General features: G+C 61.7%; 43 protein-coding genes (1 of these 43 running past the window's edge). 32 read left to right on the top strand and 11 right to left on the bottom strand.

Going from position 1 to position 57,671, the window contains the following annotated elements; all coding sequences use genetic code 11:
- The 5 genes from OXI69_05235 to OXI69_05215 form a co-directional block, all read left to right on the top strand.
- Positions 1–100, top strand: partial view of a hypothetical protein gene (locus OXI69_05235; protein ID MDE2665533.1) — the 3' portion only. It extends 761 nt beyond the left edge of the window; the window shows 100 of its 861 coding nt (coding positions 762–861); the start codon falls outside the window, past its left edge; its stop codon occupies positions 98–100.
- A 268-nt stretch (positions 101–368) separates the two neighbouring features.
- Positions 369–1,904, top strand: coding sequence for a M48 family metallopeptidase (locus tag OXI69_05230; protein MDE2665532.1), 1,536 nt, complete (start codon positions 369–371; stop codon positions 1,902–1,904).
- A gap of 660 nt (positions 1,905–2,564) precedes the next feature.
- A complete protein-coding gene (locus OXI69_05225; protein ID MDE2665531.1) occupies positions 2,565–5,033 on the top strand; it encodes a hypothetical protein in 2,469 nt (822 codons plus the stop codon).
- Between the two features lie 85 nt (positions 5,034–5,118).
- A complete protein-coding gene (locus OXI69_05220; GenBank protein MDE2665530.1) occupies positions 5,119–6,633 on the top strand; it encodes a PQQ-like beta-propeller repeat protein in 1,515 nt (504 codons plus the stop codon).
- A complete protein-coding gene (locus OXI69_05215; protein MDE2665529.1) occupies positions 6,605–7,867 on the top strand; it encodes a DUF418 domain-containing protein in 1,263 nt (420 codons plus the stop codon). Before OXI69_05220 ends, OXI69_05215 begins: the two co-directional genes overlap by 29 nt.
- 47 nt (positions 7,868–7,914) lie before the next feature.
- On the opposite strand, the gene OXI69_05210 is transcribed toward OXI69_05215, so the two are convergent.
- Positions 7,915–9,102, bottom strand: coding sequence for a PQQ-binding-like beta-propeller repeat protein (locus tag OXI69_05210; protein MDE2665528.1), 1,188 nt, complete (start codon positions 9,100–9,102; stop codon positions 7,915–7,917).
- Between the two features lie 174 nt (positions 9,103–9,276).
- Entirely contained in the window at positions 9,277–9,975 is a 699-nt protein-coding gene (locus tag OXI69_05205) for a redoxin family protein (protein ID MDE2665527.1), read from the bottom strand.
- Positions 9,976–10,449: 474 nt separating this feature from the next.
- Between OXI69_05205 and OXI69_05200 the strand changes: the two genes are divergently transcribed.
- From OXI69_05200 to OXI69_05180, 5 genes are all read left to right on the top strand, one after another.
- Positions 10,450–11,436 (top strand): CehA/McbA family metallohydrolase, encoded by a 987-nt coding sequence (locus OXI69_05200; protein ID MDE2665526.1) that lies wholly within the window; start codon positions 10,450–10,452, stop codon positions 11,434–11,436.
- Between the two features lie 80 nt (positions 11,437–11,516).
- Complete coding sequence (locus OXI69_05195) at positions 11,517–12,701, top strand: galactose mutarotase (protein MDE2665525.1); 1,185 nt, start codon at positions 11,517–11,519, stop codon at positions 12,699–12,701.
- Between the two features lie 98 nt (positions 12,702–12,799).
- Positions 12,800–13,498, top strand: coding sequence for a type 1 glutamine amidotransferase (locus tag OXI69_05190; GenBank protein MDE2665524.1), 699 nt, complete (start codon positions 12,800–12,802; stop codon positions 13,496–13,498).
- A 21-nt stretch (positions 13,499–13,519) separates the two neighbouring features.
- Positions 13,520–14,548, top strand: a complete 1,029-nt coding sequence (locus OXI69_05185) for a carbon-nitrogen hydrolase family protein (GenBank protein ID MDE2665523.1) — start codon at positions 13,520–13,522, stop codon at positions 14,546–14,548.
- A gap of 667 nt (positions 14,549–15,215) precedes the next feature.
- Complete coding sequence (locus tag OXI69_05180; GenBank protein ID MDE2665522.1) at positions 15,216–16,094, top strand: hypothetical protein; 879 nt, start codon at positions 15,216–15,218, stop codon at positions 16,092–16,094.
- Here OXI69_05180 and OXI69_05175 read toward each other — a convergent pair.
- Positions 16,066–18,849 carry a TonB-dependent receptor gene (locus OXI69_05175; GenBank protein ID MDE2665521.1) on the bottom strand — a complete coding sequence of 928 codons (2,784 nt, stop codon included), beginning with the start codon at positions 18,847–18,849 and terminating at the stop codon, positions 16,066–16,068. The genes OXI69_05180 and OXI69_05175 overlap by 29 nt on opposite strands.
- Before the next feature lie 116 nt (positions 18,850–18,965).
- On the opposite strand from OXI69_05175, the gene OXI69_05170 reads away from it, so the two are divergent.
- Positions 18,966–19,730 (top strand): HAD hydrolase-like protein, encoded by a 765-nt coding sequence (locus OXI69_05170; GenBank protein MDE2665520.1) that lies wholly within the window; start codon positions 18,966–18,968, stop codon positions 19,728–19,730.
- Positions 19,731–19,959: 229 nt separating this feature from the next.
- Here the strand turns inward: OXI69_05170 and OXI69_05165 are convergent, their stop codons facing one another.
- The 3 genes from OXI69_05165 to OXI69_05155 all read right to left on the bottom strand — a co-directional run bounded on the left by OXI69_05165 (position 19,960) and on the right by OXI69_05155 (position 24,903).
- Positions 19,960–20,988, bottom strand: coding sequence for a 2Fe-2S iron-sulfur cluster-binding protein (locus OXI69_05165; GenBank protein MDE2665519.1), 1,029 nt, complete (start codon positions 20,986–20,988; stop codon positions 19,960–19,962).
- Between the two features lie 68 nt (positions 20,989–21,056).
- The gene (locus tag OXI69_05160) at positions 21,057–22,928 is read right to left on the bottom strand and encodes an NAD(P)H-dependent oxidoreductase subunit E (GenBank protein MDE2665518.1); all 1,872 of its coding nucleotides are present in this window, start codon (positions 22,926–22,928) and stop codon (positions 21,057–21,059) included.
- A 64-nt stretch (positions 22,929–22,992) separates the two neighbouring features.
- On the bottom strand, positions 22,993–24,903 hold the full coding sequence (locus OXI69_05155) for a molybdopterin-dependent oxidoreductase (GenBank protein MDE2665517.1): 1,911 nt from the start codon (positions 24,901–24,903) through the stop codon (positions 22,993–22,995).
- A gap of 178 nt (positions 24,904–25,081) precedes the next feature.
- Between OXI69_05155 and OXI69_05150 the strand changes: the two genes are divergently transcribed.
- The 10 genes from OXI69_05150 (at position 25,082) to OXI69_05105 (ending at position 37,885) form a co-directional block, all read left to right on the top strand.
- On the top strand, positions 25,082–26,515 hold the full coding sequence (locus tag OXI69_05150; GenBank protein ID MDE2665516.1) for a circularly permuted type 2 ATP-grasp protein: 1,434 nt from the start codon (positions 25,082–25,084) through the stop codon (positions 26,513–26,515).
- A 167-nt stretch (positions 26,516–26,682) separates the two neighbouring features.
- Positions 26,683–28,077, top strand: coding sequence for an ammonium transporter (locus tag OXI69_05145; protein ID MDE2665515.1), 1,395 nt, complete (start codon positions 26,683–26,685; stop codon positions 28,075–28,077).
- Positions 28,078–28,248: 171 nt separating this feature from the next.
- A complete protein-coding gene (locus tag OXI69_05140; GenBank protein MDE2665514.1) occupies positions 28,249–29,217 on the top strand; it encodes an alpha-E domain-containing protein in 969 nt (322 codons plus the stop codon).
- Between the two features lie 4 nt (positions 29,218–29,221).
- Complete coding sequence (locus OXI69_05135; GenBank protein ID MDE2665513.1) at positions 29,222–30,148, top strand: transglutaminase family protein; 927 nt, start codon at positions 29,222–29,224, stop codon at positions 30,146–30,148.
- Positions 30,149–30,312: 164 nt separating this feature from the next.
- Entirely contained in the window at positions 30,313–30,648 is a 336-nt protein-coding gene (locus OXI69_05130; GenBank protein ID MDE2665512.1) for an STAS domain-containing protein, read from the top strand.
- 446 nt (positions 30,649–31,094) lie between these two features.
- The gene (locus OXI69_05125; protein MDE2665511.1) at positions 31,095–32,261 is read left to right on the top strand and encodes a SpoIIE family protein phosphatase; all 1,167 of its coding nucleotides are present in this window, start codon (positions 31,095–31,097) and stop codon (positions 32,259–32,261) included.
- 5 nt (positions 32,262–32,266) lie between these two features.
- Complete coding sequence (locus OXI69_05120) at positions 32,267–32,680, top strand: ATP-binding protein (protein ID MDE2665510.1); 414 nt, start codon at positions 32,267–32,269, stop codon at positions 32,678–32,680.
- Positions 32,677–33,864 (top strand): ABC transporter substrate-binding protein, encoded by a 1,188-nt coding sequence (locus tag OXI69_05115; protein ID MDE2665509.1) that lies wholly within the window; start codon positions 32,677–32,679, stop codon positions 33,862–33,864. The genes OXI69_05120 and OXI69_05115 overlap by 4 nt, the downstream gene beginning before the upstream one ends.
- Positions 33,861–36,344, top strand: coding sequence for an ATP-binding protein (locus OXI69_05110; protein ID MDE2665508.1), 2,484 nt, complete (start codon positions 33,861–33,863; stop codon positions 36,342–36,344). The genes OXI69_05115 and OXI69_05110 overlap by 4 nt, the downstream gene beginning before the upstream one ends.
- Positions 36,345–36,475: 131 nt before the next feature.
- The gene (locus OXI69_05105) at positions 36,476–37,885 is read left to right on the top strand and encodes an alginate export family protein (protein ID MDE2665507.1); all 1,410 of its coding nucleotides are present in this window, start codon (positions 36,476–36,478) and stop codon (positions 37,883–37,885) included.
- Between the two features lie 58 nt (positions 37,886–37,943).
- Here OXI69_05105 and OXI69_05100 read toward each other — a convergent pair whose 3' ends face one another.
- On the bottom strand, positions 37,944–38,303 hold the full coding sequence (locus tag OXI69_05100) for a YraN family protein (protein MDE2665506.1): 360 nt from the start codon (positions 38,301–38,303) through the stop codon (positions 37,944–37,946).
- 289 nt (positions 38,304–38,592) lie between these two features.
- The gene (gene cysS / locus OXI69_05095) at positions 38,593–39,987 is read right to left on the bottom strand and encodes a cysteine--tRNA ligase (protein ID MDE2665505.1); all 1,395 of its coding nucleotides are present in this window, start codon (positions 39,985–39,987) and stop codon (positions 38,593–38,595) included.
- A 528-nt stretch (positions 39,988–40,515) separates the two neighbouring features.
- Between cysS and smc the strand changes: the two genes are divergently transcribed.
- The 7 genes from smc to groL all read left to right on the top strand — a co-directional run bounded on the left by smc (position 40,516) and on the right by groL (position 49,493).
- A complete protein-coding gene (smc, locus tag OXI69_05090) occupies positions 40,516–44,277 on the top strand; it encodes a chromosome segregation protein SMC (GenBank protein MDE2665504.1) in 3,762 nt (1,253 codons plus the stop codon).
- Positions 44,278–44,461: 184 nt separating this feature from the next.
- On the top strand, positions 44,462–45,361 hold the full coding sequence (locus tag OXI69_05085; GenBank protein MDE2665503.1) for a phosphoribosylaminoimidazolesuccinocarboxamide synthase: 900 nt from the start codon (positions 44,462–44,464) through the stop codon (positions 45,359–45,361).
- A gap of 205 nt (positions 45,362–45,566) precedes the next feature.
- The gene (locus tag OXI69_05080) at positions 45,567–46,448 is read left to right on the top strand and encodes a PHP domain-containing protein (protein MDE2665502.1); all 882 of its coding nucleotides are present in this window, start codon (positions 45,567–45,569) and stop codon (positions 46,446–46,448) included.
- Positions 46,449–46,452: 4 nt separating this feature from the next.
- The gene (locus tag OXI69_05075) at positions 46,453–47,019 is read left to right on the top strand and encodes a CvpA family protein (GenBank protein MDE2665501.1); all 567 of its coding nucleotides are present in this window, start codon (positions 46,453–46,455) and stop codon (positions 47,017–47,019) included.
- A gap of 139 nt (positions 47,020–47,158) precedes the next feature.
- Positions 47,159–47,404: a helix-turn-helix domain-containing protein gene (locus OXI69_05070; GenBank protein ID MDE2665500.1), complete on the top strand. Its 246-nt coding sequence runs from the start codon at positions 47,159–47,161 to the stop codon at positions 47,402–47,404.
- A gap of 99 nt (positions 47,405–47,503) precedes the next feature.
- Positions 47,504–47,800: a co-chaperone GroES gene (gene groES, locus OXI69_05065; protein ID MDE2665499.1), complete on the top strand. Its 297-nt coding sequence runs from the start codon at positions 47,504–47,506 to the stop codon at positions 47,798–47,800.
- 73 nt (positions 47,801–47,873) lie between these two features.
- The gene (gene groL / locus OXI69_05060) at positions 47,874–49,493 is read left to right on the top strand and encodes a chaperonin GroEL (protein ID MDE2665498.1); all 1,620 of its coding nucleotides are present in this window, start codon (positions 47,874–47,876) and stop codon (positions 49,491–49,493) included.
- 513 nt (positions 49,494–50,006) lie between these two features.
- Here the strand turns inward: groL and OXI69_05055 are convergent.
- The 3 genes from OXI69_05055 to tatA are packed head-to-tail and all read right to left on the bottom strand — an operon-like array spanning position 50,007 to position 52,674.
- On the bottom strand, positions 50,007–51,401 hold the full coding sequence (locus OXI69_05055; GenBank protein MDE2665497.1) for an ATP-binding protein: 1,395 nt from the start codon (positions 51,399–51,401) through the stop codon (positions 50,007–50,009).
- A 57-nt stretch (positions 51,402–51,458) separates the two neighbouring features.
- The gene (gene tatC / locus OXI69_05050; protein ID MDE2665496.1) at positions 51,459–52,229 is read right to left on the bottom strand and encodes a twin-arginine translocase subunit TatC; all 771 of its coding nucleotides are present in this window, start codon (positions 52,227–52,229) and stop codon (positions 51,459–51,461) included.
- Entirely contained in the window at positions 52,219–52,674 is a 456-nt protein-coding gene (gene tatA, locus OXI69_05045; GenBank protein MDE2665495.1) for a twin-arginine translocase TatA/TatE family subunit, read from the bottom strand. The genes tatC and tatA overlap by 11 nt, the downstream gene beginning before the upstream one ends.
- A gap of 123 nt (positions 52,675–52,797) precedes the next feature.
- Here tatA and OXI69_05040 point away from each other — a divergent pair, with 123 nt between their 5' ends.
- From OXI69_05040 to OXI69_05025, 4 genes are all read left to right on the top strand, one after another.
- Positions 52,798–54,375: a S41 family peptidase gene (locus OXI69_05040; protein ID MDE2665494.1), complete on the top strand. Its 1,578-nt coding sequence runs from the start codon at positions 52,798–52,800 to the stop codon at positions 54,373–54,375.
- Between the two features lie 87 nt (positions 54,376–54,462).
- On the top strand, positions 54,463–55,902 hold the full coding sequence (gene gatB, locus OXI69_05035; protein MDE2665493.1) for an Asp-tRNA(Asn)/Glu-tRNA(Gln) amidotransferase subunit GatB: 1,440 nt from the start codon (positions 54,463–54,465) through the stop codon (positions 55,900–55,902).
- 20 nt (positions 55,903–55,922) lie between these two features.
- Positions 55,923–57,002: an aminomethyltransferase family protein gene (locus OXI69_05030; protein MDE2665492.1), complete on the top strand. Its 1,080-nt coding sequence runs from the start codon at positions 55,923–55,925 to the stop codon at positions 57,000–57,002.
- 90 nt (positions 57,003–57,092) lie between these two features.
- Positions 57,093–57,506, top strand: a complete 414-nt coding sequence (locus OXI69_05025; GenBank protein MDE2665491.1) for a thioesterase family protein — start codon at positions 57,093–57,095, stop codon at positions 57,504–57,506.
- The last annotated feature ends 165 nt before the right edge of the window (positions 57,507–57,671 follow it).

Raw genomic sequence — 57,671 nt, 5'->3', positions numbered from 1 at the left:
CTCGGGCAGCAACCTGTTTGTTACCTACGGGGTGGTTAACGATGGAGGTAGGCCTGGCGAGCGCAGCGGCGACAGCGCCTTGGTGCCGGGCCAGGAGTAGTCCGCAGCCTTTCTTGATGTCGAATGAGCTGCCTGAGCGTTACAGATAAAGATTTTTTGTAGAACTTCACCGTATTACCACGGCATTGGTGTTCACCGTCACTCCGAAATCACCTGCATCGTTTATTTTGTCCTGCAATCCATCAAATACAGGATCTATCCTCGGCTGAGAAGAAGGAGGCCACCCTCCCGGTGGCGGGTATGGTACTTGCATGCGGTGGCTCTTGCGGTCCGCGGTCTTCCTGTGCTGGAAAGGGAGGAATGTACCCATGAAGACTTACATTCTCGCGCTTGCAGCAGTGCTTATCGGGGCAGGGTCCGACCTACCTGCGCTCGCACAGGACCGGGCAAAGCAGCAGAGGCGGGCCATGAAGTCCCGGCAGAAGGTAGCGGAACAGGCAGAGAAACGTCAGCAATTGCTGAAGGAAGTTAGGCCCCTGGCGGACAGGTACGCTGAGGCGATGATAACGCGCAAGTACTCGGACTCCTTAGTCCAGAGCTACGTCAGCTCCCTCGGCCAGAGCTTGGTTCCTCCGGGAACCGCAGCGTCGACCACGTTTTCGTTTCGGGTTGTCCAGGACATCTACCCGAACGCGTCCTCACTGCCGGATGGGAGGATCTACCTCACGACCGGCATGCTGGCACACGTCGAAAACGAGGCCCAGTTGGCCATGGTGCTGGGCCACGAGATCGGACACGTGATCCAGGAGCACGCCTTGGAATCGCTGCGCAAACAGCGCTCCGACCAGCGCCGCAACAAGATGATCAGCGCCGCTGCCGGCGCGGCACTGGGCGGTTTCCTCGGAAGAAAGAAGGGCGGCACACTCGGTACACTCAAGGGAGCCGCGACCGGGGCAGCCGTCGGCACGGTCGGCGCATCCTTGGTCAATTTGGTGATCCAATCCAAATTCAGCAAGGAGCATGAGAAGGAGGCCGACCGGATCGGAACCGAACTCGCGCTAGCGCGGGGCTTCGATCCGGAGGAGGCCGCTCGGTTTTGGGAAAGGCAGCATGAGCGATTCGGGAAGTGGAACGTCAGAAGGAAGATCGCACACTCACTGTTTGGCTCCCATCCACGGGACCACGTCCGGGCAGAGAATCTCAGGGTGCTACTCGCCCAGGACCTCAGGTCAGCGATCGAAGAAAAGCGAGCTGGAGGTGGACTTGCAACAGGAACACCACGATTCAGCAGCGTCATTTCTGGCTTGATGCGCGATACCGGCATCCTCATGGCTGAGCGCAGCGACCGCCACGACCTGGCGATCCGACTTCTGGAAAAAGCACGCGTCTACCGGCCGCATGACCCGAGGCTGCTGTGGGCGCTGGGACGAACTTATCGCATGGTCGCCCGGACGGAGGAGAAGCTGGCCGAAGCTAGCGGCCTATTGGTAACGGCGGCCGAGCAAGATAAGCGAAGCATCTACCCCGCCATTCACCGGGACATTGCCTACGCCATGGCGAGTCAGTCGGGAGACTATGTGGCGGCAAGCGAGCATCTCAGGAAGTATGTAGTCGGGTATATCGCCGCGCACAACAGCCTCCCCCTGGACATCGATGACGTCTACGATAAGATGGTCCTCTTCGGGGACAACGAATGGGTCCCGCCGACCTCGGGGAACCCCACCAGCGCACTGAAGCAGAAAGCGGCTAGCGGAGTCAGATACCGCCATCCCACGGTCTGGAACACGCCGGCTGACCTGGCGGCTTTTGACGCGGCGCTGCAGGCGTCGACCAGGCAAATGGAGGAATCCTTTGGGAGTGCGAGGACGAACGATCAGGCAGAACCCGAAAGGAGGATGCACTGATGAGCACGTGCCCGTCTTGTGAAGCTGAATTCCCGCCCGTAATTCGCTGGTGTGCGATTTGCCACGTAAGTGTAGTCAATCCGTAGATTGGTCGTCTGGCTCCGCCCATCAAGCGGTTGATCGCACTTGCGATTGATGTCCCGGTCCAGTTTTCGACCTTCCTATACTTGTGGATGGGGTCGCTCTCATCTGCGCATCTCAACACATCACTTTCTACATTCCTTCAGGTCGTTTCGTTCGCCTTCCTTGTATACGTCGCCTGTGCCTTATTCCTCTGTACCAAGGGGACAACCCCAGGCAAAAAGCTCCTGGGAATGCGCGTCGTCAAGGAAGACGGCCGCAACGCTGATTTTTTTACGATGCTTATCCGCGAGACCGTCGGACGAGCACTCTCGTGCCTCGTATTCTTTCTTGGCTTCTTGTAGATGTTGATTGACAAGGACAATCAGGCCTGGCATGACAAGCTCCTGCGAACCTATGTCGTCGAATCTGTAAAGAAGGCTTGCCCTGTCACGTAGGCTCTATCCCCCCAGGCGCTACGGTTACTACAGAAGTGCCGGCTAACCACAATCCACGAACCACAAACCGCCAAAATCAACTCTTTTTGGCACTTTCAATCCTCTCCCGGATAGGCGATCATGGATCCCGAGGGAGGTTGAATTGCCTACGATTCCTGCAGCGCTGTCGATGGGGCTGGGTCTGGCCCTGACCCTGTGCCGGCCCGCGGTGGCGGCCGAACCGCCCGTCTGCGCCGGCGGACAATCCATCGGCCAATTTCGTTTTCTGGTGCAACCCGCGCCCAAAGTGAGAGCGCGCCCGCTGGCCGGGGTCAATCGACTGGAGAAAGGCCGGAAGCTGCTCTACATCCCGGTTCGCCAGCAGTCCGACCGCAAGCGCCAGGCCAGCATCGCCCTGGTGCTGATCGCCGCCGGGAGCAGCCCCGAAAAGGAATGGGTGGTCCTGGACCCCAGGCCGGCCGCGGCAGCCACCCAGTGGGAGGTTCCCTTCGACGTCGAGGTGGTGGCGGCCGTTTACGGTCCTCGGGGGCTGAACGTCAAGAAGGTCAAGGCCCTGGTCAGGAACAACGAGGACGTCATCACCCAGCTCGCCGACTACGCCCAGCAGACGGCCCAGGTGGGAGCCCTGGTGGAAGCGCTGGCAGCCTGGGAACGCTCCCCCGACAACTCCCAACCCCTGGACGCCGTGCTGCAGGGATTCTCGGCCCGGCACAACGTCAGCCTGCCCCGCATCGACCCCAAGGCGCCGGCCGATCAACAGGCAGCCCTGCTGTTGGGCACGCTGTTGCCGTCGCTGGCGACCTACGACCCGCTCAATCCCCAGCCGGCTCACCGAATACGACAATCGGCCGGTCTGGCCGCTTCCCTGGCCACAATGTTTTTGGGGAACTCGGCTCTGCTTGCCACCGGCGGGGTGGCCCTGTTTCAGAACCTGAGGACTTTGATCTCACCCGGGACCGACTTCCGCTCGGCCTTCGCCCAGAACGTTCCCCCTCACGACATCCAGCTCTGCTCCCAACGGCGACCCGCCAAGGGCCGGGCCAGGATCGCCTACCTGTGGGCCCTGCGCGTCCCCTCCCGGGGGCCGCCGCAGGTCAGCGTGGCCTCCGACGCTCACCTTCCCATAGCCCGGGAGGCCCTGCTACGGATCTGGGCAGAGGACGCTTCCGACTGGAGGCAGTTGCCGCGGGCCCACGACTGGAAGCTGATCCAGGCCGGGAGCAGCCGGCAATTTGCCGTGGGGGTTGCGCTACAGCCGTCGCTGCGTGCCCTGAAACTGGACACCGGAAAAGAGGTCCTCCCTCCGGGGGAGTACACTCTTGCCGCTTCCTGGGATTGGGAGCCCTTTGAGCTGACCGGCCGGTTTCGCCTTCATCGCCTGGGCGACCTGACCCTGGCCCGGGTGACGCCCCAATCCCAACACAGGCTGGTGACCAAAAGCGGGCGTGTCCGCATTGAGTTGACGGGGGCCGACTTCCAGTTCGTCGAAAAGCTGGAGTTGGTGAAGTCCAACCCATTGGGGCAATCCACCACGCCGCTTGCCTTCCTGTTGTCTTCAAGGACTCCCGACGGACGTCAGCCACAACTGGCCTTCGCACTCGATACCGACGGGCTTGCCTCCGGCCACTACGGACTGAAAATCTTCCAGGCTGACGCCGACCCTCAGGTTCTTCCTTTGCAGGTTCATCCCCCGCTGCCTCGACTCTCCAATCTCCCTCTCAAAGTCAATCTGGGAGAAGAAAGCCAGCGACTCCTGTTGGAGGGAAGCGGCCTGGAGCGCATCGACGGGCTGGAGAGCGCCAAGGCCCGATGGGAACTGGCGCCGCTGTCGCCGGCGACGCAGGAGCTTGAACGGCGTGGCGTCATGGCCTATCTGGAGAATGCGGCCCAACAGGGAGATCTCCTCCCCATCACCTTGAGGGTCACCGGAATGGAAGCTCCGGTCGTGCTGAAGGAGGCATTGCAGGTGGTGGGGCGCCGGCCGGCAGTTGCGCGCGCCAACACCTCCTTCCCGCCCAAGGCCGGGCTGGGACTGCGCGAGGGTGAGATCCCGGCCGGTCTCCCGGTCAGCTTCGCCATCGAGGTGGAGCGCCTGCTTCCCCTGGCCTCCTTGCAACTCGGATGCCGGAGCGACGGGCAATTCCAATCCAGGCTCACGCTTGTCCCGGGCCAACCCCAAGGCGTCACCAGGCTGGACATCACCGGGAGGGACACCCTGTTTCTCTCGCTGGACCCGGGCAGCCTGAGCGCCACCGACTGCTCCCTGGCGGTGGTGGTCCGCAACGAGACCACCGGATCATCCGACCCGCACCCCCTGGGCCGGGTGGTCCGCTTGCCCAGGATCGAGCGATTCGTCCTGACCGGCACAAAGCTGGGGGAATCGCTCTACGAGGGTATCCTTACCGGAGAGGAGCTGCACCACATCGTCAGGGCGGGTTGGGACGAGAGCCGGGGTCGCCCCGTTGCGGGCATCCCCACCCCGTTCCCGGACGACCCCAAAAAACAGACCCTGCGGATCGCCCTGCCCTGGCCTTCGCCAGAACCCCACGCCCCGGTCTTCATCTGGCTGCGCGGCGAGGACAGAGGGCGACCTACTCAGGTGCGGTATTGACTTGCCTGTCTCACCCGTGGTCTGCACTCCTCACAAGAGGTATCATTCCGCGTTGGCTGCGGCCTCCCGAACTTGAGAAGGAGCGATGAGACGACCATTGCTGGGATTCATGCTGGCCGGAATCTGGCTCGGCCAGAGCGCCTGTCAAACGGGCGATCGGTCTTTGCCGGCCCATGGGTGGACCGCCGGAGCCGCTCCGCTGCTGGCATCCGCCAAAGGCAACCCTCCTTCACCGGAAACTCACCCCGGTGTTCGCTTTCACATCAAGCCCAAGCCCCTGCCCCCGGGAGCCGTCACCCACGATTGGACCTCTTTCCTGGGACCGTCCCACGACGGGGTTTCCACCGAGACCCGCCTGCTCAAGGATTGGCCGGACGGGGGGCCGCCCCTGGTCTGGGAACTGGCCAAGGGGACCGGCTACACCTCACCGGCCATTCACGGCTCCCGGCTGGTCTACTTCTACCGCCAGGGACAGGAGGAAATCGTCGACTGCCTGCACCCCGAAACCGGACAAGGCTACTGGACCCTTCGCTACCCGACGGGCTACAGCGACCGCTACGGTTACAACAACGGGCCCCGCTGCAGCCCTGTGATCGACGGCAACCGCGTCTACACCTACGGCGCCGAAGGTCAGCTCCACTGCCTGGATCTGGAGTCCGGCGCCATCCACTGGAAACGCCAATTGTCGCGGGAGTTCCGTGTACCCCAGGATTTCTTCGGAGTCGCCTCCACACCCCTGGTGGAAGGAAACCTGCTGATCGTCAACGTGGGCGCCCCCGGAGGGCCCTCGGTGATCGCTCTGGACAAGGTCACCGGCAAGCTGGTGTGGGAGACCGGAGACCGATGGGGACCCAGCTATGCGTCCCCGGTTCCGGCCACGGTGAGAGGCAAGCGGCGCATTTTCGTCTACGCCGGAGGCGAAAGCCGTCCTCCCACCGGGGGGCTGTTGAGCATCGATCCCGCCAACGGAAAAATCGACTTCCGCTTTCCCTGGAGAAGCCGCAGCTACGAGTCGGTCAATGCTTCCAACCCGGTGGTGATCGGCAACCAGGTGCTGATCTCGGCCAGCTACAAGACGGGAGCGGCGCTGCTCGACCTTCTCCCCGACGGTACCCACCGATTGGCCTGGACCGCGCCCCACTTCGGCCTGCACTGGAACACGGCCATACACCGTGAGGGTTACCTCTACGGGTTCGACGGCCGCAATGAGCCCGATGCGGCCCTGGTGTGCGTCGATCTGAAGACGGGAAAGGAGATGTGGCGCGCCGTTCCCGAATGGGAAGAAACCGTCGAGTTCGGCGGCCGCCGGATGACCCGAACCTTCACCACCTACCGGGGATCCCTGCTCTGGGCCGATGGACATTTTCTCTGCCTGGGAGAACTGGGCCACCTCCTGTGGCTCGACCTTTCCCCCCAGGGCTACCGGATCCTCTCCCGCGCCTGGCTGTTCGCCGCCCGCGAGTCCTGGTCTCCTCCGGTCCTCAGCCGCGGCCTGCTCTATGTCTCCCAGAACCGCCGCGACTTCGTGCGGGGAGGATCCCCCCGGCTGCTCTGCTACGACCTGCGGGCGAATGAACGGCAACATGACCAGACCCCTTGACCGGCTGGACTCAGGGCCCATCACCGAGACCGCGCGCATCGACGCGATCGACGTCCTGCGCGGTTTCGCCCTGCTCGGCATCCTGGTGATGAACATCCAGGCATTCGCGATGCCCCGGGCGGCCTACTTCAACCCGACCGCCTACGGCGACCTGGAGGGCGCGAACCTCTACGTCTGGCTGGCGGGACGGTTGCTCGCCGATCAGAAGTTCATGGCTATCTTCTCGATGCTGTTCGGCGCGGGCATCGTCCTGATGGCGGAGCGGGCCGAGACGCGCGGCGACGCCGCCGGGGTGCATTTCCGCCGGATGGGGTACCTGCTGGTCATCGGGCTGCTCCATGCCTACCTGCTCTGGCCTGGCGACATTCTCTTCACCTACGCGGTCTGCGGAGTGGCGGTCTACCCGCTGCGCCGCCTGTCGCCGGGATGGCTGGCGGCGCTCGGAACGACCCTGCTGGCGGTCGGCTCGGCCACCTCCCTGGCGGGCGGCCTGTCGCTGGAGTACTGGCCGAAGGAAGCGCTGAACGCGTTTACGGCCGACGTGTGGCGTCCGACGCCGGAGATGATCGAGTCCTCGCTCGCCGCCTTTCGCGGCAGTTGGGTCGATCAACAGCCCGTCCGGTCGGCGGAGGCCTTCGCCTTCCAGACGTTCGTCTTGATCATCTGGGGATTTTGGCGTGCAGGCGGGCTGATGCTCATGGGTATGGCGCTCTTCAAGTGCGACGTTTTCAGCGCCCGCCGCTCGACGCGCTTCTATGCGGGGCTGATCGCGGCGGCGGTAGCGGTCGGCCTTCCCCTCCAGGCATACGGCCTCTCCCTCGACTTCGAGCGGGGATGGCCTGTCTGGTCGTTCTTCATCGGCGCCCAGTTCAACTACTGGCCGAGCATTGCCGTCAGCCTAGGCTACGTCGGGCTCGTCATGCTCGCATGCCGCACCACCGCGCTTCGCCGTCTCACCCGTCCGTTCACCGCGGTCGGCCGGACGGCGCTGACGAACTACCTGCTGCAGTCCGTCCTGTGCACGACCATATTCTACGGCCACGGGCTCGGCTGGTTTGGGTCGGTCGACCGCCTGGGACAGGTGGGCTTGGTGGCCGGCGTCTGGGCGGTGCAGCTCGTCGCCTCGCGGCTCTGGCTGCAGCGGTTCCGCTTCGGACCGGCCGAGTGGGCCTGGCGTTCGCTCACCTACGGAGCGCGCCAACCGCTGCAGCGAGCACAGGTCCCCAAGCCCTGAACCATGAAACACTTTCCTGCATCTGTCCCCTTCGTGGGCAGTGGTTGTTATCGGTCGGGCTGAAGATCCACGGCCACGAGCTCCTTCTGATTGCGTGCAAACAGGCGGCCGTCGGCCAGGGCCGGATAGGCTCGCACGGTCGAGGCCAGGATCCTGGCTTTGGCGATGAGGCGAAAGGCCCCAGGCGAGGCCGCGACCAGAAGCAGTTCCCCGTTCTCCTTCAGCACCACCAGCCGGTCCCCCGCCAGGCTCACGGTGCCGGCGCCGACACCGTCCCGGCTCCAGAGGACCCGACCCGTCTTCAGCGCCACGCAGCGCAGGGACTGGCCATATTCCTGGCGGCCGTGGAACCCGAAGAGGTGGTCCCCTCGGATCACGCTGGTCGAATAGTGGTTGGAAAGGGACTCGTCCGAGGTCCAGACGGTTTCCAGCTCGGAGCCATTGACCCTGAGCCGTACCGCTCCGGTCCGATAGCTGGACGAGAGGAAAATCGAGGCGCCTGCCGACAACGGAGTGGCGGCGTTCACCGAAGCCCGGCTGCGGGCTCTCCAGCGAAAGCGGAACAGGACCTCTCCGCTCTTCGGATCCGCCGAAACCAGTCCGGTACGGGTGAAAAACAATACTTGGCGGCGGCCGCCCAAGGTGGCCATGGCCGGAGAGGAGTAGCTGGCCTCGTCATCGGTGGCGGTCCACAAGACTCGCCCGTTTCGGGCATCGAAGGCAACCAGCCCCGCCTGGTCTTGTCCGCCGACGTTCAGGAACAGCCGCCCGTCCTCAACCAGGGGGGAGCAGGCGGCGCCGAAGAAGCCCTTGCGTACGCCGAACTTCTCATGGGTCTTCACGCTCCAGACTTTCCTGCCGTTCTCCAGCTCCAGGCAATACAGCACTCCCTGGGCGCCAAGGGTGTAGACCTTGCCCTCCCAGACCGAGGGAGTGGCTCGGGGGCCGCCGTCGAAACCGAAATCGTCCCGATAGCCGGTCGGATAGTCGTAGTGCCACAGTGGGCGGCCGGTTCGAGCCTCAAGGCACTCCACCCGTTCCCTGCTCTCGAGCCGATGAAACAGAATCAGGCGTCCGGCCTGCACCACCGTTCCGCTGAACCCCTCCCCAACCGGCTTCCGCCAGAGGATGGATGGCCCGGAGGCAGGCCAGGAACCGGGAATCGCCGGACCTCCGTATACGCCGTTCCGCTTCGGACCCAGGAACTGGGGCCAGTCCGACTCTCCGGCCGGCATCGGGCTCACCCCATGCTGTCTCACACCCGAAAGGAGAAGCAGTCCGCAAATCAGCGAAATTCGGAATGCAGATATCAGGATTCCAGCCATTTCGGCCTATGGTAGCGGTCAGGAGTCTGCAGCAACCAGTGAAAAGCCTGCGCTATCATCACGTCCCTTGGTGAGAAATGCGGGCTAGAGAAGAGCCTCGATCTCTTTCTCATACTCCGATTTGTCGACAAGCCCCCTGTGGCGGGCGGTTATCTTCCCCGTGCGATCCACGATGAAGGTAATGGGCAGCACCTCGACGCCGCCAAAGGCATCCCCGAAGTCGCGGTCGCCCACAAAGACCGGAAAGTTGAGCCCCTGTTGCTCGATGAATGGCCGCACGACCTCCCAACCTTCCTGGTCCATCGATACGGCCAGCACGGTAAAGCCGCTCTCCCGGTAGCGTTCCTGGAACTCCACGAACCAGGGCATTTCGGTCCTGCAGGGCCCGCACCAGGTGGCCCAGAAGTTCAGCAGAACCACCTTGCCCTCGACTTCCCGATTGGTCACCTGGGTTCCGGATTGGTCCTCCAGTCTGAAACCGGGCAGAAGCTTGCCGACCATGGCGGCGCTGTCGCTTTGAACCTGCATGCCGACGGCTGCCTGGCGGGACGCCAGGTATCCCATGACCCCGAAGAAACCGAGAGCAGCCATCACCAGAAACCCGAAGCCCGCATGGATCGCCAGGAGCCAGACCAGGATCTTGAGCATTCGGGCCTGCTGGCTCAGCTTGGACGCGGCGGCATCGATCCTGGAGCCGAGTTCCTGGCTCATTACCGTCATGGCCCGGGCATGGGCCTGGATGGATCGACCAATTTCGGCAGGTGAAGAATCCTCATCGACCATGAGTCACCTCCATTGTCTCAGAATACCCGGGAGTCGTTCGCGGGAAGGGTTGGAGGCCCGTTCTCAGCCTGTTCGAAGGCGCTCCCCGTGAACCAGTATTGCAGGTCGGTCAGCCTTTGTCTTTCTTTTTGCCCGGGGAGTCCCGCCACCTTCGGGAATCGTTGCCTTGGCTCGGAGGGATGGGTTATGTTTAGGCTGGCTGCCCGGCCAAGTGTCCTGTCTCAGAAATAGGATCACCATCTCCGATAGAGGTTCCACCAGGAAACGGTCGGTTGGAGAAACTCATTGCGATTGAGTGAACAGGAACCGTTGTGCTCACCCTCCCGGGAACCTCCATCGGCCCTCCAGGTTCAGGCGGAACGGCACCGTCTTCGTCGTCGCTCCTGGAGTCCGGCGCCGTTGCGCTCCGAAAGATGGCAACCCTATTTCTGAGACAGAACACCAGCCGGCACAATCTCCTCGGAAACAGGTCCCATGAAACGCATCCACCTTGCCGTCGCATTCATCCCCCTCTGCCTGCTGGCCATGACTCCGGACGAGACGCTGCAGTGGTACAAGGGGAACACCCACACCCACACCATCAACTCGGACGGAGACAGCACTCCGGACGAGGTGGTGCGCTGGTACAAGGAGCACCGCTACCACTTCCTGGTGCTGACGGACCATAACTTCCTGACCGAGGTCAAGGGCCTCAACAGCATATTTGCAGCCCGGGAGCAGTTCCTGGTCATCAACGGAGAAGAAGTCACCGACAGCCTCGAAGGAAGCCCCATCCACATCAATGGACTGAACCTGCGGGAGGTCGTCCCACCTCAAGGCGGCTCCGACCCGGTGGACATGCTCCAGCGCAACGTGGACGCCATCCGCGGGGTGGGCGGCGTGCCCCACATCAACCATCCCAACTTCCACTGGGCTCTGACCGCCGATCAAATGCGCCAAATCCGCAACAACAAGCTCTTCGAGATCTACAACGGCGCGCCGTCGGTCCACAACCACGGAGGCGGTGGCTCGCCGGGACTGGAGGCCATGTGGGACGAGATCCTCAGCAGCGGCAAGCTCATTTACGGGATCGCCGTGGATGACGCCCACCAATTCAAGGGGGAATTCAGCCCCGACCGCCTCAACCCGGGGCGCGGCTGGGTGGTGGTTCGGGCTCCCCGTCTTTCGACCGTGGCCATCATGGAGGGCCTGGAGGCCGGTCGCTTCTATGCTTCCACCGGCGTTTCCCTGTCGGATCTGCGGGTTGACGACCAGGGAATCGAGATCACCATTGAGGAGAAACCGACTTTCAAGTACACCACCCATTTCATCGGTGACGGAGGCCGCCTGCTCACCAAGGCCCACGGGTTGACGGCCCGCTATCGGTTCCAGGGGGGCGAGCGCTACGTGCGGGCCCGGGTGGTGGACTCCATGGGATACGTGGCCTGGACTCAGCCGGTATTTGTGGACAAGGATTCCTGATTCGAGGTTCGACTGCTCGCATCCAGGAAGGAGTCGCCGGCTGAGGTTGACTGCAGGCCGTCAATCCACCGGAGGAACCCATGACGAGAGCCTACCGAGAAGTTGCGCCGACCCTGATGGCCGTGAGCCTTCTGGCCGGGACTCTGAGTTGCGGCCCGCCGGAATCCAGCCGGTCGGGTGATGAGGAGAAACCGGTCCGATTGCAAAAGGTGGAGTGGGGTCAGGTAGGCGAAGCCCCCGTGTTTCTCTACACCCTGACCAACAGCCAGGGCCTCAAGGCCAGGATCACCAATTACGGGACGATTCTTACCGAGATGCACGTTCCGGATCGCCAGGGCGAGATGGCGGACGTCACTCTGGGTTTCGACAAGCTGGCGGACTACCTGCCGCGCCATCCCTACTTCGGCTGCATCTGCGGGCGGGTGGTGAACCGAATTTCCAACGCCCGGTTCACCATCGACGGCCACGAGTACTCCCTGACCAAGAACTACGGGGAACACCATATTCACGGAGGAGACCAGGGATTCGATCGAAAGGTGTGGACGGTGGCCGGCGAGTCCGAATCCGACAACGGAGCCTCGGTGAAGATGACCTACACCAGCCCCGACGGAGAGGAGGGATACCCCGGAAATCTGACCACCACGGTCACCTATACCCTGGCAGACGACAACTCGCTGAGATTCGAGATGGAGGCCGAAACCGACGCTCCCACCATCGTCAACCTGGCCCACCACGCCTACTGGAATCTGGCGGGGCATGACGCGGCGGATGTGCTGGGACACGAGCTGCAGTTGAACGCGCCCAGCTACACGGTGTCGGATGGGCTGGGCGTTCCGACCGGCGAGATCAGCCCGGTCGAGGGAACCCGTTTCGACTTCACCAAGCCCAAGACGCTCGGCGCCGACATTGGAAATATTGCGCCAGACGCCAAGGATCAGCGCGAGGGCTACGACGTCAACTTCGTTCTGGACGGATCCCCCGGCCAGTTGAGGCGGGCGGCAAGGGTGCGGGAGCCCGTTTCAGGCAGGACCCTGGAAGTGCACACCACCGCGCCGGGAGTGCAGCTCTACACCGGCAACTATCTGGACGGGTCGATCCAGGGGAAGGGCGGCATCGCCTACCGGAAACAGACCGGATTCTGCCTGGAGACCCAGCACTTCCCCGATTCCATCACCAAGGAGGGCCAGCCGGGTTGGCACTCCATCATTTTGCGGCCGGGTCAGACCTACCGTCATTCCGTGGTTTTCACATTCGGAACGGAATGATCGGACTGCGCTTCCGGCACTTGTCCGGCTCTGAGGACTGGGAGGGCTGACCCGCCCCGAGCGAGCCTGCGGTCACCCGAGAGAAACCCCTTGCCGATATGAGAGTTCACACCTTGAAACACGTGCCCTTCGAGGGCCTGGGATCCATGCTCCCCTGGTTCCGGGAGCGCGGATGGCAGGTCAGCCTGACCGAGCTCTATCGGGATGAACCGCTTCCACCCGTGGATGAGATCGACTGGCTGGTGGTGATGGGCGGCCCCATGAGCGCCAACGACGAGTCCAGGCACGCCTGGCTCAAGGCCGAAAAGGACTTCATCGGTCAGGCCCTCCAGGCCGACAAAGCCATTCTGGGCGTCTGCCTGGGCAGCCAGCTCATCGCCGACGTTCTCGGCTCCAGGGTATACAAGAACAGCGAGCCCGAGATCGGCTGGTTTCCCATACATCGCTCCCCGGAGGCGGCCGCTCACCCGTTGGGGAGCCTTTTCCCCGAACAAGCCGAGGTCTTTCACTGGCACGGAGAAACCTTCGACCTGCCCCGCGGGGCCGTCCACCTGGCCCGTAGTCAGGCCTGTCTGAACCAGGCTTTTGCCTACGGCGACCGCGTCCTGGGCCTTCAATTCCACCTCGAAACCACCCGGAAAGCCCTTGAGGACCTGGCTCACGGCTGCGCCGACGAACTTGTCGACAGACCGTTCATTCAGAGCGCCGACCTGATGTTGTCCGATCCCGGCCGCTTCAGCCGGCTGAATCGACTGCTGGATCCGATTCTCGAGGGGCTGGCGGCCCGGTTGGAGTGAGTGGGGAGACGCCTTTTCATAATGCAACCTCCAGCCTACAAGGTGGCCGCCGCTCATGTGGCCCCGGTGTTCCTCGATCGGGACGCAACCGTGGACAAGGCCTGCGCCCTGATCCGGGAAGCCGCCCGCAACGGGGCTCAGCTCATCGTCTTCCCGGAGACCTACATTCCCGCCTTCCCGCTCTGGTGCGCTCTGCAGGCGCCCATTGAGAACCATGCGCTTTTCTGCCAGCTCGCTGCCGGCAGCCTGCGGGTGGACGGGCCGGAAATCGGCAAGGTCGCCGATGCAGCCCGCCGCAGCGGCATCTTCGTCTCGCTGGGATTCAACGAGGTCTCGGCCGTCAGCGCCGGCTGTCTCTGGAACGCCAACCTGCTCCTGAGCGACCGGGGAGACATCCTCTGCCACCATCGCAAGCTGGTTCCGACCTTCTACGAGAAACTGGTGTGGGCGCCCGGGGACGGCAGCGGACTGCAGGTGTGCGAGACCCGGTTGGGTCGGGTGGGTATGCTGATTTGCGGAGAGAACACCAATCCTCTGGCCCGTTTCGCCCTGCTGGCCCAGGGCGAGCAGGTCCATCTGTCCACCTACCCTCCCATGTGGCCCACCCGGGACCCCGCCACCGGCGTCAACTATGATCTCAAGCAGGCCATACGGATTCGGGCCGGCGCCCACTCCTTCGAAGGCAAGGTATTCAACGTGGTGACCTCCGGCTTCCTGGATGCGGCCGCCCGGGACCGGCTGGGGCAACTGACCCCGGAGGCCGAGCGCATCCTGGACGGGAGCCCCAGAGGCATCTCCGTCATCATGGGTCCGGAAGGAACCCCCGTCAGTCCCATTCTGCAGGACGAGGAAGGTATCCTCTACGCCGAGATCGATCTCTCCCAAACGGTGGCCCCCAAGCAGATTCATGACGTGGTGGGCGGATACAACCGGTTCGACATCTTCAAGCTAAGCGTGGACCGCTCCCGTCGACCTCCCCTGAACTATGAATCCGGAGACTCTCGTCTCGAATCGACTGATGCCGAGCCAGACGACGAGGGCCGTTCGTGAGGTCTCCCGGCTACAGGAGTCAATGAGACTCCCCATGCGGGGCGCATTCGATTCGGAACGGCTCAAAGGACCCTGTTCCGTTGGCACGGTGTTCTACCTAATGAACATGGATGCACAGGATGCACAGGATAATCAGGACAAGAGCATCCTGCGCCAGAGGCCAGCTCGAGCGATGATCCCATGCGGATTTGCGGATTCCCGGAATTGAAAGCCAGCCGTTTCCTGAAAAAATCCTGTGCATCCATGTAAATCAAAGATCTACTCATGCTTGAGCCTTTTGCAAAATTCGGCAGCGGGGCGTTTGCCGGAGATGGCCACAAAAGGCACAAGAACACAATTTGTGCCTTTTGTGGTTAGAAAGCACTCTTCACCAGGTCGCATCCGATATTGAAAAAGGCAGAACCTTCAGTTTGCCGGCAAGATTACCTGCCTCGCTGCGAATCTTGCAAAAAGCTCGCTCGACTTTGAACCGGTTTCCAGCCAACAGAGGTCATGGGATGAAACCTACCCGAGGGCGCGGCCCGGGTTGCCTGGCCACAGCCGTGTCGATGCGACAGAGCCGTCCCGCTTCGTGTCCCTTCGCGGTCCTTCGTGTCACTTCGTGGATTACTCTTTTTTCGTTTGTTTCAAATGAGTCCCGCCCCCGCCCTGCCGGGCGGATCGTTGCATGAATCTGTGGACCAACCCCCTGGTGGCGCGCCAACTCCGACTCAACCGGGAGACCCTCGACAACTGGCGCCTCTATCGTTCTCACCGGGAAGCGGTGGCCGACCTGATCTGCCAGCCTCCCCAGCCGGCCTCGGACAGGCTCTGCATCCTGGGCGCCGGTAACTGCAATGACCTGGACCTGGCCCGATTCACGGGCCGTTTCGCACAGGTGGACCTAGTGGATCTCGACCGGGAGGCCATGGCCAAGGGCGTCCAGCGGCAATCTCCGCTTGCGCCCGGCCGCATCAGCCTCCACGGGGGAATCGACCTTACCGGCATCTTGAAGACCCTGGCTACCTGGGAACGATACCGGCCCGGAAGAGAGAGCATCGCTCACTGCATCCGCGAGGCCCATGCCTTTGCCGGTCTTCCGTTTCCGGGCCGGTTCGAAGTCGCCGCTTCGATGTGCCTGTTGTCCCAGATCATCGACTCGATCGTCTCGGTGACCGGATCGCAGGCCGTACCCGAGGAACTGGTGGAAACTCTGCGGCAGCGGCACCTCCAGCTGCTGGCGGAGTTGCTTGTGCCGGGCGGTGTCGGCTTTCTGTTCACCGACTTCGCCCTGGAGCGAGGCAGCTCCCGTCCGGCCCGGGGGACTTCACCGGAGCCGGAAAGCGCCGAGGGGACTTCCAGCAATGCCTTCCTGGGCGTGAGCCCACAGGAGCTTTGCGCACTGGCAAGCAATAGTGCCGTCCTCCGCACTCAGGTCGGAAAGGCCCAGGTGACCCCGTCTTGGCTCTGGCGGCAAAACCCCCGCCGCACCCTCCGGGTCTGCGCCATTCAGTTCCAGAGGATTGATCCACTAACCACTAAAAACCGCTTCCCCAGGAGTAGTTGATTCGGGCGTAGTAGTATCCGCCGCTCATGCCCCAGGGGGTGAACTGGCTGTAGGGGAGTCCGAAAATGTTGGCGAAGAGGTCCATCCGCTGGGAGAAGGTGTTGAAGACGTTCTGACCGCCGAGCGCCAGCCTCAGGCTGTCGGTCAGGGAGATGCTCGCTTCCAGGTCGAGGATGTGGCGCCCGTCCAGCAGGGGCGAGTCCTTGCCGCGGACGAAGCGGGCGTCGAAGTGGTCGACCCAGGAGCCGAAATAGTTCACCCGGCCCAGCAAATCTACCCGCCCCAGGCGCTGGGTGACGGCGGCGTTCCAGCGGATTCGGGGAACGCCACGTTCAAGCCCCAGCACGTCTCCGGGGGTGAGCAGGTCCGACTCTTCCGTCAACTGCGTGTGGGTATAGTTCAGCGCGTAACTGAAGACAGTCTCGCCTCCCAGTTCCGCCGGGGTGTAGGTTGTGACCAGGTCGATGCCCTGATTTCGACTGGAGAAGTCGTTGATGAAGAACCGGAAGAAAGCCAGCGTGCCGGCGGAGGCGATCCCCTCCGAGAGCAGCAGCGCGCGCTCGTCCTCGGTGAGCGTAAAGGTTTGGGACAGTGCCAGTCGGTTGGAGAGGTCGACGCGGAAATAGTCTGCAGTCAAGGTGAAGGGGCCGGTGTCGACCACCAGACCCGCGGTGGTGTTTACAGAGGTCTCTGGCTCGAGCGGCTTGCCGCCCTTCAGTTCCGCCGCCAGGAAGGTGGAGGGCACGTTGGCGCTATCGACCAACTGCAGCGTCTTGGGGTCGATGGTGGTCTGCACGTTGAGCGTGTTCTGCTGGCCCGGTGTGGGAGCACGGAACCCGGTGCTGACACCGCCCCGCAGGGAGACGGTTTTACTCAGCCCCAGCCGGGCCGACAGCTTGCCGTTGGTCGTCGCGCCGAAGAGGTCGAAGTGCTCGAATCGGAGGGCGCCACCCACCGTCCAGCGGTCGTCCGGATCCCGCAATTCCAGATCGCCGTAGAGGGCCACGTTGCTGCGATTCCAGGCGCCGGCCGTATAGTCGGGAAATCCGGGAAAGCCGTTGGAGCCGGAGACGAAGCCCTGGGCGGCGTAGGGTCCTACCTCCCAGGAGGGTCTTCCGCCGGCGCCGATCTCGAAACGCTCCCTGCGCCACTCGGTGCCGGCCGCGATGTTGACCATGTCGGTGGCGGCATAGGAGACGTCGAAATTGAGGTTGGTGTCTTCCTGGCGGTAGAGTCCCGGGTCGAACTCCCGGGGCGTGTCGGGCCCGAGTGAGGCGTTGACCGTATTCTGGAAGAAAAAGTCGGACTCATGGGCGCCGAAACTGGCGCTGGCGTCCCAGCTCATGCCGTTACCCAGAACACCGCGCACGCCGCCCACCACCGACATGTCGGTGACCACGCCCCCGAACCGGGGTGTGAATCCTCCAGGGGCGATCTCCCGAAAAGAGAAACAGTTCGGATCCTCGAACACTCTCCCCAGGGCTTCGGGGTCGGGTACGTTGTCGGTGATCCGCACCACGGGACAGTTGGCGGACCCGTCAAGGACTCCGTCGCGCGCGTCCAGCACATCGCCGATCAGGAGGGTCTTGCCTTCGTCAAGGCTGTAGATGTTGGCCCGATTGTTGGGATTCCGGAAGTAGAAGCCCTCGGTCACCTTCTTCTCGGCATAATTGGTGTGGCCGTATAGCTGCACGGAGTTGGAAAACGGGTGGCCGAAGTTACCGAAGAACTTCACGTCGTCGTCGATGGTGGGGTTGCCCCAGATTTGGGCCGGATTGGCCACGGCCGTGTTGCCGGCCGCGATCAGGGCCGCCGCGTCGGCGCGTTGCACGCTGCGGTTGGTGGGGTCGGAGTTGCCGTATTCCAGGCTGAGGTTGGCGAATCCGCTCTTGCCGAGGGGCAGCCCGATGTTTGCGGCTATGGTGTAGGAATCCCCATCCCCGGCGCGATAGGTTCCGGTGTTGAACTCCACGCTGCCCCCCTCTCGGGCATCCTTGAGCTGAAAGTTCAGTACGCCGGCGATGGCGTCCGAGCCGTATTGGGCGGAGGCCCCGTCCCGCAGCACCTCCACCTGGCGCAGCGAGATGGCGGGAATAGGCGCGATGTCGGGACCTTGGGCGCCATCCGTCACCCCGGCGAACCAGGCGATGACCGAGGAGCGGTGACGGCGCTTCCCGTTCACCAGCACCAGCGTGTGATCGTGGGCCAGGTTGCGCAGGCTGGCCGGTCGCACCAGGGTGGCGGCGTCGCTGATGGGATGGGTGGCCACGTTGAAGGACGGGACCAGCGTCCGCAACTGGTAGTCGAGGGAGGTGGATCCCTGGCTCACGACGTCCTGCAGCGGGATGGCGTCTATCGGTACGGGGGATTCGGTCACCGACCGGGGTTGGGCGCGGCTCCCGACGACCACCAGTTCGGTCTCGAGGAGCAACTGAAGGATGACGGTGATGCTGCCCTGGGACGTCTCCACCGAACCTTGATGAACTTCAAAATCGTCCGCCGACACCACCACCTGGTGTGGCCCGGGGCCTAGACCGCAAAAGGTGGCGACACCGGAGCTGTCAGTCATCTGCTCTCGATTACCGACGGTGACCGTAGCGCTCGGGATCGATGCCGCGGAGGGATCCAGAACCCGAACCTCGAGGCACTGTTCCTGCCGAGGGCCGGCCGACTGGTCCAATGCCGACAGTGTCGCGGGTAACCCGGGCAGTGCCACCAACATGGCCAGACAGCCGAGACGGCTGGCTTTCTTCATCATTTCTCCTCACTATCAACACGCACAAGACGAGCACGAACGGGGGAATAGGCCATAGTGCATCTTCGCTACCGCGCATTGTAGCAATTTTACCGCATCTCTCACGGAGGGTAAAATTGTCAAGCTTGCTCCAAACCGGACCTGAATCCATGCCTCGCCTGACCGACTACAGCGCCCTCAGCTTCGACTGCTACGGCACCCTGATCGACTGGGAAATCGGGATCTGGGACGCCTTGCAACCGCTGATCCTGAACAATCCCGGGTCGGACCTCACTCGCGAGACCGCGCTCGGAGCCTTCGCCCGGGGGGAGAGTCGACAGCAGCAGACCACGCCCGATCTGCCTTACCCGGAGCTGCTGTCGCGCGTACACCGCGGCATCGCCGAGATGTACGGTCTTGAATCCAACCGGGACCTCGATACAGCCTTCGGAGACTCCGTGCCACACTGGCCTGCATTTCCGGACAGTGCTGACGGGCTGCGTCTCCTCAGCCGGCACTACAAGCTCGTGATCCTGTCCAATGTGCATCGCGGCGGGATTGCTGCCTCCACGCGGAAACTGGGAGTTGAATTCGACGCGGTCTACACGGCTCAGGACATCGGCTCCTACAAGCCTGCCGACGCCAACTTCGCCTACCTGCTGGCTCACCTCAAGTCGGATCTGGGCCTGGACCGGTCCCGAATCCTGCACGTGGCCCAGAGCCTCTACCATGACCACGCGCCGGCCAACCGTTTCGGCATCGCCAACGCCTGGATCGACCGGCAGCGGCTTTCGGAAGGTGGGAGTTGGGGAGCAACCGAGCGGACGGAAACCATCCCCTCTACCGATTTTATCTATTTCTCCATCGGAGAGATGGCCGAAGCGGTGAAGTTTGAAGGGTGAAGTGAGAAGTTTGAAGTGAGAGGTTTGAAGGTCGAAGTGAGAAGTTACAAGTTTGAGGTTTGAAGTTTGAGGTGTGGAGAGCTATTTGATCGACACGCGAAGCGTCTTGTTAGCATCGGCGCAGTCCGTCAAACAAGCTCGGTCAGGTCACCAGGGGTTTGCCTGTTCCCGAAACCCTCGACCGCCCACTCTTCACACTTCACACTTCTCACTTCAAACTTCAAACTTCTCACTTCTTCTTGTCTTTCCCGCGCACGAACTGCCAGCCGAAGCGGCCCTTGATGCAGAGATGTCCGCGGGTAACCTCCTGGTCGAGCGGTGAGGTGGCCTTGACGATCTGGTTGTCCTGCACATGCAGGGTGAGGGTGCAACCGACTCCGCAGTAGGGGCAGATGGTGTCGGTGCGCTCTTGCTCGGATTCCTTCCAGGTGCCCGCCTCACGCATGTCGTATTCCGACTTGAACATCAGGGCCCCGGTCGGACAGACCCCGATGCAGTTCCCGCAGTAGACGCAGGCGGAATCCGGGAGGGGAACCGAATATTCGGTGGAGATGCGGCTGTCGAATCCGCGGCCGGCGACGGCAATGGCGAAGGTGTTCTGAGCCTCCTCGCCGCACGCCTGCACGCACTTGTAGCAGAGGATGCACTTGCCGTAGTCCCGCACATAGAGATCGTTGTCGATTTTGACCGGCTGAGCCACGGTCGCCGCCGTCTGGCCGTCCGTTGGGCAGTGGGCTCCGGCCCGCTCCGTTTCCGGTTCTTCGGCTGCCGCCGACGGCGCCGCGGGCCCGTATCGCTCGGGTTGCCCGCCATAGCGCTCCAGGTAGGACTGCAGTTCGGGAGCGGTGGAAACATCGACCGAGGAAGCCAGAAACTCCAGGACCATTCGACGGCTCAGGCGGACGCGTTCGCTGTCGGTACGGATCACCATCCCGTTTTCTGCCGGGCGGGAGCAGGCCGGAACCAGAGTCCGCGACCCTTCCAGCTCGACCACGCAGACGCGGCAGACATTGACAGGATTCAGGTTTTCCAGATAGCAGAGGGTGGGTGTTTCGATCCCCAGAGTCCTGCAAGCCTCCAGAAGGGTGGATCCTTCGGCAACCCGAACCTTCTTGTCGTCGATGGTCAGGGTAACCTTTTTCCTGGGGGCCGCTGGCGGGGGCGCGGGAATCGGACCGGGAGGCACCGGGACGGTCGGGTTGGGGGCCGAGTCGTTGAAGAAAAAACTATCCTGCGTCACCGGGTTTTTCTTGTTCATGATCTTCGATTGCAGTCGCCTTGATTCTCCGGAACCGTTGCTGAATCCCGACGACAGCCGAGGGGCCGCTAATCCTCCGGATTCGACCCTTGGCGGAGACCCTCAAACTCCCCCCAGCGCGCCAGAGCGGACTGGATGGCGCTGGAAGCGGTGTGCCCGAGCCCGCAAATGGACGCGTCGCTCATGACCTGGCCGATCTCGGCCAACTGCAACGGCGCCCGTCCCACTCCCTGAACATTCCCCCCGAACATGCGGGACAGGGCTTCCTCCTGTCTCACCGTGCCGACCCGGCAAGGAACGCATTGGCCGCAGGACTCGTCACGGAAAAAGGCCGCGATTCTCAGAAGGATTTTACTCAGATCCACACTGTCGTCAAAGGGCATCACCACGGCCGAGCCGAGGGCGGCGCCGATCGCCCGGGTACCTTCGAAGGTCATCGGGGTATCCAGTTCCCTGTGAGTAAGGAAGGTCCCGGCCGCACCTCCGATCAGGACACCCTGCAGCCGGCCGCTACCGCCCACTCCCCCCGCCAGCTCCAGCAGGCTTGCCAGGCTGGCGCCGAAGGGGACCTCATACACTCCCGGCCGACCGACATGGCCGGAGAGACAGAACAGCTTGGTTCCTGTCGACCGGGGAGTCCCGATGGTGGCAAAGGACTGTCCTCCCCACAGGACGATACCCGGAACGTTGACCAGGGTCTCGACGTTGTTGACCAGGGTGGGACGACCGAACAGGCCGACCTCGGTGGGGAAGGGTGGCTTGTTTCGGGGCTCTCCCCGATAGCCCTCGATCGAGTTGAACAGCGCCGTCTCCTCGCCACAGATGTATGCGCCTGCTCCCCGGCGGATCTCGATGTCGAAGGACAGGTCCATATTCAGGATCCTCTTTCCCAGGAAACCGTGGTGCCTGGCCTGGCGGATGGCGTGGCTCAAGCGCTCGAAAGCCAGGGGATATTCTCCGCGGATGTAGAGGTAACCCTGTTGGCAGCCGGTGGCCAGCCCGGCAATGGTCATGGATTCGATGAGGAGATAGGGATCTTCCTCCATGATCACCCGATCCTTGAAAGTTCCGGGCTCCGACTCGTCCGCGTTGCAGACCAGGTAACGGACCGGCTGGGAGGAACGGGCACGGTAGACCGCCTCCCATTTCCGCCCGGCGGGAAAGGCCGCCCCGCCCCTTCCCACCAGCTTGGAATCGTTGACTTCTCGAATGACCCGCTCTGGACCGATGCCCACTGCCCGCCTCAAGGCCTCATACCCCCCTTGGGCCAGATGATCCTGCAGGCTCTCCGGCTGCAAGCGGCCGACGCGGCGCAGCAGGCGCAACCCCGGTTGACCCTGTTGCGGGACGCTGAGTGACGTCGGCACGGGAGGCGGCTCCGGTTCGCGTTCCGGCTGGTCCACTGCAGCCAGTACGGTATCTGCCGTGGTTGGCGCCAAAGCGCATTCCCAGGGCTTGGGGCCGGCCGCCGAGACCAGGGCAGCCGGGGCGCGCTCGCACAGGCCGAGGCAGGGACTCCTGAGCCAGGTGATCTTGTCCGAGGGCTCGGCCGCTCCGGGCGGGCCCAGGCGGCCCGCCAGGTGCTCGCAGATCTCAGGCGCTCCCCGAATCAGGCAGGCAATGTCGTCACACACGTGAATGACGACCCTGGGCCGCCGATTCATTGAGAAGAGCCCGTAGAAATTGGCGACGCCGAAGGCTTCGGCAGGAGGGAGGTTCAACCGGCTGCAGGCGTAGTTCAGGGCTCCGGGGCTGATCCAGCCGACGCGGCTGTTGATGGCGTGGAGAACCGGAAGCAGCAGGTGCCTCTGAGACCGCTCCGGCCGTTCTTGCTGGAGGTGATAGCTTTCCGCCTTCCCGTCCTGCAGGGGACCCAGGACGCTGTCGACGGCGGACCGCTCGTCCCGGTCCGGAGATTGACCCGCAATGTGAAGATCCAACGGTGGACTCCTCGGCTACCCCGGCCGGGTGGTCGACGCGTCCATAGTGTCCCGTCTCGGAACACTAGCCCGGCTGAGAAGCCGCAAGCTTGACAATGCGAACTGCAGAGGCCTTGAACTCTGCGGTGCCAGACTTGGGGTCGACGGCGTCGATGGTGAGCTGGTTGGTCTGAACCTCGTCCGGAAAGTGCAGGGTCATGAAGGCCAGACCGGGGCGGAGACCGGTATCGAAACGGACCGGAGCAATGACCGAGCCGCGGCGCGAGACCACCTTGACCCGTTCCCCCTCCAGCACCCCATAGCGCTCACCGTCTTCGGGAGACAGATCCAATGATTCTCCCCGCCGGAGGGGAGAGGAAAAGGACAAGGTCTGGGCACCGGTATTGTAGGAATCCAGACGCCTGCCGGTGGTGAGTCTGAGAGGAAACCGATCGTTCAACTCGTCCACGGGGGGTTCGAATTCAACCGGACTGAAGGGCGCCTGCGGCCCCAACAGGGGTTCTTGCCACAGTCGGCTGTGCAGGTAGAGCTCGCCTGGATGCGACTCGTCATAACAAGGCCAGCGAATGCCGTCAAGGGCTTCCAGCCGCTCGTAGCTCATTCCGCGATGCATGGGACTGAGGCCGCGGAGCTCGTCCCAGATGCGCTTCGGTTCCGGTTGGCCCCAGTCGCTTCCCAGGCGGCGGGCCAATTCGTAGAGGATGTCCAGGTCGTCCTTCACTCCGGGCGGCGAGGACAGCGCCCGGCGAACGCGCTGCACCTTGCGTTCGCTGCTGGTGACGGTGCCTTCCGACTCGCACCAGCCGGCCGCAGCCGGCAGGACAACGTCGGCGATGGCCGTGGTGTCCGTCATGAGCAGGTCCTGCACGACCAGGCAATCCAGCCCCCCAAGGAGACGCAGAGCCCGTCCCTGGTCGGCCTCCGATACCGCCGGGTTCTCTCCCAGAACATAGAGCGCCGTCAGCTTGCCTTCCTCCATGGCGTCGAACATTCCGCTGAGGTGCAGGCCCCGCTTGGGGGGGATCTTTACTCCCCAGGCCTGTTCGAAGCGGGAGCGGAGCTCGTCGTTCTCCACGTGCTGAAATCCGGGAAGCCGGTCGGGAATGGCGCCCATGTCGCCGCCTCCCTGGACGTTGTTCTGACCCCTCAGTGGATTCAGCCCGCTCCCGTATTTACCCACGTGACCCGTCAACAGCGCCAGGTTGATCAGGGCCAGCACGTTGTCGACGGCGTTATGGTGCTCGGTAATCCCCAGTGTCCAGCACAGTTCGGCTCTTTCTGCCCGAGCGTACTCGTGAGCCAGCTTCCGAATGCTCTCGGCGGGAACCCCGGTTTCCCGCTCACCCCGTTCCAGCGTGTAGGACTCCAGCGAGCGACAGTATTCGTCGAAGCCGCTGGTGGCATGCTCGATGAAGGTCCGATTCTCCAGGCCGGCATCCAGGATTTCCCGGGCCATGGCGTTGGACAGGGCAATGTCGCTGCCCACCTCGAGACCTAGCCAACCGTCAGCCCACTGGGCCGAACTGGTTCTGCGGGGGTCGATGACGAAGAGCCGGGCTCCGCGTTTCACTCCCTTCAGCACGTGATGAAAGAAGATCGGGTGCGTTTCGCGGGCGTTGGATCCCCACAGCAGGATGAGATCGGTATCCTCGATTTCCTGGTAGGAACTGGTGCCGCCACCCATCCCGAAAACCGTCGCCAGACCGACGACGCTGGGAGCGTGTCAAGTGCGGTTGCAACTGTCGATGTTGTTGCTGCCAATGACTGTACGAACGAACTTCTGGGCGGCGAAGTTGAGCTCGTTGGTGGTCTTGGAGCAACTGAACATCCCGAAAGCCTGCGGCCCCTTGTCCCTGGCAGCCCTCTGAAACCCTCGAGCGGCCCGTTCCAGCGCTTCGTCCCAACCTGCCGGGCGAAGACCGGCGCCGTCCCTCACCAGAGGCTCGGTCAGCCGCTCGCCTCGTTTCCACTGCATGAAAGCCTTCCTTTCGCCCCTGAATTCCACGGGCTCATGAGTCTACCGTTACAACCGGAACCGATGCAAGCGCAAGTCCCCGGTGGACAGACCGGATTGACAACGGCCGCATGACGCCGGATAATGCCGCGAATCAGAATCAGGTCCTCCGATAACCTCCCCGAGAGCGCGCGGCTTCATGGATTTTGCCGGCTACGATCTTGACGACGGGATCTACGACGAGATGCTTCAGCCGAACGGCGAGCCCCGGGAGCATTCCCGATTGCTCTACGAGACCCTGTGCCAACTCTCCAGTGACGAGATCGGCAGCATCCAGGAGCGGGTCACCCGTTCCTTTTCGAACGAAGGCATCTCCTTCACTGTCTACGGGGACGCCGAAGCCAACGAGCGGATTATCCCGGTCGACTGCCTGCCTCGGATCCTGCCGGCTGTCGAGTGGAAGCATCTCGAAATCGGCCTGACGCAACGCCTCACGGCCCTGAACCGCTTCCTGAATGATGTCTACGGGAAGGCCCGCATCATCGACGACGGTGTGATTCCGGTGGACGTTGTGCGCGGCTGCCCCCAGTACCGCAGCGAAATGTGCGGCGTCAACGTGCCTCACGGAACCTGGGTCGCCATCTGCGGCACCGACCTGGTGCGTACCAACCAGGGCTTCGTGGTGCTGGAAGACAACCTGAGGGTGCCTTCGGGCGTTTCCTACATGATCGCAAACCGCAAAGTGGTCAAGACCAGCCTGCGCCGACTGTACCGAAGTTCCCGGGTGCGGGGGGTCGAGCACTACGGGCGCCTGCTGCAGGAGACGTTGCGCGAGCTCTCGCCGGGCGGCCGAAACGACCCCTGCATTGCGCTGTTGACGCCGGGAGTCTACAACTCCGCCTTCTACGAACACATGTTCCTGGCCCGGGAGATCGGCGCGGAACTTGTGGAAGGCCGCGACCTGCTGGTAAAAGACGGTTTCGTATACATGCGCACCACCAAGGGACTGCGGCGCGTGGACGTGGTCTACCGGCGGGTGGACGACGACTTTCTCGATCCCCTGGTCTTCCGCGAAGACTCGCTGCTGGGCGTGCCCGGGTTGATCCACGCCTACAAGCTCGGCAATGTGGCCGTCGTCAACGCCCCCGGAACGGGCATCGCGGACGACAAGAGCGTCTATGCCTACGTCCCCGACATGATTCGCTACTATCTGGGAGAGGAACCGATCCTGGGCAACGTCCAAACCCACTTGTGCCGTCGGCCCGAGGGGCTCGAATACACCCTGGACAACCTGGAGAACCTGGTGGTGAAGCGGGTCGGCGAGTCCGGAGGGTACGGGATGCTGGTCGGTCCCCACTCAACCCCCGAGGAGCGCGAGGCCTATGCCAGGCAGATGCGCGCCGACCCGGCCGACTTCATCTCCCAGCCGGTGCTGCCGCTGTCACGCGCAGCCTGCCTGATCGAGGGCCGTCCCGAGCCCAGGCACGTGGACCTGCGCCCCTTCGTGCTCCACGGGACCAAGACGCGCCTGGTGGGCGGGGCCTTCTGCCGGGTGGCTCTTCGGCGTGGCAGCCTGGTGGTGAACTCCAGCCAGGGCGGTGGAGGAAAGGACCTTTGGGTCCTGGAAGATTGAATCGGGTGGGCGCTTCAAGGCTGCCAGGCCGGAAAGAGCGCTCCCACCGCCGGGCCGACAGGTGAAATCGAATCCTGCCGAAGCATTTCTTGCGGCAGCGGTCAAGGGTAGATGCAAAGTACTGTTGGTCGTCTCACCGTTACTTCTCGACAGATCAGGGGGCACCTATGGCAAAAACAGTGATGAACGGATTCTTGAACAAAGGCCGCGCCGGCAGCCTGGCGGGAAAGACACTCCTCCTGGTTGGCTGCCTGCTGCTTGGAACCACGGCGGCACAAGCAGCGATCGAAAGCGAAGTCGTGTTTGTCTTCAACACCTTTTCTTTTCTCCTCTGGGGCGCCCTGGTGATGTGGATGTGCGCGGGATTCACCATGCTCGAATCGGGCTCGGTGCGCACCAAGAACGCCTCGATGATCTGCCTGAAGAACATTGGCCTCTACTCCATCGCGGGGTTGGCCTACTACTTCATCGGCTACAACCTCATGTATGTCGACGTGGGTAGCGTGATCGGCTCATTCAAGCTCCTTTACGGGCCCTCGGAGACCGAGGTCGCTCTGCTGGCCGCAACCGAGGCCGCTGCACCGTCAGCCGAACTGCTCAAGAAGGGCTACTCCACCATGTCGGACTGGTTTTTCCAGATGGTTTTCGTGGCTACCGCTGCCTCCATCGTGTCGGGAACACTGGCGGAACGGGTCAAGATGTGGCCGTTTTTCGTCTTCACGCTCCTGCTGACCGGCGTCATCTATCCCATCGTGGGCGCCTGGACCTGGGGCGGGGGCTGGCTGAACGCAATGGGCTTCACGGACTTTGCCGGCTCGACCATCGTGCACAGCACCGGGGGATGGGCGGCGCTTGCGGGAGCCATGGTGGTCGGACCGAGGTATGGCAAATTCCGCAAGGACGGAACTACCAAGCCTACTCCGCCCTCGAACATCCTGGCAGTGACCCTGGGAGTGTTCATCCTCTGGTTCGGATGGTTCGGCTTCAACGGTGGCTCGCAATTGGCGCTGGGGAGCGCGGCCGATGTCATCGCCATGAGCCACGTGCTGGTCAACACCAACCTGGCGGCAGCCGCCGGAGTCATGATGGCTCTGGCTGTCTCGCGGCCCATACTGGGGCGCATGGACCTGTTTGCCGGACTGAACGGCGCCATCGCGGGACTGGTCTCGATCACCGCCGCGCCCGACATCGTGGAGCACTACTGGGCCGTGATCATCGGCGCCATCGGAGGCATGGTGTGCACCGCCGGACTCAAGCTCCTGGAGAAGGTCAAGCTGGATGACGTGGTGGGAGCCATCCCGGCCCACCTGTTCGCAGGAATCTGGGGAACTCTGGCTGCCTGCATCGCCGGGGGCGGCGGGCTCGGTGTGCAACTGATCGGCATCCTGGCCATCGGAGCCTTCGTCTTCGCAAGTTCCTGGGTGCTGTGGCGATTGCTGGATCTGATCTTGACGGCACGGGTGACGCGCCAGGTCGAGCAACTGGGCCAGGACGCCGGGGAGTTGGGTATCGAAGCCTACCCCGAGTTCGTCTTGATGCCGGAAGAGGAGGATCGTGACTGAGGCCCGCAGACAGGGCGTGCCGGGCTCCGTTTCGGAGCCCGGTTGAATCATTTGAGGAAACGGGAGAATCCCGGTCGCAACCGCGACCGGAGACGGTGCTCGGCCGGGGCAAATCTCCGTCGGGCCGGAGGCGAAGCGGAGACTGGATCTTTTTGCTACTGGAGAGGAATCATGCTATCGCGTAGCGCGCAGGGCCTCTACTGGATGGGCCGCTACCTCGAGCGTGCGCAGCACCTCTGCCGCCTGCTGCAGTTGCAGGTGGAAGCGTTGGTGGACAGGCCGGTTCGGGAGATCCATCTCGGCTGGAGCAGAATCTACACCACCTTGAACCGGCAGCCTCCCTTCGGCGGCATCCAGTTCGACAGAAGAGACAACTATACCCTGGCAGATTCCTACACGCTGGCCGGAGATCTCACTTTCGAGCGCTCCAATCCCGACTCGGTCTGGAGCTGCTTTGCCCAGGGCCGCGAGAACGCGCGGCAGATGCGCCACCGCATCAGCGCCGAGATGTGGATCTGCCTGAATCTGGCCTATCTGAAAATTCAGAGGTTGAACATCGAGGACATTTGGAAAACCTCCCCGGAGAATTTCTACGCCGAGACCGTGGAAGAAATCCATACGTTCGCGGGGGTAGCTGCGACCACCATGTACCGGGACGAAGGTTGGCACTTCATGCAGTTGGGCCATCACATCGAGCGCGCCCAGCACTCGGTGGCGCTCTTCCTGTCACAGATCGCCACCGCCAGACTCTATCCGGAATCTCCGGAAGGGGACTGCGCGACCCTGCTACGCCTTTACCACGCCTTCGATGCTTATGATCGCAAGCACAGCGTCGAAATCCAGCCCCATCAGGTGCTGGACCTGCTGGCCACCGACCCCCTGCTGCCCAACTCGCTCTGCTGCTCGCTCGACTCCGCCGCCACGGAATTGGCCGCCATCGCTGACGGACCGAGCGCGGCCAGCAGCGCCGCCGCCAGTCGGCTGGCAGGCCGGGCGCAGGCCCTGGTCCGGCACGAATGGCCGGATCGAAAAGACCGGGAGGCCATGCTCCGGCAGATCGATGAGCACTGCCGTAACTTCCACGATCGGATAATGACCGCATACATTGACTATAGCGTCGAGGACGCACCCGTCCACTGATTCCATGGCTGAGGCCATCCACTACGACATCGAGCACCTCTCCCGCTACCACTACACTCGCAGTCCGAAGCAGTGCGTGATGATGCTCTGTCTGAAACCGCAAAACGACCGGGGACAGCGGGTGCTGAGTTTTGACATCGAAACCGACCCGGCCTCCCTCCTGACCTCCGAACGGGATGGTTTCGGCAATACTCGACACGTCTTCAATCTCGACGGCGAGCATCGGGTTCTGGAGATCGTCGCTCGTTCCACGGTTTCACCGGCCCCCTTCAGTCCCCTCCCGCACTCCCTTGGAGCAGGTGCCTGGATAGAGATCCAATCGTGGAAGGACTCCTTCGCTCTCTGGGACTTTATCCACCCGAGCCCATTGACCCGACCGTCATCCCTCCTCGCCCAATTCGTCGACCGGTACGGCATCCAGCCCGGGAGGGATCCTCTGGAGGGGCTGCTGCGGCTTTCGGACACGCTCCACCAGCGGCTCCGTTACGCTCCCGGCAGTACTTCGGTCATGTCCTCCATTGAACAAATCCTCAAATCGGGTCGCGGCGTCTGTCAGGACTACGCCCATACCATGATCGCGATCGCACGCTCCTGGGGCATTCCTGCCCGATATGTCTCGGGCTATCTGCACCTCGCCGGCCTGGATGGCGAGCAGGCGGCGGGAAACGCCACCCACGCCTGGGTCGAGTGCCTGCTCCCGGAACTGGGCTGGGTGGGATTCGACCCTACCAACCGGTGCCTGGCCGACGAGCGGCATGTGCGCATCGCGGTGGGACGCGACTACAGGGACGTATCCCCAACCCGAGGAATCCTGCGAGGAGGAGAGAGCGCCAGAATCGAGGTAGCCGTCAAGGTGAGCGCGCGTACAGATTCGCCAGGCACAGGGGAAGAGCCCTTTGCGGAAAGGACCAGTGTTCTGTCTCAGAATTAGGGTTGCCAGATTCCAGAACGCAACGGGGCCGGATAGTTAGATTTGTCGTGCGAGTATTCCGATTGGACCATTTTTGCTACACTATGGCACTTGTGTGTAAATAACCATCATATGGGTGTCATTGTCGACCGGAGGTTGAACCTTACACAAAGGAGACGGAGCCGATGGAGATCAATACGGAGCGGGAAGGTACGCTCCTGGTTGCAAGGGCGGGAGGTCGCCTCGACAGCATCAATGCGAGAGAGTTCGACGATGCCTTGAAATCCGCGATCAGCGATAGCGACCAGGTTTTGATTATGGATCTGGAGAAAGTCTCATACGTCAGCAGCGCCGGCCTTCGGGTGATTCTGCTGACCGCCAAAACCCTCCAGCAAAGGAGCGCCAAGCTGTTGATTTGCTCGCTCGCCGAGCCGATTCGAGAGGTCTTCGAAATCAGCGGCTTCGACAAGATCATCCCGATTCATGCAAATTTGGGCGATGCAAAAGCTTCCATAGGCTAGCGACGCTCCCTTTCCGGTAGTCTGCCGGAGAGGGTTCCGCCTATCCTTGTGCCAACCTGATCAGCCCATGGAGCGCAAGCCAGCTAGTGTTCTGTCCCAGAAATAGGGTTGCCATCTTTCGGAGTGCAACGGCGCCGGATTCTAGGAGCGACGACGAGCCAATGCTCATTCATTGCGAGGAGGAGCAACGACGAAGACGGTGCCGTTCCGCCCGACCCCGGAGGGCCGATGGAGGTTCCGGGTAGGAAGAGCACCACGGTGCCTGCTCGCTAAATCGAAACGGACCTCTCCGACCGATCGTTTCCCGGTGAAACCTCCATCGGAGATGGTAATCCTGTTTCTGGGACAGGACACTAACCTTCCGAAACCGGGAGGCGGGTCTTTGCAGGCAAGGAGAAACTCCCGACAAGAGTGGCGGGTTCTACGCCAGTGGGGAAGGCCAAACGATGAGTTGGAAGTACAAGATTCTGGTCGTGGACGACGAGCCTGATCTCGAACGGCTCATGTTGCAGCGAATGCGTCGCGACATTCGCGCCGGCCTCTACAAGTTCGTCTTTGCCCAAAACGGCCTGGAAGCCCTCGACCGGCTGAAGGAGCAGCCGGATATCGACTTGGTGCTGTCCGACATCAATATGCCCAAGATGGACGGGCTCACGCTGATCGAGCAGATCCCCAAGGTCCAACCCGATATCCGCTCCGTGATCATCTCGGCCTATGGCGATATGAAGAATATCCGCACGGCCATGAATCGGGGCGCGTTCGACTTTGTCACCAAGCCAATCGATTTTGACGACCTGAAGCTCACCATTTCCCGTACCCTGCAGCACCTTGTCGAATGGCGCGAAGCTCTTGAATCGCGCGACAAGCTGGTGGCGCTGCAAAACGAGCTCGGCGTCGCCAGCAAGATACAGCAGTCGATCCTGCCCACTCACTTTCCCGACAGGCCCGACTGCCGCATCTTCGCCAACATGAAACCTGCCCGCAATGTGGGAGGGGACTTTTTCGATGTCATCAGCCTGCAGGACGGCCGCATCGGCATCGCCATCGCCGACGTTTCCGACAAGGGGGTTCCCGCCGCTCTCTTCATGATGTCCTGCCGCACACTCATCAAGGGTGCTGCCATCGGCAAGACGGATCCCGGAGAAGTGTTGCACGAGGTGAACCAGTTGCTGCAGGAAGACAACGACGCCGCCATGTTCGTTACCGTTTTCTATGGCGTCTATGACCCCGACAGTCAGCGATTTCAATATGCAAACGGAGGCCACAATTCACCTCTGGTTGTGCATGCCGACGGAAGCTCCGTCGAGTTGCCCTTGACCGGAGGCATTGCTCTGGGATTGATGCCCGATCTCGACTACGACAACAACACCGTGACCCTTGCTCCGGGAGACCTGATCGTTCTATTCACCGACGGTGTCACCGAGGCCTTCGACGAGCAGGGTGACCAGTTCGGAACCGATCGTCTTAAAGACGTCTTCGCAGGTACGGCGCCCGAAGATGTCCAGGCAGCCAACCGTGCCGTTTTTGAAGCCGTAGAGAAATTCGCCGGCGCCACTCCCCAGTCCGACGACATCACTTGCGTGACACTCCTGCACGGTCGCGACGGCGGCTGATCCCGATGCTTTCTTTGTGTCTCGATTCCCGGCTCGAAGAATTGCAACGACTTGAAGCGGCCGTTGAGGATCTCGGGGAGCGGGAGCAATGGCCCCCAACCCTCCTTTACCAGGTCAAGCTCGTCCTGGAGGAGGTGATCGTCAATATCGTCAATTACGGCTACGAGGAGAGAGCGGGACACAAGATAGATGTCCAACTGATCTCGGAACCGGACACCCTCACCATCAAGATTGCCGACGACGGCCGCGCCTTCGATCCACTGCACCAGGCTCCCCAGCCGGATGTGGCGGCACCCCTGGAAGACCGTCCCATCGGCGGGTTGGGCGTTTATCTGGTGCAGACTCTGATGGACGAAGCATCTTACCGTCGGGAGCAGGACAGAAATCATCTGACTCTGATCAAGCGGAGGGACGGATGAGTCCGGCGTGCCGGATGGCGGCGGCGCTGCTGCTCGCTTCCGGCTCTCTATTCAGCGGGCCAACCGCGGGCTTCGCGCAAGAAGTTGGCGTCTCAGCGAATCGTATCCTCTTCGGACAATCGGCCGCCTTCAGCGGACCTGCCCGAGAGCTGGGGCGCAACATGCGCCTCGGAATCCAAGCGGCCTTCAACGAAGCCAACGCGCGAGGCGGCGTTCACGAGCGGCGGCTGGAGCTGTTGAGCCTCGACGATGCCTATGAGCCGGAAGCCGCCATCGCCAACACCCATAAACTGATCCACGACGACAAGGTCTTCGCGCTTATCGGAGCCGTGGGTACACCGACCTCACGCGCTTCCACCCCCGTGGCCGCCGCTGCCGGAGTTCCCTACATCGCACCCTTCACAGGCGCCGCTTTCCTGCGGGACGAACAATGGCGAAACGTCATCAACCTCCGGGCCTCCTACAGGCAGGAAATCGATACCATGGTCTCCCACCTGACCGACAGGCTGGGCATCGACCGTATCGGCGTCATGTATCAGGACGATTCGTTCGGACGTGACACCTACCGCAGCTTGACACGATCCCTGGGGCGACGTCAGCTCAAGCCGGTATCGGTGGGGGTGTATCAGCGCAACACCACCGCCGTGAAGACGCCTCTTCTGGACCTGCGTGCCCAAGACCCGGGGGCGGTGATTCTCATCGGCGCCTACAAGCCGGTCTCTTCACTGATCGCCTGGGCTCGCCACACCGGGATGAGGGCGGTCTTCATGGCGCTCTCCTTCGTGGGCAGCAACGCCTTGTCGGAAGCACTGGGTCCCGCCGGCGTAGGGGTTTTCGTTACCCAGGTGGTTCCTCCGCCGACCGACACCACCCACCCGATCACCGCCAACTACAACCGAGCCCTGTGGTCCTTCGATTCGGACGCCACACCCGGATTTGTCTCGTTCGAAGGCTACCTGGCCGGCCGCTTGGCCATCGCGGCCCTGGAACGCTGCGGCCGAGACGTGGATCGAGCCGGATTTCTAGACAGTCTGCGTCTCTCCGACCCCATCGATCTGGACGGGTTCGAGCTCCGCTTCGGCGACACGGACAACCAGGGCTCCGATTCCGTTTTCCTGACCAGGATCGGCCGCGACGGCTACTATCACCCAATCGAGACGCTCCGGGGCGGGGGTCGGCCGTGATCGACCGGCTGCGAAGCCTGTTCAAGAACCGTTTTCACTCCGGGGAATCAAAGCGGCCTGCCGCCCGCTCCAAGACCCCAATCGGCCAGTCCGTGGGAACCGCCGCCGCCGGCTTGTTGCAGCGACTGCTCGAGAGCCGATTCCTGACAGCCATCTTGAGCCCCTTGTCCCGGCTGATCGGGGCCGAGAGGGTTCAACGCCATCGCGGGCTCGCGATGGAGCTGGTGCAGCGGCTTCGTGACGGCCGAATCGGGCTCGGAATGCAGCTCTACATCGGGATCGGCGGAGCTGTGGCCATCACCCTGTCGGCGAGCCTGGTAGCCTGGTTCTCCTTCAATCAAGTGGGCGATGCCCAGAACCGCGTCAACGAGGACAGCATCCCGGAAATGACCGCCGCCTTCGGTGTGGCGCGCCAGGCCGGCACCCTGGTGGCTGCGGCCCCGCGCCTGGTCACCGCCGCAACTCCGGCCGACTTCACCGGTGTCGCCGCCGCGGTTGCCATGGAGCAAACGGACTTCGAGACACGCCTCCAAGCCCTGAGCCCCCGCGAGGGGGAAGAAGAAAAAGTCTCACGCATTCTCGCCCATGGGAGTGAAATTATTTCGAACATCGGGGCCATTCGAGATTCGGTATCCCGGTCATTCGTGCTCAGCGAGCGCAGCGAAGAACTGCTCACGACGCTGGAAGGTCTGCAGGATGAACTGACCGTCATTCTGGTTCCGGCCATCGACGACCATTACTTCTACGCCCTGACCGGCTACCGGAACCTTGGCGAACGGCCGGCCTCCCCGGCACGGCACTTCGCGAAAGCCGAGTTCAATCGCTACCGCCACATGATCGAATTGCAGGCGCATGCGACCACTGCGACCCAGCTTCTGGCGGGCGTCACCAATCTGACGGAAATCCCGCTGATCGAGCCGGTTCGGGAGCGCTTCGAGTCGGCCCGCGACGGCATCGGGCGCAGCCTTGAGGCTCTCGGCACGGCTCCGTTGCGGGACAGGATATCCCCGGTCTTCGACCAGCTGTTGGATCTGGGGCTGGGAGAACAGAATGGATTCGATCTGCGTGCCCAGGAACTCGGTCTCGCCAATAGACAGCGGGACCTGCTGGAGCGCAATCGCAGTCTCTCCATGGACCTCGTGGCTGAAGTCGAAGGCATGGTCGGTTCGGCCAGCGCGCGGGCTCAGGATGCGACTCTCTCCTCCACGCAAGCCATCCTCACCGGACGCAGGCTGCTTTTGATCCTGAACCTGGTCAGTATTACCGGAGCTTTGCTGATCGGTTGGCTGTTTGTCGGAAAGATCCTGCTGCGCCGCCTCAAAAAGCTGTCCGATCGCATGCGTGGCATGGCCGGAGGCGATCTGGAGGCCCGGGTGGAGATCAGCGGGCGCGACGAAGTGGCCGAAATGGCGGCGGCTCTGGAGGTGTTTCGACGTCACGCCCTGGAGGTTCAGCGCTTGAACCTGGTCGAGAAGCTGGCCGAAGAACTGAAGGGAAAGAATTCTCAGCTCGAGAAAGCCATGGACGACCTGCGAAAGGCTCAGGATCAAATCGTCATGCGCGACAAGCTGGCGGAACTCGGCCAGCTCACCGCGGGCGTGGCTCACGAGATCAAGAATCCGCTCAACTTCGTCAAGAATTTCTCGGAAGTTTCCGAGGAGTTGCTGGAGGAAATGGGAGAGATCCTCACCGACAACCAGGAGAAGCTGAGCAAGGACGACCGGGAGCTGCTCGAGGAGATTTCCGGAGATCTGACCGGCAATCTCAAGAGCATTCGCCAACACGGGGATCGCGCCAATCGGGTGATTCACGACATGCTCTCGATGGGACGAGGTTCGGGCGAGCGGCAACCGACCGACATCAACGGTCTGCTCGATCAGAGTGCCCGACTGGCCTACCACAGCGCCCGAGCCACCGACAAGTCGTTCAACCTGGACATCAAGCAGGATCTGGATCCGGAGCTGGGGTCCATTGACGTCGTCTCGCAAGAGATGGGACGCGTCTTTTTGAACTTGGTCAGCAACGCCTGCTATGCCACCGATCAGAAACGGCGTTCCCTCCAAACACCCGGTGGAGAACAGGCCGATGGGAAGGGTTCCCCCGAGGAAGCCCTTTCCGAGTACAGCCCGACGCTCTGGCTCAGCACCAAGCGCCTGGAGGATCGGGTCGAAATCCGAGTGAAGGACAATGGGGACGGCATTCCCGCCGATGTCGTCGACAAGATCTTCAACCCCTTCTTCACCACCAAGCCCACCAATGAGGGAACCGGGCTGGGGCTGGCGCTGTCCAACGATATCGTGCGAGAGCATGGAGGAGCCATCAAGGTGGAGACCGAACCCGGCAGATTCACCGAGATGCTGGTTGAATTGCCCCTGGAAACGCCTGCCCGCGTGGAAGTGGCTGGACCAGCAGATGAAGATGAAGATGAGCCGGTGCTCTCTGCCGGTGAATCGGACAGGCCCGAGGCCAGGAACTCCTGACAGACGGTGGCCGTCTCAAGGCTGTATCGACCTTGGGCGGAGGCCTCGGGTTCCGGTCCCAAGCGCAAACCGCCTGCCCCCACGGTGGGCACTCCGGGCGCCCCGTAAGAGATATGGGATTCACCAAGTCGATGGCTCCACAGCAACCATCCCGGCAGGTCTCGACCGCCCCTCCAGGGCAGGCTGGCCCGAGGACTTGCTGTGCCCGACTGAAGCGGGTGGCCCTGGCAGGTCTGGTCTGGATCCTGTCGGCAAGCCCCGGTTTCGGAGAGGAAGGCTCCACCAAGCAGGACGAAACTCCGGTCACGCTGCAGAGCGGTCTGGGGGAAGAGCTGCCGGGCTGGCTCTCCCTGTCCGGCGAGTTCCGCTTCCGCTTCGAAAACCTGCAGGGCCTGGGCTATAGCGACGAAAGCGACGACGGCTACGGACTGACACGGACCCGTCTGGAGGTGGGGATCCGGCCGGTCTCCTGGCTGAACTTCGGAATTCAGGCCCAGGACTCCAGGGCGCCGGGTATCCGGCCGGCGCTGTCCAACTCCGGAGCTGTTCGGGATCCGTTCGATCTGCGCCAGGCCTATGCCGAGATCGGCGCCAGCCGGTCTGCGGCATCGCTGAAAGTGGGCAGGCAGGCGCTGATCTACGGCGACTCGCGCCTGATCGGTGCTCCAGACTGGTCCAACACCTCCCGCGTCTTCGACGCCGTAAGGCTGCAGGTGCGAGGATCGGGCGCCAAGCTCGACCTTTTCTCGGCCTCGGTGGTGCGGAACGACCCCAACCGCCGCTTGAACCGATCGGCCCAGGGAGAATACCTGCACGGCCTCTACGTCTCCCTGGAGAACGTCATCCCGGGATCCACTCTCGAACCCTACCTGCTCTGGCAGACAAAGCCCTCGGTCGTCAATGAGCTGAACGCACTCGGAGATCTGGACCGTTATACCCTGGGATTCCGGGCCTGGGGCAAAGGGCTGGGGCCCTGGGACTACAACGCCGCCCTGGTCCGCCAGTGGGGGCAGGCGGCAGGCGCTGAAATCCAGGCCTGGGGCGCCTACGGAGAACTGGGCTATTCGATCGAGGCCAGGCTGAACCCACGCCTCTATGTCCACTACAACTTCGGCTCCGGCGACAAGGATCCCAACGACGGCCGCATCGAGGGCTTCGATAACCTCTATCCCACCACCGCCTTCCTGTACGGCCGCGCCAACCGGGTCGGCTGGCGCAACCACAAGGGCCTGCGCCTGGGGAGCGAGCTGAAGCCGCACTCCAAGCTGACGCTACTATTGGAATTCCACTCCTTCTGGCTGGCCTCCAGGACCGATGCCCTCTACAACGCGGTCGGGCGAGTGGCGGTAGCCCCACCCCCTGGCGGCGCCCGGGACGCAAAGGTCGGCAACGAGGTCGACGCCGTCTTTGCCGTTCCGGTAACCGACAACTTCAGCCTGGGAGGCGGCCTCGCACACATGCTTCCCGGCCCCTTTGTCAAGGCCAACACCCCCGGCCACCCATTCACTTACTCCTACCTGTTCACCAGCTACAAATTCTGAGCGGCAGGACGGTAGGATCCATCGACCAATCGAGGGTACGGGGGCCGTTCCGCCGATACTACCAGCCAACCCTCCCCGGCACCCTGAAGGCATCCTTGAAAAGGGAGAGCTCGGGATGCTCCCAGTCCCCTTGAATGCCCACGATGTCGAAGCGCCAGACCGCCGCTTTTCGACGAAGTCCCCGGCGATAGTCGGCGGCTGCTCCACAGATCCGCCGCTGCTTGGCAAGACCCACCGCTTCCTCGGGCCCTCCGTATAGACGATTCCGGCGATATTTCACCTCAATGAAGGCCAGGACGTCTCCATCCCAACCGATGAGATCGATCTCCCCTGAGCGGCTGCGGTAGCGGTGGGCGACAATGCGATACCCTTGCCGCTTCAGATAGGCGTAGGCGACCAATTCTCCTTTCATTCCCATCTCCGAGGGGTTGGACCGGCGGGGGGCACGGCCGAAGCGCTCGGCCAGCCATCGCTTTCCCTTTTCAAGCCAGATGGACCGCACCGGGGCCCTCGCACGGACCGCAGCCGGCCCAGTGGATCGGTTGGATGAAGACAACAGGTTGCGGAGGGAGAGATGCCGACGGAGAAGCCCAACAGCCGGGAGGGGGCGCGCTGCTCTTATTCCTCAGGGAGCGCCCCGGGGAGAAACCGTCTCGATGCGAGAGGGTCTGGAACGCAACTCGACCTACGCCGCGGCGGATTCGGTCCTATCGCTTCTTCCAGCGGACGCCGTCCTTGGTGTCCTCGACCAGGTAGCCCAGGTCGAAAATCCGGTTGCGGAGCTCGTCCGCCAGAGCGAAGTCTCGGGCCTTCCGCGCCCGGCTTCTTTGCTCGATAAGGCTTTGGATCCGGGGGTCCAGCCCGGACTCTTCAGACTCCCAGAGCGGCAGGACCCGGTTGAGCCTGTCCATGGTGGCCAGAATCGCCGAGCCGTCGGCGTCATGGACCCGGCCGGCCGCCAGGGCGGTATTGACCTGACGCACCCAGTCAAAGACGGCCGCCAGGGCCTGGGCCGTGTTGAGGTCCTGGTCCATGGCCTCCTCGAACTTCTCCAGAACCGCCTTGCAGCCGGACTGGAGTTCGTGATTGGCGCCCGTCGGCAGAGCCTCGGTTTCGATCCGCTGCCTGAAATCCTGCAGCCGCTGGAGCGAGGCCTCGGCCTGCCTTACGGCATCCGCCGTGAAGTTGAGTTGACGTTTATAAGGAACGCTCTGCAGAGCGTAACGGATGGCTCCGGGTTGAATCCCCTTCTCGAGCAAGTCCCGAAGGGTAAAGAAATTGCCCTTGGACTTGGACATCTTCTCGCCGTCCACGATGAGATGCTCCCCGTGAACCCAGTAGCGCACGAAGGGCTTGGCGGTGGCGGCCTCGCTTTGAGCAATCTCGTTCTCGTGGTGGGGAAAGATGAGATCCACCGCGCCGCAATGCAGGTCGAAGGTCTCGCCCAGATATTTCATGCTCATGGCTGAACACTCGATGTGCCATCCCGGACGACCGGGACCCAGGGGAGTCTCCCATCGGGGTTCCCCGTTCTTGGGGGCCTTCCACAAGACGAAGTCCCGCGCATCCTGCTTGTCGTATTCGTCCACGTCCACCCGAGCCCCTGCCCGGATTCCCTCACGGTCCAGCTTGGCAAGCTTCCCGTAGTCCTCGAAGGACTCGATCCGGAAATAGATCGATCCGTCTTTCTCGTAGGTGTAACCCCCGGACTGAAGCTGCCGGATCAGGGCCACCATGTCATCGATGTGATCGGTCGCGTGAACAGCTCGGTCGGGTTTCTCGATGCCCAGCCGATCGCAGTCCTCGAAAAAGGCTTGGGTAAAGCGGTCCGTAAATGTTTTGAGCTGAGCGATGGTTTGCGCCTCGGAATTCCGGATGGTCTTGTCGTCAACGTCGGTGATGTTCATGACGTGAAAGACTCCGAAGCCCTTGTACCGCAGATAGCGCTTCAGAATGTCCTGAAAGACGAAGGTTCTGAGGTTTCCGATGTGGACAAAGTCGTACACCGTTGGACCACAGGTGTACATTTTGACCTGCCGGGGTTCCAGCGGCTGAAAGGGTTCGATCCTTCCGGAGAGGGTGTTGGACAACCGCAGCATGATTGAAATCTCCTGCTGGACTCCTCAGCCCGGCGGCGCCTCCCGCCCGCCCGACTACGACTTCGGGTCGGCCCGATTTCCGGGCCTAGTGTTCTGTCTCAGGAACAGGGTTGCCATGTTTCGGAGCGCAACGGCGCCGGATTCCAGAAGCGCCGCCGATGCAATGCCCATTCATTGTGAGGAGGAGCGACGACGAAGACGGCGCCGTTCCGCCCGAACCCGGAGGGCCGATGGAGGTTCCCCCCAGGGAGAGCAGAGCGTTGCTTGTTCGCTGAATCGCAATGGGTCTGTCGAACCGACCGTATCCTTGGGGAACCTCCATCGGAGATGGCAATCCTGTTCTTCAGACAGGACACCAGAATAGACCGCGCTTCACCGATAAGTCAATACGGGCGAGTCTTTTCCATGGTCCTTTGCACTCCTGTCCGATCCGTGGTACACTCGCCGAGTCAGCATGAATCCCTACCCTTTCCCGACCCTGTCAACCCCAACAGTTCCAGTTGGCGTCAAGCCTTTGAGGGTGCCTTCCTATTGCTGAAACTGAAGCAAATCCAGATTCAAGGCTTCAAATCCTTCGCTGACAAAACCGAACTGACTTTTGACGGATCCGGCATCGCCGCTATCGTGGGACCCAACGGTTGCGGCAAGAGCAACATCTCGGATGCCATTGCATGGGTGTTGGGGGAGCAGAGCGCCCGAACCCTTCGGGGCGGGAGAATGCGGGACGTGATTTTTAACGGAACCCGCTCCCGGCTGCCCCTGGGGCTGGCCGAGGTCAGCGTGGTTCTGTTCGATCCGGAGAGGGCAGAGGAACCGGCCTCGACCGCCTCCTCTGCCTCAACGACGGCTTTGGCCGGCAACGGTCCGACAGTCGGCCAAGACGGCGCCCCTGGCAAGGGTGAGGCAATGAACGAGGGTTCCGGCCGGACCATTCCCTTCGAGGCCAGACCTGCCTCAACCTCCAAAAAGAGGAGAAGACAGTCCAGGAAGCCCGCCAAACCGGGAGAGTTGGTGGTGTCCCGGCGCCTCTTTCGTTCGGGAGAGAGCGAGTACCTTCTCAACGGAAGGAAGGTCCGCCTGCGGGACGTTCAGGAGACATTCCTGGGAACCGGACTGGGACCGGATTCCTATGCGCTGATAGAGCAGGACCGGGTAGGACTGATCCTCAGCTCCAAACCCTCGGACCGACGGGCCATTATCGAGGAGGCGGCCGGGGTCACCAAATTCAAGGTCAAGCGCAAGCTGGCCTCCTCGAAACTGGAACAGGCCAAACAGAACCTGCTCCGTGTCAACGATATCACCGAGGAGGTTTCCCGCCAGCTCGACACCCTCAAGCGCCAGGCCGGCAAGGCCCACCGCTTCCGGGAACTCAGCCAGGAAGCCCGAAATCTCTCCAGGAGCCTCTTCTCCGCCCGCGCCCGCCACCTGAAGGCCCAACTGAGCCAGGTATCGGAAGAGTTCGATCGATTCCAGGACCAGGTCGATCGGAAACAGGAATACATCCAGCAGCAGGAGACCCATTTTCGCCGAGAGAACGACGCTCACTTCGAGGCCGAGACCGCATTGAAAGGGCAACGTGAACGGTTGTCCCTGTTGCAGATGGATAACCAGAGGGATCAGCAGACGATTCAGCATCAGAAGGACCGGTACGACCAACTGGAAGTCCGGTCTCGCGAAAATGCCCTCGAGCTCCAGTTGCTCTCGGAGCAGGAGGAGCAATTTCATGCGCAGGTCGGCGAAAAGCAGCAGGCCCTCCAGCAGGTGACCCGGCAATTCGACAGCCTGGACGAGCAGTACGACGCTCGCAATCGGGAGCAGGAACTCCGGCAGAAGAAGCTGGGCGAACTGGAGACCGCGGGAGACCGACTGAGGTCGGAACAACTGGACCTACTGAGTCGGGCGACCACCCTTCGCAGCGCCGTCACCCAGATGGACGAGCACGAGAAGCAGCTGGGGCTGCAGTCCGTTCGCCTGGAAAACGAACGCAATCAGGCAGCCCGGGATCACCGGAGCCTGGCGGACACCCGTGAAAAGGCCGGCAACCGACACGCCGACGAGGAAGCGCGCCTGCGGGAGTTGGCCGACAGGGTCAAAGCACTCTCGGCAGACGTCGACCGGGAACGGGAGCAGCAGATTCGAGCGCGGCAGCAGGTGGCTGAGAAACGGGAAGACCTCAGTGCGCAGGATCAACGACTTCAGTCTCTTCAGGAGCTGGCTGCCCATCATGCCTACAGCGCCGAATCGGTGCGGATGCTGTTGTCGGTTGCCGACCGGTCCGGCGGCGCCGATTTTCGGACCCACGGCATCCTGGCCGATCTGGTAGAGGTGAATGCCGAGCACGAGAAGACCGTAGAACAGTTTGTGCGTCATGAGCTCGAATATTTCCTGGTGGATTCTCCGTCCAACGCGCGGGAGGGCATCGATCTGCTGCGCAAGAGCGGCGCCGGCAGATCCACTTTTCTGTTCCCCGGCAATGGCGCCTCCGACCTGGCCCCAGACACTCTTGAAGCCCTGGTTCAGGATCTGGCCGATGGAGACCCACGGCTCATTCCCATGAGCCGCGTCATCCGTGTGCCCTCCCGCCATCGCCAGGGGCTGCGCTCTGCCCTCCCCCATCTGTTCCACAGCCTCATTGCCCCCAGCTACGAGGCGGCCCTGGAGATCGCTCACGCCCATCCGAAGTTGACGGTGCTGACGCCCCAGGGTGAGGTGTTTCGAGGACAGCTCATTTCCGGCGGCAGCGGGGACCAGCGCGGACACCTCTCCCTGAAGCGAGAGATCCGCGAGTTGGGCCGCCGGCTCGAATCGGCCCGACGGGACCTGCTGTCGCTGGAGGAACGGTTCCAGGCTCTGGACCGGTCGGTGCAGTCCGGCGAGCAGGAGCTGACCCGGGTGAACCGGCAGGTGCAGGAACTGGAAAAGGAGCTGGTAGGCTCCGATCACCGGCTTGAGTACCTCGCCGGCGAGCTCGAACGCCTCAGCCAAAGGGAGCGGGAATTCGCCGGGGAACTCCGGAGCGTGGCTCAAGAGCGGTCGGAAATCGGCCGGCGCCGCCTCCAGTCCGGATCGGAAATCGCGCGGGCCGAAGCACGCAAGACCGAGGTAGGCCGGGCCATCGACTCGAATCAAGCCGACTGGCGCAGCTTGAGGGACGAATGGTTGCAACATTCGCGGCAGCTCAGCCAAACAGGCTCGGAGCTGGCCGCTTGCGGCGAGCGCAAGCTCGCTACCGAGGCCGACCTGGAACGGGTTCAAGCCAACCTGCAAGCCTGCCTCCAACGCAGGACCAGGCTTGACGCCCAGCGAGAGGAGTGGTCCGGTCAGAGCCTGGAGATACGGAATTCGGTTCGACAACTGGAGGAAACCGTCTTCAATCGAGCCGTGCAACGCGCTTCTCTGGAGGCTGAGATCCGGATCAGGGAGGGCCGGTTGGAGGCGTCCCGAAAGGCCCAGGCACAACTGGGAGAAGAGCTGCAGGGGTGGCGCCTGGAACTGGACGAACTAAGGAACCGGAAGACGCAAATCGAGGTCGACCGCGCCCGGCTCACCTCCGACTATTCCCATCTGGAAGAAACCTGCCGCCAGGAATTGGGGGAACTGCTGGAATCGCTTCAGGTGGAGGGGGCCGGCGAATTCAACCAGGAAACCTATCGGAAAGCGGAGGAACGCTACCTCCGGCTAAGGAAACGCCTGGATTCCATGGGACCGGTGAACATGATGGCCCTGGAGGAATTCCAGGAATGCGAGGAGCGATTCGATTTCCTCAACCGGCAACGCCGGGACCTGCTCGATTCCATTGAGGACACCGGCGCCGCCATCCGCGAGATCGACGAGGTCTCCTGCGAGCAGTTTCAGCAAGCCTTCGACGCCGTGAACCTGAACTTCAGGGAAAGCTTCCGCGAATTGTTCGGAGGGGGGCGGGGCGAAATGAAATTGCTGGACCCTCAGGATCTGCTGGAGACGGGGATCGAGATCGTCGCCCAGCCGCCGGGGAAACGATTGCAGAATGTGCTGCTCCTCTCGGGCGGCGAAAAGGCGTTGACCGCCATCGCCCTTCTGCTGGCCATTTTCAGCTACCAACCCAGCCCTTTTTGCGTTCTGGATGAAGTCGACGCTCCCCTGGACGACGTCAACCTGGGGCGGTACTCGCAGAAGATCAAATCCATGAGCGGGGAGACCCAATTCCTGCTCATCACCCACAGCAAGCGCACCATGGAGGCGGCTGACGCACTCTATGGAGTGACCATGGAAGAGGCCGGCGTGTCCAAGCTGGTCTCGGTCCGGATGAACTGATTCCCCTGCTGCCGGCCGTCTTCTTACGGGTTTCAAACGGGTTCTCACATGGGCCTTGACAACCATCCTCCATGTACTAGAATGGCCCCCTCCTGAAGGAAAAATCCGGGCAAGTCGAAAGGTTCGAGGGTCTCCTCCCTATTTCCGCCCGGCGCTCCCAAACGAAAGGACAGTGAGCAATCCTATGGCCGCAGAGAGCCTGCAAACCGAGGTGAACTTACCCCATCACCACCTGGTCGGAAGAGGCAAGGTCCGAGACAACTACGAAATTGGGGACCACCTGCTGATCATCGCCACAGACAGAATTTCGGCCTTCGACTATGTGCTGGCCAGTGGCATTCCCAACAAGGGACGCATCCTGACCCAGATGTCGCTCTTCTGGTTCGAGCGCATCGCCGATATTGTTCCTCACCACCTGGTAACAGCCGACGTCGAGGAGTTTCCAGCCGATCTTCAACCCTTTGGCCACCTGCTGGCCGGACGATCGATGCTGGTGAAGAAAGCCGAGGTCTTTCCGGTGGAATGCGTGGTCAGGGGTTACCTGGCCGGATCGGGCTGGAAGGAGTATCAGCGGTCCCAGTCGGTTTGCGGCATCCAGCTGCCCTCAGGACTGCCGGAATCGGCCCGCCTGGAGGAGCCTGTTTTTACTCCCGCCACCAAGGCCACCACCGGTCACGACGAAAATATCTCCTTTGAACGAATGGTCGAGCTGATTGGGCAGGACACGGCCGAAAGGCTCCGTGACATCACTTTGTCCATCTACTGCAAGGCCCGCGACTACGCGGCTACCAAGGGCTTCATCATTGCCGACACCAAGTTTGAGTTCGGCGCCTACCAGGGCGACATCATTCTCGTCGACGAAGTCCTGACTCCAGACTCTTCCCGGTTCTGGCTGGCTTCCGACTACGAGCCCGGCAAACCCCAGCAGCCATTCGACAAGCAGTTCGTGCGGAACTACCTGGAAGAGATTCAGTGGAACAAGCAGCCTCCCGCGCCCAAGCTGCCCGACTGGGTCGTGGAAGCGACCAGCCGGAAGTACATGGATGCTTTCGAGCGCCTCACCGACAGAAAACTGGATAGCTGACTGCTGGAACTTCGTCTTGCAGAGAAAACTACGTGACCTACCGATGAAGTGCGTTCCCTTTAATTGATATAAACATTGATTGAAAGAGAATCTTCTTCCCTGTTCAATGGGAAATTCAGTCTTTATTTTAGAAGATTCTCCCTAAAATTCGCTGAATCGCGCAGGCTGCCGGTAACCATGCGGGCGGGTCCGGATCGGATGGGCGATGTCTCGCTTCTACGACCTACACATTCATTCGAATTACTCCAGTGACGCCGACCATCCCCCCCGGCGGCTTTTTGAAATGGCTTGCCAAGCCGGTCTTGCCGGTCTGTGCATCTCCGACCACGACACGGTGGCGGCCATCGCCGAGGGAACACGCCTGGCCCGGGAGTTTCCCCTTGAGTTTTACCCCAACGTCGAGATCAGCACTCATTACCTGACCCGCAAGTTCCACGTGCTGGCCCCCCTGGTCGATTACCGGTCTGCCGAGTTGCAGTCAAGGCTTCAAGGCTTGGCCGAGGGAAGACGTCAACAGGCGAAGGCAAGGGTGGAACGGCTGCGGCATTCAGGTTTCGGGATTACATTTGAAGAGGTCATCCGAGCTATCGGCAACCCGATACCGACGGGTCCGGCCATCGCTCAAGCCCTCTTGGCGAAACCCGAATCCCGGGAGTCTCCCAGGCTGCATCGCTATCTTCACGGGAAGGACGCCGCCCGAGGGGTCATTGCCTTTTATCGAGACTTCTTTGCCCCTGGGAAACCCGCTTTTGCCGAGATGGAGAGGCTCGGAACCCTGGAAGCCCTGCAGTTGATCCGCCGGGCAGGCGGCGTGCCGGTATTGGCCCACCCGGGGGCTCCCGGCTATGAGGCCGACGAGAATGTTCTGCAGACCTTTGTCGCTCATGGACTGGTCGGTTTGGAAGTCTATTCCTCCTACCATGAGCCCCGGTCGACTCGACGGTTCTCCGACTGGGCGGCCCGCTGGAATCTGGTGAAGACGGCGGGCTCCGATTTTCACGGGAGAGTCAAACCGCACGTTCGCATTGGCTCCGTTAAAGTCCGCGGCAAAGAGATGATTGAAGAGCTGATGGACAGGAGGGACTGACTGCATGGAGCTTCTCCGCGAACTGAACTCCCTCGACTGGGTCATCCTGGCGGTGGTGTTCATCTCCGTGTTTGGCAGTCTGCTGAAGGGCTTCGCCCGAGAGGCCATCTCTCTGGGGTCGGTGGTGGTTGGAATCGTGCTGGCTTCCTGGCTGTACTCGATGACCACCGGTTTCTTTCTTCAGTTCGTCACGAGCCAGGACCTTGCCGCCATCCTGGGCTTTGTGACGATTTTCTCGGGATGCCTGATTGCAGGAGCCCTGGTCTCCTTCTTCGTCCACAAATTCGTGAGACTGGCACACCTGCAGTGGTTCGACCGCGTGCTGGGAGCCGCTTTCGGACTGATTCGCGGATGGCTGATCGCTGCCGTTCTGGTTCTGCTCCTGACAGCCTTCCCGATAAAGTTGGCCAGCATCCAGGAAGCCAGGTTGGCCCCGTTCCTCCTGGTCAGCGCCCGGGTCCTGATCCTGATCACCCCTCAGACCCTGAAGGATCGATTCATGGAAGGCTACGGCGAAGTGGAGAGACTCTGGCGGGAACAGTCCGAGCCGCCGAGTGAAGAGGAAGCCTAGGCTGCGTTCAGTTGTCTGCGCAGGGGCCTTCTCAACAGGGAATCAGACACCTTGGCACCCTGAGAGCGAGGGTTGGGAGAGTGGCCGGGTTTTGGGGCGATTCGGCAGCACGGCGCGGAAAACTCATGGGGATTCGATCGTGAAAGACCAACTGGACCGCCTGATCACCGAAATGCTGGATCGAGGGCTTCTCTTTGAAGAAGCCACCAAGGAATTTGAAAAACAGTTTATCATGAAGTGTTTAGAGCGATCCGGGGGCAATCGGACCCAGACCGCCAGGACGCTGGGAATCCACCGCAACACCCTTCAAAAAAAGCTCTCTTCATCCAACCACTCCAACCCCCGAAAAAAAGCCGTTCCAACCAAAAAACGCTTGACTCGGTAGGGACCCGTTCCTATTATCAGCACTCTCGGACCTGGAGTGCTAACGACTCCGATCCGATCGCAAGACTGGTGACATGTGGAATAGAAAGGAGATGCCGGCATGAAGGTCAGACCGCTCCACGACCGGATACTGATCAGGCGCATCGAGGAGACCGAAAACATCAGGGGTGGGATCATCATTCCCGACACCGCCAAGGAAAAGCCCCAGGAGGGAATTGTGGTGGCGGTTGGCAATGGAAAGATCCTGGACGATGGGACCCGCTTGAACCTGGAGGTCAAAGAAGGCGATCACATACTCTTCGGCAAATATTCAGGAACCGACATCAAGATTGAAGGTGAGGAATACCTCATCCTGAGGGAAGACGAGGTCCTCGGTATTCTGGCGGACGCCGGCTAGGAGGCGAAGGCGTCCCACCCGGGCCAACCCGGCCTCGACAGATCAACCCACCAAAAATATGGAGGAATGAAGAATGGCAAAGCGAATTACTCACGGTGAAGATTCCCGTCAAGCCATCCTGAAGGGTGTCAATCAGTTGGCCGACGCGGTTCGCATCACCCTGGGTCCCAAGGGACGGAACGTCGTCCTGGACAAGAAATTCGGGTCGCCGACCATTACCAAGGACGGGGTCACCGTGGCCAAGGAGGTCGAACTCAAGGACGTCGAGGAAAACATGGGCGCCCAGATGGTTCGGGAAGTGGCTTCCAAGACCAGCGACGTGGCTGGGGACGGGACGACCACGGCGACGGTTCTGGCTCAGGCGATTTTCCGGGAAGGCGTCAAGACGGTCGCGGCCGGAGCCAATCCGATGGCTCTGAAGCGTGGCATCGACAAGGCGGTCGACAGAGCCGTTGACGAAATCGGCAGCTTGTCAAAGCCGGTGCGGGGAGAGGCCATTGCCCAGGTCGGCACCGTTTCCGCCAACGGGGATGCCACCATCGGCACCATCATTTCCGAGGCCATGGCCAAGGTAGGCAAGGACGGAGTCATCACGGTCGAGGAAGCCAAGACCATCGAAACCGCCCTGGAGGTGGTGGAGGGCATGCAGTTCGACCGCGGCTACCTGTCTCCCTACTTTGTGACCGACCCGGAGCGGATGGAATGCGCGCTGGAGAATGCCCTCATTCTCCTCCATGAGAAGAAGATCAGCTCCATGAAAGATCTACTTCCCCTGCTGGAGCAGATTGCCAAAACCGGAAAGCCGTTCGTCATTGTGGCCGAGGAAGTGGAAGGCGAGGCCCTGGCAACGCTTGTAGTGAACAAGTTGCGCGGAACGCTCAACTGCGCGGCCGTGAAGGCGCCCGGATTTGGCGACCGGCGCAAGGCCATGCTGGAAGACATTGCCATCCTGACCGGTGGCAGAGTCATCAGCGAGGACCTGGGCATCAAGCTGGAGAATGTTCAGCTTGGCGACCTCGGCGACGCCAAGAAGATCACCATCGACAAGGACAACACCACCATCGTGGAGGGTTCGGGAGCAAGTTCCGACATCCAGGGCCGGGTCAATCAGTTGAGGGCCCAGATCGACGAGACGACTTCCGACTACGACCGGGAAAAGCTGCAGGAACGGCTTGCCAAGCTGGTTGGCGGAGTAGCCGTCATCAAGGTGGGCGCGGCGACCGAAACCGAGATGAAAGAGAAGAAGGCTCGCGTCGAAGATGCGATGCACGCCACCCGGGCTGCCGTCGAAGAAGGCATCGTGGCCGGTGGCGGAGTTTCCCTGATTCGAGCCATTCCCAGCCTCGACACACTCGATTTGGATGGCGATGAGCAGATCGGCTGCAACATCGTCCGCCGGGCCCTCGAGGAACCCTTGAGGCAAATCGCCCAGAATGCCGGTGTCGAGGGCGCAGTGGTCGTATCCAGGGTCGGTGGAGAAACCGGAAACAATGGCTACAACGCCGCCACCGACACTTACGGCGACCTGGTGGAGGCGGGAGTGATCGATCCAGCCAAGGTGACCCGGACAGCGTTGCAAAACGCCGCATCCATCGCGGGGCTACTGCTGACCACCGAGGCTCTGGTGGCGGACATTCCCGAGGAGGACAAGACTCCTCCGCCCGCGCCGCCCCATGGCGGCGGGATGTACTGACACCTGGACCCAAAAACCTCAAAGCCACCGGAGCCCGCTCCGGTGGCTTTTTTTTGTGCCGGCCCCATATGGCCGCCTTGGCGGCTCTCCCCTAATACACAACACTGCCCAGGGGATAGGGTCTTTGGTTGATTATTCCAAGGGTGCCAGCGGGCGGTTCCAGCAAAACGCGAAGGCGGCTGCCGCATTCAGCCCTTGTAAGCAGTTCCCCAATCAACAAGAGCCTTTTGCAAAAATCGTAGCGGGGCAGGTCATCCTGCCGGCAAACCTGAGGTTCTTCCTTTTTCAATATTGGGTGCGACCTGGTCAAAAATGCTGTCTTACCACATAAAGCACAAGAGTCACACGTTGTGATTTTTTGCCTTTTGTGGCCATTCGCGGTAAACGTCCCGCGGCGAATTCTGCAAAAAGCTCAACAATTCATTGGGTTTTTCTTCGGGTCCCTTCGTCGTTCTTCGTGTCTCTTGGTGGATATCTCTTTTCGCCGGCCTATCGGTTTGCGGTACAGCCTTGCTAAAGGTTGAAGAGCATCGAAAACTCCGCCCCTCCCTGGTCAATATTCTTCCACTCCAACCGCCCGCCGTGGGCTTCCACGATCCGTTGGGCAATGGGCAAGCCCAGACCCGTCCCCCCACGCTTGCTCGAATAAAACAGGTCAAAGAGCCGGCCGGTTTCCCCCTCCGAGACTCCGGTGCCGCTGTCGCGAACCCACACCAGCAGGCGACCCGCCTCCCGCCTGGCCCCCATTGAGATCTGCCGCGGTCCATCCCCCCTGGCCAGGACCGATTCCCTGGCATTGACCAGCAGGTTCATGACGGCCTGCTGCAACAAATCCCGGTCTCCCCGAAACTCCGGCAATCCCGGCCCGTCCTGCCTCACCAGCTCGATTCCTGCTCTGTCGAACTCCTTGGCCACCAGCCGGACCACCTGGTCCAGGACCTGCGGCAGCGAAACCACCTGTCGATCCGGCTTCAACGGTTTGGCATAGACCAGAAAATTGCGGGCCAACCGCTCCAGCCTCCGAATCTCGGACTTGGCCCCGGCCAGGAGTTGGGTCATCTCGCCGGAATGGTTCCGAGACTGGGAGACTTCCTCTTCGATCATCTGCAGATTCAGGTTGATGGCGCTCAGGGGGTTCCGGATCTCATGGGCCAGCCCGCTGGCCAGCGTCCCCAGCACCGCCAGCCGCTCGGCCGTGTGGGCTTCGGCCTCGATCACTTGGGCTTGCTTGAGCAGCCAGCGCACATAGAAAAGGGCTACCAGCAGCAGCGCCAGCACCACCGAGGAAGCCACCAGGATCTGCCGATTGATCCGGGTCTGGTCTTCCGCAACCCGGTCTGCGATGAGGGTGTTGTCGAAACCGAAATGGATGAACAGCCTCAATTGCCGCTGGGAAACAACCGGCTCGACCCAGTCGGTAATTCGCTCTCCAGGATTGCTGACCGAAGCGATTTCCTGTCTTGCCCTGGCTGACAGAATGAGGTCGGGAAAGTGGCTCTGCTCCAGTTCCCTTCCCATCTGCAGGCGCTGCCAAAGGAGGTCTCCCCGGGGGTGCCTTGCGAAAACATAGACGACCTGGTCGTTGGCGGCCAACAACTCCTCCAGATACCGCTCCATGTGCTGCCGCCGCAGAAGCTCATCGGCGGGATCGGCGCCCGGCAGCTCCAGATCGACGAGGCGCATTCGATCCTCGATCCGATCCTTCAAATCGTCGCGCAATGCCTCCATTTCAAGCTCCACCCGCTCGCCTGCCCAGCGGTTGGCCAAATCGATCAGGGAAAAGGCGATGGCGCCGATCACCAGCAGAAAGAGAGCGGAGCTGATGTAGAGATGGCGCCTGAAGATCGGCCTGCCCTTGACCAGGCGTGCTCTCAATGACTGCCGATCTGCGCTGGGGGAATCGGCCATGGCGGGTCACCAGCAAGACCGCTGTAACCGCGGGATCGGGAAAAGGGCCCTGGAACGTCAGTCGGAATTCTCATCCCTCAGGCGCTTTTTGCCGAAGATCCAGGCTACCAATATGCCCACCAGGTACAGCAAGAGCATGGGCGCGGCGAAGACCATCAAGGTTGGGATGTCAGGCGTTGGCGTGATGATGGCTGCTGTAATGAAAATAATGAGGACCGCGTAGCGAAGGTTTCTCAACAGGAATCGGGCATTGGTGATGCCCATGATGGAGAGGAAGAAAATGACGATCGGAATTTCGAAAATGATGGCGCATCCCAGGATGACGACCAGGGCAAAGTCGAAGTAGAAGGTTGCGGTCACGATCTCCTGAAAGTTTCGGCCGAAATCGGTGAGAAAGTTCAAGGTCATGGGAAGGCCGACCGTGTAGGCGAAGATTCCCCCCAGAATAAAGAGCATGCTGGACGACAGCAGGAAGGGTATGGCGTATCGTTTTTCGCGGGAATAAAGCCCCGGGGCAATGAACAGCCAGACCTGCCACAGTACCACGGGGGAGGCCACAAAGATCGCGGCGTAGAAGGAAGCCTTCATGTAGATCATGAAGGGCTCGGTGGGGCTCAGATAGGTCAGCTTGCGATCTCCCAGGTGCTGGGTGATCGGAACCGACAGGAAGTCGAAGATTCTCTCGTGAAAGATCCAGCAGGCAACAAAAGTGATGCCCACCGCGGCGATGGCCACGATGATGCGCCGGCGCAACTCGTCCAGATGATCCAAAAAGGACATCTTGCCGGAGGCCGCAAGCTCGTTTTCGTCCCTTGGGTCAGTGTCCATCCGGCTTGGGTTCAGGCTTGGGCTCCGAACTCAAGCCGGGCGAGGAGGCTGTGGCAGCCTCCGGCTCCGGGCCGGAGTCGGCTTCTGAAGGTTGGGAGGGAGCTTCCAGTTGCTCCCCGGCGGAGGCGGATTCCGCCGCGCTATCGCCGCCCTCCGCTTCGGAGGAGGTCGGCGCTGCCGGATCCTCCCCGGTCTCGACGGCCGGTTGAGGGTCGGCAGGCGCGGCTTCAGCCGGCTTGTCCAGCTTGGGTGGGGGTGGGGGAGGCTCGTATTCGGCCGCGCGAACCTCTTCCTCCAGTGTATTTCTGAGCTCGTTGGAGGCGCGCCGGAACTCGGAGAGGCCCCTGCCGAGAGATTTCCCCAGTTCAGGCAACTTTCGCGGCCCGAATACCAGCAGAGCCACGACAAAAATGATGATCAACTCGGGTACGCCGATAGGGCCCATCCGTTCCTCCAAACGTACCGAATCATAATGGGAGCGGGGGTTCAAGTCAAGGCAGAGCTGCCGTTTGAGGCTTTACTTCGAGCGGGGGCCGGTGCTATATTTGGGCCAAGTTAAGAGGTGGGTATGCAAAGACTTCGTTCCTGGACCACGGTCGCGACCGTCATCGTTATCGCCTCCCTGATTGGAGGATTTTGGGGGAGGCCGGTTCAAGCGACGTCCCAGTCCAACGAACGTGAACTCCTGGTGAACGTCTACTCCCAGGTGCTCGACCTGGCGGAGAAGTACTACGCCGACGAAATCGACGTCGAGAAGAGCGTTCACGCTTCGCTGCGGAGCATGTTGAAGACGTTGGACCCCCATTCGAACTTCTTCGACGCCAAGCAGTTCGCCCAATTCAGGGAAGACCAGCGCGGGAATTTCTATGGGCTGGGCATCATCATCTCCATGAGGAATGCCAAGCCCACCGTCATCACGCCCATTCCGGGGACGCCCGCATACCGCCTGGGCATTCGCTCCGGAGACGTCATCGCCAAGATTGAAGGGAACCCCACCGAGGGATTGGATATTCAGGCGGTCGTGGAAAGGCTGAGGGGCCCCAAGGGGACGGTGGTCAACATCTCCATAGACCGAGTCGGAATTCCGAAATTGCTCGATATGGCCATCATTCGCGATGAGATCCCCCACCACAGTGTTCCTTTCGCCTTCTTCTTCCGCCCGGGTATCGGCTACATCAAGCTCAGCACCTTCAACGAGACCACCAACAGGGAAGTTCAGGAAAGCCTGGAGAAATTGGGAACGGATCTGCAGGGTCTGATCTTTGACCTGAGATCCAACCCCGGAGGATACCTGCAGGCGGCCATCCAGGTGGCGGACAAGTTCCTGAAAAAGGGCCAGAAGGTCTTGATTACCGACGGACGCACGCCAAGCGCCAAACAGTCCTACGAAGCCCCCAGAGGATCCGGTGGAGTTCTGTTCCCCCTGGTGGTGCTCATCAACACCGGCAGCGCCAGTGCTTCCGAAATCGTGGCCGGCGCCATTCAGGACCATGATCGCGGGCTGCTGGTGGGCGAAGTCAGTTTCGGCAAGGGACTGGTTCAGACGGTCTATCCCCTGGACAACGGCGCGGGCGTTTCCCTCACCACCGCCAAGTGGCACACTCCCAGCGGGAGGCTCATCCAGCGAGATTACGCCAATCAATCGTATATCGACTACTACTACGCCAGAAACAAGGATCCGGAGAAGAGGAAAGTCTACTATACCGACAGCGGGCGTGAGGTTTACGGGGGAGGTGGCATAACTCCGGATTTCCAGATCAAGACCAATAAGATCAATGAATTCCAGCTGCTGCTGACCAGCAGGGGAATGATCTTCAGCTTCATCCGTGCCTACAACGCCGACCACCCGACAGTGGACCGGAACTTCCAGGCAACGCCCGAAATCCTGAAGGAATTTCGGACTTATCTGACCAGTCAGAAACTGGTCTACAAGGAAAGCGACTTTCAGGACAACCTGGACTTCATCAAGTTCCAGATGCGCTACGAATACTTCCTCTCTCGGGTGGGTCAAGCCGAGGCTCACAAGGTTTCCCTGGAGAACGATCCCCAATTCGCCAAGGCACTGGAGGTGCTTCCTCAGGCCAAGGCTCTCATCAACCGTGACTCGGGCGATTCTGACCTGCTGGTCAGAAAGCAGGGAGATTAGTTCCCCCGGCTGTACTCCTCATACCCGAGCAGCGCTCAACCCGCAGAAGCCCATCATTGGTCGCATCCATAAGATCCCATGACCCAAATGACCTATGAAGCCGTCATTGGCCTCGAGGTTCACGCCCAACTGCTGACCCGAACCAAGATCTTCTGCTCCTGCCCTAACCAATTCGGAGCCCCCCCCAATACCAATACCTGTCCGGTTTGCCTGGGTCTTCCCGGAGCTCTGCCGGTGCTGAATCGCGAGGCGGTCGTCATGGCCGTCAAGGCTGCCCTGGCGTTCAATTGCCGCATCAATTCCCTTTCGATTTTTGCACGCAAGAATTACTTCTATCCCGATCTGCCCAAGGGCTACCAGATTTCCCAATTCGACAAACCCCTGGCGGAATACGGACACCTCGATCTCGAGGAGAACGGCCACCCCCAACGGGTGGGGATCAAGCGTGTCCATCTGGAAGAGGATGCCGGCAAATCGATTCATGACGGATTTGCCGATTCCGATCGCTTCAGTTATATCGACTTGAACCGGAGCGGCACGCCGCTGATCGAAATCGTCAGCGAACCCGAGATCTATTCTCCGACCCAGGCCCACGACTACCTGACCCGCCTGAAGGTCATTCTCGAATACCTGCAAGTCTGCGACGGCAACATGGAGGAAGGCAGTCTCCGTTGCGACGCCAACGTGTCGATCCGCCCGGTCGGCTCACAGACTCTGGGAACCAAGACCGAGCTGAAAAACCTGAACAGCTTCCGCTTTCTGCAGAAGGCGCTCGAATATGAGATCGGCCGCCAGACACGCCTCCTGCAGCAGGGAGGTACCGTTACTCAGGAAACCCGCCTGTGGAGCACGACTGAGCAGCGTTCCTTCCCCATGCGCAGCAAGGAAGAAGCTCACGATTATCGCTATTTCCCCGAACCCGACCTGCCGCCCCTGGCGGTGGACGTCGATTGGCAGCATGAAATACGGGCGGACATGCCGGAGCTGCCCGAAGAAAAAAAGCAGCGGTTCGTGGACGAGTATTCCATCCCCGCATACGACGCAGGTGTGTTGACCACCACGCGTGCCCTGGCCGATTTTTTCGAAGACACCGCTGCCCGATCCCGAAATCCCAAGGCGGCTTCCAACTGGATCATGGGAGACCTGTTGCGTGACCTCAAGGAATTCAATCTCGACATCGAATCCTCTCCGATCAGCCCCAGCCAATTGGCCGAACTGATCGGATGCATCGACAGCAAAGAGGTGTCGGGCAAGATGGCCAAGGAAATCTTCGAGGCCATGTTTCGGGAGAAAAAGCCGGCCAGGCAGGTCATCCGGGAAAAGGGTCTGAAGCAGATCACCGATCCCGATGCGATCACAACCGTGATTGAAGAGGTCCTTGCCGGCAATCCCAGAATTCTCGAGCAGTATCTTGGCGGCAAAAAGGCCACCTTCGGTTTCTTTGTGGGTCAAGTCATGAAGGCCACCAAGGGGCAGGCCAATCCCCGCTTGGTCAATGAGTTGTTGAGAAAGAGGCTGGACGGTTAACGCCGCAGGAGTTAGGAATCATGCCGGAACGATCTGTGCTTTTTGGAACCCAACGGGAGTCGGGAGCGGACTTCATGGAATTTCGGGGCCGGGAGGTTCCCAAGCGCTTCACTTCTCTGGATGAGGAGTATGCCGCCTTGGGCCATGAGGCCGGTCTTCTCGATCTGTCGGTTCAGGGTGTGGTCGAATTGCGGGGCAGAGACCGATCGCGATTTCTCCATGGAATGGTTACCAACGACATCCGGAGTCTCTCACCGGGTCAGGGTTGCTATGCGCTCATGCTTACTCCCCAGGGACGGATCCTCACCGACATGCGAGTCCTCTGTCTGGAGGAAGCCCTGATGCTGCTGGTCGACGCCGACCTCGTGGAGAAGGATCTGGCCCTCTTGAGGAGGTACATTATCGCGGATCAGGTCGAGGTCATCGATCGGTCGGCCGACCTGGCTATTCTCTCGCTGCAAGGACCCAGGGCGGCCGAGGTCATCGCAGGGCTGTGCCGAGGAACCTCCCCGCCGGAGGCCCCCTTCGAACATCGCCTCATTCAAGTCGGGAATCTGCCGGTCCGCTGCGCAAGGGTGCGGCGAACCGCCTCGGGAGGCTGCGACCTCATCGTGCCCGAATCCCAATCAGTCGACCTCTGGAACCTCCTCCTTCAGGCGGGAAAGCCGGCCGGACTACGCCCGGTAGGCCTTGCAGCCTGGAACGTCCGCCGGCTTGAGGCGGGTATCCCCTGGTACGGCATCGATATGGACGAAGCCCGCATCCCCCTGGAGACCGGCCTGGAAGAAGCCATCAGCTATAGCAAGGGGTGCTACATCGGCCAGGAAGTCGTGGCCCGGGCTACCTTTCGCGGACACGTCAATCGCAAGCTCACGGGTCTCCTGCTGTCATCCGGGGAGCCCGCCCGGGGGGGAGACAAGATATTCCGCAACGGGCAGGAGGTGGGCTGGGTTACGGACAGCGCCTACTCTCCCGGGCTGCGGCGAGCTATCGCCCTGGCTTACGTTCGCAAGGAGGCCTGGGACCCCGGCACGAGCGTCGGAGTGGATAGCGGCGGGGTCCGGACCGATGCCGAGGTGACGCAGTATCCCTTCGACTGAAAGCGAGATGGGCGGAACTCACTCGACGGATAACGGGATTGCCCGTTCCAGGCCGTTACCGTCTCTCGGACGGCCTGACGACGACCAGCCATGACATCGTTTCGTTTCACAACCGAACTGGAGATTCGCTTTCGAGATCTGGACGCCCTGGGCCACGTCAACAACGCCGTCTATCTCACCTATTTCGAGATCGTTCGCACCCGATATTGGAAGCACCTCTTCGGACTCCCTCCCGCCCATGACTGGGGATTCGTGATGGTGCGAACCGAGTGCAACTACCGCTCCCCCGCGCTCCTGGGTGAGACCATTACCATTGCCGCCCGAATCTCCGCCCTCAAGAATTCCAGCTTCACCTTCGAGTATCGCCTGACCGAGAGCCGGACCGGGCGTCTGATCGCAGACGGCCTGTCGGTGCAGGCCTGTTTCGACATGAAGAACGGCCGGACGGTTCCTATTCCGGAGACGATGCGGCAACAGGTCAAGGACTTCGAAGGGCTGGAATGAGGATTCGCCGGGCGAAAGACGAGTCCCGCCACCGGCTCGACTGCGGGCTGGATCTCCTATGCGGCGATCTCGTCGATTCCGTCCCCCCCACCGGTTCGACCGCGGGCGGGGCCCTTGTCTCACCGACTCCTGTACCGTTCTGAGAAGGACCTTTGGCGGATAATC

This window comes from Acidobacteriota bacterium, assembly GCA_028875575.1.
Taxonomy (GTDB): domain Bacteria; phylum Acidobacteriota; class Terriglobia; order Versatilivoradales; family Versatilivoraceae; genus Versatilivorator.
This window is presented reverse-complemented; position numbering and strand designations above follow the sequence as displayed.

Coding starts and splice junctions, on each gene's coding strand:
- OXI69_05105 (MDE2665507.1), top strand. CDS start 36,476: ATGGCTCCACAGCAACCATCCCGGCAGGTCTCGACCGCCCCTCCAGGG.
- OXI69_05175 (MDE2665521.1), bottom strand. CDS start 18,849: ATGAAGAAAGCCAGCCGTCTCGGCTGTCTGGCCATGTTGGTGGCACTG.
- groL (MDE2665498.1), top strand. CDS start 47,874: ATGGCAAAGCGAATTACTCACGGTGAAGATTCCCGTCAAGCCATCCTG.
- OXI69_05185 (MDE2665523.1), top strand. CDS start 13,520: ATGCAACCTCCAGCCTACAAGGTGGCCGCCGCTCATGTGGCCCCGGTG.
- OXI69_05085 (MDE2665503.1), top strand. CDS start 44,462: ATGGCCGCAGAGAGCCTGCAAACCGAGGTGAACTTACCCCATCACCAC.
- OXI69_05165 (MDE2665519.1), bottom strand. CDS start 20,988: ATGAACAAGAAAAACCCGGTGACGCAGGATAGTTTTTTCTTCAACGAC.
- tatC (MDE2665496.1), bottom strand. CDS start 52,229: ATGGACACTGACCCAAGGGACGAAAACGAGCTTGCGGCCTCCGGCAAG.
- OXI69_05195 (MDE2665525.1), top strand. CDS start 11,517: ATGACGAGAGCCTACCGAGAAGTTGCGCCGACCCTGATGGCCGTGAGC.
- OXI69_05215 (MDE2665529.1), top strand. CDS start 6,605: ATGAACGGCAACATGACCAGACCCCTTGACCGGCTGGACTCAGGGCCC.
- OXI69_05135 (MDE2665513.1), top strand. CDS start 29,222: ATGGCTGAGGCCATCCACTACGACATCGAGCACCTCTCCCGCTACCAC.
- OXI69_05075 (MDE2665501.1), top strand. CDS start 46,453: ATGGAGCTTCTCCGCGAACTGAACTCCCTCGACTGGGTCATCCTGGCG.
- OXI69_05120 (MDE2665510.1), top strand. CDS start 32,267: ATGCTTTCTTTGTGTCTCGATTCCCGGCTCGAAGAATTGCAACGACTT.
- OXI69_05210 (MDE2665528.1), bottom strand. CDS start 9,102: ATGCCGGCCGGAGAGTCGGACTGGCCCCAGTTCCTGGGTCCGAAGCGG.
- groES (MDE2665499.1), top strand. CDS start 47,504: ATGAAGGTCAGACCGCTCCACGACCGGATACTGATCAGGCGCATCGAG.
- OXI69_05080 (MDE2665502.1), top strand. CDS start 45,567: ATGTCTCGCTTCTACGACCTACACATTCATTCGAATTACTCCAGTGAC.
- OXI69_05025 (MDE2665491.1), top strand. CDS start 57,093: ATGACATCGTTTCGTTTCACAACCGAACTGGAGATTCGCTTTCGAGAT.
- OXI69_05040 (MDE2665494.1), top strand. CDS start 52,798: ATGCAAAGACTTCGTTCCTGGACCACGGTCGCGACCGTCATCGTTATC.
- OXI69_05180 (MDE2665522.1), top strand. CDS start 15,216: ATGAATCTGTGGACCAACCCCCTGGTGGCGCGCCAACTCCGACTCAAC.
- OXI69_05140 (MDE2665514.1), top strand. CDS start 28,249: ATGCTATCGCGTAGCGCGCAGGGCCTCTACTGGATGGGCCGCTACCTC.
- OXI69_05150 (MDE2665516.1), top strand. CDS start 25,082: ATGGATTTTGCCGGCTACGATCTTGACGACGGGATCTACGACGAGATG.
- OXI69_05125 (MDE2665511.1), top strand. CDS start 31,095: ATGAGTTGGAAGTACAAGATTCTGGTCGTGGACGACGAGCCTGATCTC.
- OXI69_05130 (MDE2665512.1), top strand. CDS start 30,313: ATGGAGATCAATACGGAGCGGGAAGGTACGCTCCTGGTTGCAAGGGCG.
- tatA (MDE2665495.1), bottom strand. CDS start 52,674: ATGGGCCCTATCGGCGTACCCGAGTTGATCATCATTTTTGTCGTGGCT.
- OXI69_05100 (MDE2665506.1), bottom strand. CDS start 38,303: ATGGGAATGAAAGGAGAATTGGTCGCCTACGCCTATCTGAAGCGGCAA.
- OXI69_05055 (MDE2665497.1), bottom strand. CDS start 51,401: ATGGCCGATTCCCCCAGCGCAGATCGGCAGTCATTGAGAGCACGCCTG.
- gatB (MDE2665493.1), top strand. CDS start 54,463: ATGACCTATGAAGCCGTCATTGGCCTCGAGGTTCACGCCCAACTGCTG.
- OXI69_05200 (MDE2665526.1), top strand. CDS start 10,450: ATGAAACGCATCCACCTTGCCGTCGCATTCATCCCCCTCTGCCTGCTG.
- OXI69_05030 (MDE2665492.1), top strand. CDS start 55,923: ATGCCGGAACGATCTGTGCTTTTTGGAACCCAACGGGAGTCGGGAGCG.
- OXI69_05205 (MDE2665527.1), bottom strand. CDS start 9,975: ATGGTCGATGAGGATTCTTCACCTGCCGAAATTGGTCGATCCATCCAG.
- OXI69_05230 (MDE2665532.1), top strand. CDS start 369: ATGAAGACTTACATTCTCGCGCTTGCAGCAGTGCTTATCGGGGCAGGG.
- OXI69_05115 (MDE2665509.1), top strand. CDS start 32,677: ATGAGTCCGGCGTGCCGGATGGCGGCGGCGCTGCTGCTCGCTTCCGGC.
- OXI69_05145 (MDE2665515.1), top strand. CDS start 26,683: ATGGCAAAAACAGTGATGAACGGATTCTTGAACAAAGGCCGCGCCGGC.
- OXI69_05220 (MDE2665530.1), top strand. CDS start 5,119: ATGAGACGACCATTGCTGGGATTCATGCTGGCCGGAATCTGGCTCGGC.
- OXI69_05190 (MDE2665524.1), top strand. CDS start 12,800: ATGAGAGTTCACACCTTGAAACACGTGCCCTTCGAGGGCCTGGGATCC.